Raw genomic sequence first — 57,671 nt, 5'->3', positions numbered from 1 at the left:
AGATCGTCTCGCTGGCGGTCGCCCCCGGCACCACGGCGCGCGAGGCCGTGCGCATGGCACGTCTGGAGCAGCTCTTTCCGACGATTGCCGCCGAGGTGTTTCTCGAGGCGGACCTGGGCATCTTCGGCAAGGCGCTGCGCAAGCCCGATGAGCATGTGCTGGACGCCGGGGATCGAGTCGAGGTCTATCGCGCCTTGATCACCGACCCCAAGCTTGCACGCAAGCGGCGCGCCGACAAGGCCGCTCGCGCCGCTCAGTAAGACGAGATACAGGCGAGAATCAAAAACAGCGGGGCACCTTGAAAGGTGCCCCGCTGTTGTTCTGGCTTGTCACTGAGTGAAGAGGACAGTGATCAGCGCTCTTCAGGCAGGTCGGCTGCGCCTGCCTTGGGTTCAGCACGGTTAGGCTGTGCCGCGCGAGGGTCGATGTCCAGGTCCGGCACGATGACGGTTTCCTGGTCGATGTCGCCGCTCTTGTCGATGTTGGAGAGTGAATCGCCTGCGAAGGTCAACGTCACGCGCTTGTTGATGATTTCGCCATCCGCTTTCTTGAGGCGATAGACGTAGTCCCAGCTATCCTCACTGAAGGGGGCGGTCAGCAGCGGTGAGCCCATCACGTAGATGACCTGTTCGCGGCTCATGCCCGGCTTCAATTGCTCGACCATTTCCGGCTTGATCAGGTTGCCCTGAGGAAGGTCGCGCTTGTAGACGCTGAAGTAGCTGCACCCGGTGAGCAGCGACAGGGCGCTGCAAAAGGCGACTGTTTTGATCAAGTTTTGCATTTGCCCTGAAGATTCCCTATCGTTTTGCCTTGGCCGATCATACCTGATACATCAAGCGACTGCGAAGAGTACCCCAGCATGGCCGATCAGAACCATGAACTGCGCAAGGCGGGACTCAAGGTAACCCTACCGCGAGTCAAGATCCTGCAGATCCTCGAGAAATCGACGGATCGACACCTGAGTGCCGAGGACGTGTACAAGGCGTTGCTTGAGGCTGGCGAAGATGTCGGTCTGGCGACGGTTTATCGTGTGCTCACCCAGTTTGAAACAGCGGGACTGGTGATGCGTCACAACTTCGATGGCGGTCACGCCGTCTTCGAACTGTCCCAGGAAGAACACCATGACCACATGGTATGTCTGGACAGCGGCGAGATCATAGAGTTCTGTGATCCCGAGATCGAGCGCCGTCAGCGCGAGATCGTCGAGGAGCACGGCTATGAGCTGGTCGAGCATGCGCTAGTGCTCTACGTGCGCCCCAAGGGTGACAAGAGCGATAGCTGACGCGGGTTGCGTCAGGGATGACGTGGCCGGAGAGCCTTCTCCGGCCAGATACACGAACGGCCGCCCTCAGGGGCGGCCGTTCGTGTATCTGGCGTTCATGTTTCCTCAATCCATGACTCTGGCGTTCGTCTTGTTGAGGAGCATCATTGGACGAATGGACGTCGCTGGCAGTGCATGAACGGCGACGGCGACGGCGACGGCGACTTTGACGACAGTGCTCAGTGGCGGCTGTCGGCAGCGCCGAGCATCTCGCGGGCGTGGGCGAGGGTCTGCTCGGAGAGATGAATGCCGCCCAGCATGCGTGCCAGCTCGCGCACACGGCCGCTTTCATCCAGCAGCGCCATATGGGTGCGGGTCGTGTCCTTCTCGGCCTGCTTCTCTATATGCAGGTGCTGATGCGCCTGTGCGGCGACCTGCGGCAGGTGAGTGACGGTCAGCACCTGGCCCTTGTCGCCCAGGCGACGCAGCAGCTGGCCGACGATCTCGGCGGTAGCGCCGGAGATGCCGACATCGACTTCATCGAAGACCAGGCTGGGGATGGTCGAGCGACTGGCGGCCACGACCTGGATCGCCAGTGACACACGCGAGAGCTCGCCGCCGGAGGCGACCTTGGCCAGCGCACGTGGCGGCTGCCCCGGGTTGGCGCTGATGCGGAAGTGGATGCGTTCCATGCCCTCGGGCTGCGGGCGCTCCCGCGCCTCGATGGCGACCTCGAAGGTGGTCTTGCCCATGCCGAGGAAGGCCAGCTGGTCTTGGATGTCGCTGGCCAGTTGCGGGGCGGCAGTGGCGCGTTTGGCGCTTACCTCACTCGCCAGCCCCTTCCAGGCCTCGCGACGCTGAGCCACTTCTTCCCGCAAGGCTTCGATGGCCTCCTCATCGCCACCCAGGCCGTCGAGTTCTTCGCTCAGGCGCTGATGAAGGCCATGCAGCTCGTCCGGCATCACATGATGCTTGCGTGCGATCTGGTGAATGCGGCTCAGGCGCTCATCGACGAAGGCCAGACGCTCGGGATCGAGTTCGGTGACTTCCACGAAGCGATGCAGTTCACGCGCCGCTTCTTCTATCTGGATGCGCGCTTCCTCGAGCATACCCAGCGCACTGGCCAGTGAGCCATGTTCGTTGCCCGGCAGATGCGCCAGGCGCGCCAGGGCCTGGTTGAGGCGTGGCAACGCACCTTCTTCGTCGTGATCACAGCACTCGGCGGCGGACTGCGCCTCGGCCAGAATCTGCTCGGCATTGGCCAGCGTTTCCTGCTCCTGTTCCAGGGCTTCCAGCTCCCCTTCGCACAGCGCCAGTTCATCGAGCTCCTCGACCTGATAGCGCAACAGCTGGCGACGCGCACGTACCTCATCGCCATCATTGCTCATGCGCTTGAGGCGACGATGCGCCTCCTGCCAGTGACGGAAGTCCTCGCGCAACTGGGCAGCCTGAGTCTCCAGGCCCGCATATTCGTCGAGCTGACGCAGATGCGTCTCTTCCTTGAGCAGGGAGTGATGGGCGTGCTGGGAGTGGATGTCGATCAGGTGCTCGCCCAGCTCGCGCAGGTCGGCGATGGTGCAGGGCGTGCCGTTGATCCAGGCCTTGGAGCGGCCGCTGGCGGTGATGACGCGACGCAGCAGGCAGTCGTCGCTGCCCAGTTCGCGCTCATCCAGCCACTGACGGGCATCGCCAAGCTCACTGATATCGAAACGCGCGATGAGGTCGGCGCGGTCGGCGCCATGCCGCACGCTGCCGGCATCGGCGCGCTCGCCCAGACACAGGCCGAGGGCGCCGAGCAGGATGGACTTGCCGGCACCGGTCTCGCCGGTGATGGCGGTCATGCCGCGGCGGAAATCGAGTTCCAGCGTTTCGACGATGGCAAAATCTTGGATGGCGAGTTGCAGCAGCATGACTACCTCCGAGGGGGCTTTGACGTACGCCGTGCTGGGGGAACATCAGCGGACCCGGACTCGATGGGCGGGCTACGGTGTCGCCATACAGTATGTTTATACAGTGAACATGGCTTTTTATACAGCACGTTCGGGTGGCCTTCAATCCATGCCGGACTCAGTGGGGAGAAAAGCCCGCGGCAAGGCTTGAGAAGCGATGTGCTGTCCCCATATAGAGGCACTGACACTTTCAGTCGGCAGCAATGGCCTGGCCTTGCTGCCTCTCAAGGCAACTCATGGCCTGTCTGTCAGCCAGTGCGCGTGATGCTTCGCGACAAGCTCAGCAGGCCACGAATCAGGGCAATGGCGCATAGACGCCGGCCCGCAGGAGATCAGCATGGCTCAGGACCCGCAGACCCCGATGGATGAAGAGCTTCAGCGTGCCGCTCGCGATGCCGAGCCGCAGCCGGAAACGCCGGAAGGTGAAGTGATCGACAACGTACTGGATGCCGACGATACCGGCGCCGAAGGCTCTCTGGTGGACAACCCGGAAGCCGAGATGCTGGCCGCCCAGGTCGAAGAGCTTGAGCAGGCCGTCAAGGAAGCCAAGGACCAGGCGCTGCGTGCGGCTGCCGATGCGCAGAACGCGCGCCGTCGTGCCGAGCAGGACGCCGAGAAGGCGCGCAAGTTCGCGCTGGAGAAGTTCGTCAAGGAAATGCTGCCGGTGGTGGATTCCCTCGAGAAGGCACTGGAATCCATGTCGGGTGACGAAGCGGCCAAGACCCACGTCGAAGGCATCGAGATGACCTTGAAAATGCAGCTGGATGCCCTGAACAAGTCAGGCGTCGAGCAGCTGGATCCGCATGGCGAGCCCTTCGATCCGGAATACCATCAGGCTGTCGCCATGGTGCCGTCCCCGGACGCGGAGCCGAACAGCGTCATCGACGTGATGCAGAAGGGTTACACCCTCAATGGCCGCCTGGTGCGTCCGGCGATGGTGGCAGTCAGCAAGGCCTCCTGAGGCCTGCGCGCTCCCGACGCCCGATAGGCGTTGGATCGCGCCCTGTGGGGGCTCAGGGCGATCCGGCCCGGGAAAATTTGCCCGGCCGGGTCTTGAAACCCTGACACGCGACCCCATCTAGAGAAACAAGTTCAGGCACCGACACAAGGTGCCGACATCCAGACTTATCTTTCAGGCTAGCAACAGATTCGAGGTATACGATTATGGGACGCATCATCGGTATTGACTTGGGTACTACCAACTCCTGTGTGGCAGTGCTCGACGGCGAGAAAACCAAGGTCATCGAAAACGCTGAAGGCGGTCGCACCACACCGTCCATCATCGCTTACACCGACGACAACGAGATTCTGGTCGGCCAGTCGGCCAAGCGTCAGGCAGTGACCAACCCGGAGAACACTCTCTTCGCGGTCAAGCGCCTGATCGGTCGCAAGTTCAAGGATGATGTGGTTCAGAAAGACATCAAGATGGTGCCGTACAAGATTGTCGAAGCCGACAACGGCGACGCCTGGGTGCAGGTGAAAGACAAGAAGATGGCACCGCCGCAGATCAGTGCGGAAATCCTCAAGAAGATGAAGAAGACCGCGGAAGACTACCTCGGTGAAGAAGTCACCGAAGCCGTCATCACCGTGCCGGCCTACTTCAACGATTCCCAGCGTCAGGCGACCAAGGACGCCGGCCGCATCGCGGGTCTCGACGTCAAGCGCATCATCAACGAGCCGACTGCCGCAGCCCTCGCCTACGGCATGGACAAGTCCCGTGGTGACAAGACCATCGCGGTCTACGACCTGGGCGGCGGTACCTTCGATATCTCCATCATCGAAGTCGCCGACGTCGACGGTGAGACCCAGTTCGAAGTGCTCGCCACCAACGGCGACACCTTCCTGGGTGGTGAAGATTTCGACATGCACCTGATCAACTACCTGGTTGACCAGTTCAAGGCGGACAGCGGTATCGATCTGTCCGGCGACAACCTCGCCATGCAGCGTCTGAAGGAAGCCGCCGAGAAGGCCAAGATCGAGCTGTCCAGCGCTCAGCAGACCGACGTGAACCTGCCGTACATCACGGCTGACAACACCGGTCCGAAGCACCTGAACGTCAAGGTGACCCGTTCCAAGCTCGAGTCTCTGGTCGACGACCTGGTCGCACGCTCCCTGAAGCCGTGCCAGACCGCGCTGTCCGACGCTGGCCTGTCCGCCTCCGAGATCGACGACGTCATCCTGGTCGGTGGTCAGACTCGCATGCCGCTGGTGCAGTCCAAGGTGGCCGAGTTCTTCGGCAAGGAAGCCCGCAAGGACGTCAACCCGGATGAAGCGGTCGCCGTCGGCGCCGGTATCCAGGGCGGCGTGCTGGGCGGCGACGTCAAGGACGTGCTGCTGCTGGACGTGACGCCGCTGACCCTCGGTATCGAGACCATGGGTGGCGTGCTGACGCCGCTGATCGAGAAGAACACCACCATCCCGACCAAGAAGTCCCAGGTGTTCTCCACCGCTGACGACAACCAGGGCGCGGTGACCATCCACGTCCTGCAGGGTGAGCGCAAGCAGGCCGCGCAGAACAAGTCTCTGGGTCGCTTCGACCTGGCCGACATTCCGCCGGCACCGCGCGGTGTGCCGCAGATCGAAGTCGCCTTCGACCTGGATGCCAACGGTATCCTGAACGTGTCCGCCAAGGACAAGGCGACCGGCAAGGAACAGTCCATCGTCATCAAGTCTTCCGGCGGCCTGTCCGACGACGAGATCGAACAGATGGTGCGTGACGCGGAAGCCAACGCCGACGAAGACAAGAAGTTCGAGGAAATGGTCCAGCTGCGCAATCAGGCCGACGGCATGATTCACGCGACCAAGAAGACCCTGACCGAAGCCGGTGACAAGGCCGAAGCCAGCGAGAAGGAAGCCATCGAGACGGCGATCTCCGAGCTGGAAGAAGCCCTGAAAGGCGACGACAAGGATGCGATCCAGGCCAAGCTGGATGCACTGACCGAAGCGTCCGGCAACTTGGCGCAGAAGCTCTACGCCGAGCAGGGTGCCCAGGGTGAGCAGGCTGCCGAAGGTCAGGCTGGCAAGAAGCAGGACGACGACGTGGTTGACGCCGAGTACGAGGAAGTCAACGACGACAAGAAGTCCTGAGGGATTTCTTGAACGACGTCTGATGACAGCGCGGGAGCCTTGTGAAGGTGTCCCGCGTTGTCGTTTGCATCGGTGGCGCCTTGCGCTAGCCGCGAGCCACCGGTGACAACCGGCATTCCAGAACAGACCGGCAGCCTCAGGCTGCCAGCAATCCAGGCGGACCTGATCCATGTCCAAGCGTGATTATTACGAAGTGCTTGGTGTCGAGCGTGGCGCCGACACCAAGGACATCAAGAAGGCGTACCGACGCCTGGCCCAGAAGCATCACCCGGACCGCAACCCGGATGATGAAACTTCGGCCGAGAAGTTCCGTGAAGTCTCTGAAGCCTACGAAGTGCTGTCCGATGCTGACAAGCGCGCCGCCTATGACCAGTTCGGTCATGCCGGTGTCGATGGTCAGGGCGGCGGTGGCTTCGGTGGCGGCGGCTTTGGCGGTGGTGGTGCCGGCGGCTTCGGCGATGTGTTCGGCGATGTCTTCGGTGACATCTTCGGTGGCGGCGGTGGTCGTCGCAATCCGAACGCTCCGCAGCGCGGCAGCGACCTGCGTTACAACCTGGATCTCGATCTGGAATCGGCGGTTGCCGGTACCACGGTCGATATCCGCGTGCCGCGTCTGGCCGCCTGTGGCCACTGCGATGGCGATGGTGCCGAGCCGGGTTCCAGCAAGGAAACCTGCCCGACCTGCAATGGCATGGGCAAGGTGCGCATGCAGCAGGGCTTCTTCGCGGTCGAGCAGGCGTGTCCGACCTGCCACGGTCGTGGCGAGAAGATCAGCGTGCCGTGCCGCAAGTGTCACGGCGAAGGCCGCGTCCAGGAATCCAAGACCCTCTCGGTCAAGATTCCGCCGGGCGTCGACACCGGCGACCGCATCCGCCTGAACGGCGAAGGCGAGGGCGGTGTCAACGGCGGGCCGTCAGGCGATCTGTATGTGCAGGTCAACCTGCGCGAGCACGAGATCTTCAAGCGCGATGGTCGTCACCTGCAGTGTGAAGTGCCGATCAGCTTCGTCGATGCGGCGCTGGGCGGTGAGCTCAATGTGCCGACCCTCGACGGACGTGTCGTGCTGAAGATTCCGGCCGAGACCCAGACCGGCAAGCTGTTCCGTCTGCGCGGCAAGGGCGTCAAGCCGGTGCGCGGCGGCCCCGCCGGGGACCTGCTGTGCAAGGTGGTCATCGAGACCCCGGTCAGCTTGAATGAAGAGCAGAAGGAGCTGTTGCGTCAGTTCCAGCAGAGCCTCGGTGATACCGGCAAGAGCCATTCACCGAAGGAGAACAGCTTCTTCGATGGCGTGAAGAAGTTCTTCGAAGACATGAAGCCCTAGGCATTCGCCTTGCCGTCCGCGGGCCAGCCCCGTGGATGGCCTTCATGCCAGAGAGCCCCGCACTCGACAAGTCGAGTGCGGGGCTCTCGCGTTTCAGGCTCGGTGGCTCTGTCCAGCAATTCAGTCCGGTGACTCATTCTGGTAACTCAATCCAGTAACCCAGCCCGGGGCATGGCTATTCCGGCGCTGATTCAGCCGTGAAGGCCTCGGGTTCGATGACGGCAAAGCAGCTCAGCAGCGTGGTCTGGAAGCTGCTGAAGTTGTCATCCGAGATCATCAGGAAGCGATTGCCTTCCAGGTGCGTCAGCCCTTCGAAGTTGTCCAGCGACCAGCCATCGCCGCTCGACAGGCGTGCCAGGGTGCGCACCTCGGCCTGGGTGCCGGGCTCACCGAGATGCGCGCGGCGCAGACTGATCACCAGCGGGAAGGGCGGTGAGAAGGCGCGCTCCAGCATCAGCATGTCACCGTCGGGCAGCATCTCCATCGCGGTCAGGCTCGAGCCGGTGTCGCTGGCCAGCGGGTAGCTCCACTCGTGCTTGTCGTCGAGGCTGAAGATGCGCGTCATGCCGTCGCTCATGCCCTCCGGCGTGGCTTCCAGTCCGGCGAGCATGCCGTATTCCGGGTGCAGGGTCAGGGCTTCCATGCCGTTGTTGGGCGCCGCGCCACGCGCGCCCATCGGGGTGAAGGGCTCGCTGACGGCCAGGCCGCTGGGCAGGAAGTGCTCGACGCGTGGCTGCTGCTCGAAGCTGATCACCAGGCGGGAATCGCCGCGGCGGTCATTGTTCGCGCGCAGCAGCTGCAGGCCCTCGGCATCACTGAGGGCGCCGCGCAGCGAGACATCGGTCTCGTCGCGCAGGGTGTAGGTATTGAGCGCCTTGGCCCCGACCAGCTCACCGTGACGGAAGGCGAGCCGCAGGCGATGCAGCCAGCCGCGGTCCGACACGGCATACAGCAGTGACTCGTCCTGGTCCCAGCCGATGTCCGACAGGCCCCCGACGGGGGTGTCATCCAGCCATTTGCCCGGCAGCCTGAGCGTGCCGCACCACTGGATTTCCGGGAACTCGCTCTTCTGTTCCGGCGATGCCAGCGTGTAGGGGCGCGGGTGAACGCCGCAGGCGCTCAACAGGCCGGCGAGCGCCGTGGTGACAGCGAGGGTCTGGAGCATGCGCCAGCGGCGCGAGGCGGGGGATTGGCGTGCAGGCATGCTGACTCCGGAGACTGAGCGGTGATGAGAAAAATGACGATCAACAGGAGACAACCTGGTACGAGGCTACTCTAGCGCGTAACCGGCACAAATACATGCCGTCAGCCAACGCTGCAGGCGGCTGATATACTCGTGGCACAGCATAGGTGGCACGCTCGGGGCATGCTCGCGGGCTGTCACCCTCAAGACCCACAACAGGCAGGAGTCAGCATGACCCGTATCGCAATCATGGGCGTCGCCGGACGCATGGGACGCACGTTGGTCGAGGCCGTCGGTGCAGTGGAAGGTCTGACGCTGGCGGCGGGCATCGTCGAATCCGGCAGCTCCCTGGCGGGCGTCGACATCGGTGAGCTGGCCGGTCAGGGCCGTCTGGGCGTGGTCGCCAGCGACAGTCTGGCTGCCGTGGTGGATGACTTCGACGTGGTGATCGACTTCACCGCACCGCAGGTGACGCTGGCCAATCTGGCGCTGTGCGCCGAGCACGGCAAGCGTATGGTGATCGGCACGACCGGTTTCACGCCGGAGCAGCTCGAGCAGCTGGATGGCTACCGTGACAGCGTGCCCTTCGTGTTCGCGGCCAACATGAGCTCCGGCGTCAACCTGACCCTCAAGTTGCTGGAGACCGCCGCGCGTGCCCTCGGCGATGCCGGCTATGACATCGAGATCATCGAGGCGCACCACCGCCACAAGGTCGATGCTCCTTCCGGCACGGCGCTGGCGATGGGCGAAGCCGTGGCGCATTCCATCGGACGTGATCTCGCCACCCATGGTGTCTTCGCACGTGAAGGTCAGTGCGGCCCGCGTACCGACAAGGAAATCGGCTTCGCCACCGTGCGTGCCGGTGACATCGTCGGTGAGCACACCGTGATGTTCGCCACCGAAGGCGAGCGCATCGAGATCACCCACAAGGCGTCCAGCCGCATGACCTTCGCCAAGGGCGCGGCACGCGCGGCCGAATGGCTGTCAGGGCGCGAAGTCGGCCGCTATGACATGCAGGATGTGCTGGGGCTCAAGTGAGCGAAGTAGAGAGCAAAGTGGTGAGCGGAATGGAGAGCCAGGCACTGAGATGACAGTCTGGCGACATTCAGGAGAATTTCTTGAAAGCTGTCTCGGTGGGCAGGATGCGGCGCACGCGTGAGCCATTCTGGCCGCCTTGCGCCGCTGGACTGCTTCGCTTTACAAGCGCTGTGCAGTGTCCCGGCTCGGCCAAGGGTTTCGTCAAGCTGACCGCGGCGACGAAACGACCGTATCGTGGGCCTTGTCGCCTGCTGGCGGGGCATGCGTGGGGTGGTCAGCACTCAAGGATTCCGGTAATCTCTACCCAATTTGGCCACGTTCTTGGCCGCTCTATTGGTTGCCGTTTTGGCAGCGCTCGGGCCAGCAGCATTCCGAAGAATGATAACAAGCGGGATGAAACCTGATTTTTCGGTTTCGTCCCGCTTTTTTGCAACCTGAATTTGCCGCTTCTGGCGCGCGTCTGTCCAGTGACAGGCACCTGGCAGAAGTCGGCAGCGGGACACAGGCTCGGCGAATGCCGAGCACGATAATCAAGCAGCATGTCCGGTGTTCGACCGCGGATTCCGGGCAGGAAAGTGGACACTATGGGGAGGACGTTGCGTTGATCAAACCCGCGATACTGGCCTTGGAAGACGGCAGTGTATTTCACGGCAGCGCCATCGGTGCTGATGGGCAGACCAGCGGCGAGGTAGTGTTCAACACTGCCATGACCGGCTACCAGGAAATCCTGACCGATCCCTCCTACACCCGACAGATCGTCACTCTGACGTATCCGCACATCGGCAATACCGGCATCAACGACGAGGACACCGAGTCCGACAGCGTCGCAGCCGCCGGCCTGGTCATCCGCGACCTCCCGCTGCTGGCCAGCAACTTCCGTTCCACTCGCTCCCTCGATCAGTACCTGCGCGACGAGAATGTCGTCGGCATCGCTGATATCGACACGCGTCGCCTGACGCGCATCCTGCGCGAGAAGGGCTCCCTGAACGGTGCCATCCTCGCCGGTGAAGATGCCCAGGGTGATGATGCCGTCGAGCGCGCGCTGGAAGCGGCACGCGCCTTCCCGGGTCTGAAGGGCATGGACCTGGCCAAGGAAGCCTCCTGCAGCGAGCAGTTCGAGTGGCACGAAGGCGAATGGACACTGGGCGAAGGCTACGCCGATACCCGTGAGTCCGAGCGTCCCTTCCACGTGGTCGCCTACGACTACGGCGTCAAGCACAACATCCTGCGCATGCTGGCCTCCCGCGGTTGCCGCCTGACCGTCGTGCCGGCGCAGACGCCTGCCGCCGAGGTGCTGGCGCTCAACCCGGATGGCGTCTTCCTGTCCAACGGCCCGGGCGACCCCGAGCCCTGCGACTACGCCATCACCGCGATTCGTGAAGTGCTCGAGACCGACACGCCGGTCTTCGGCATCTGCCTGGGTCACCAGCTGCTGGCGCTGGCCTCCGGCGCGACCACGGTCAAGATGGGCCACGGTCACCACGGTGCCAACCACCCGGTGCAGGACCTCGACAGCGGTGTGGTGATGATCACCAGCCAGAACCATGGCTTCGCAGTGGATGAAGCGGGCATGCCGAGCAGCCTGCGCGCGACCCACAAGTCGCTGTTTGACGGTAGCCTGCAGGGCATCGAGCGCACCGACCGCCCGGCCTTCAGCTTCCAGGGTCACCCGGAAGCCAGTCCCGGCCCGCAGGACGTCGCCCCGCTGTTCGATCGTTTCATCGAGATGATGCGCGCGCGACGCTGAGCCGAGCGCAGGCCCGAGGGCCTGATCCATCGTTGAGTTCAGTCACCAGATCATTGCGGGAAGAGACATGCCGAAACGTACAGACCTAAACAGCATCCTGATCATCGGCGCCGGCCCCATCGTCATCGGCCAGGCGTGCGAGTTCGACTATTCCGGCGCACAGGCCTGCAAGGCCCTGCGTGAAGAGGGTTACCGGGTCATCCTGGTCAACTCCAACCCGGCAACCATCATGACCGACCCGGTGATGGCCGATGCGACCTACATCGAGCCGATCACCTGGGAAACCGTGGCGCGCATCATCGAGAAGGAACGCCCGGACGCCATCCTGCCGACCATGGGCGGCCAGACCGCACTGAACTGTGCGCTGGCGCTGGAGCGCGAAGGCGTGCTCGAGCAGTACGGTGTCGAGATGATCGGTGCCAACGCCGACACCATCGACAAGGCCGAAGACCGTGATCGCTTCGACAAGGCGATGAAGAAGATCGGTCTGGCGTGCCCGAAGGCCAAGGTTGCGCACTCCATGGAAGAAGCCTGGGAAATCCAGGCCGAGCTGGGCTTCCCGTCCATCATCCGTCCCAGCTTCACCATGGGCGGTTCCGGCGGCGGCGTGGCGTACAACCGTGAAGAATTCGAAGAGATCTGCCATCGCGGCTTCGAGCTGTCGCCGACCCGCGAGCTGTTGATCGACGAATCGCTGCTGGGCTGGAAGGAATACGAGATGGAGGTCGTTCGTGACAAGAACGACAACTGCATCATCGTCTGCGCCATCGAGAACTTCGACCCGATGGGCGTGCACACCGGCGACTCCATCACCGTCGCCCCGGCCCAGACCCTGACCGACAAGGAATACCAGCTGATGCGTGATGCATCGCTGGCCGTTCTGCGCGAGATCGGCGTCGAGACCGGCGGCTCCAACGTCCAGTTCGGCATCTGCCCGGACACTGGCCGCATGGTCGTGATCGAGATGAACCCGCGCGTGTCGCGTTCCTCGGCGCTGGCTTCCAAGGCGACCGGCTTCCCGATCGCCAAGATCGCCGCCAAGCTGGCCGTCGGCTACACCCTGGACGAGCTGCAGAACGACATCACCGGTGGCAAGACGCCGGCGTCCTTCGAGCCGTCCATCGATTACGTCGTCACCAAGATTCCGCGCTTCACCTTCGAGAAGTTCCCGCAGGCCAATGACCGCCTGACCACGCAGATGAAGTCGGTCGGCGAAGTCATGGCCATCGGCCGTACCTTCCAGGAATCCCTGCAGAAGGCGCTGCGTGGCATGGAGACCGGCGTTGACGGTCTCGACCCGATCGTCGAGAACTTCAGCGACGAGAACATGGCGCGTATCAAGGGCGAGCTGCAGGCCGCCGGTGCCGAGCGTATCTTCTACATCGCCGATGCCATGCGTGCCGGTCTCGATATAGAAGAGATCTTCCGCCTCACCAACATCGACCGCTGGTACCTGGTGCAGCTGGCCGACCTGATCGCTCAGGAAGGCGCAGTGGCTGCAAGCTCGCTGGGCGAGATGGACGCTGATCGTCTGTTCCGTCTCAAGCGCAAGGGCTTCAGCGATGCGCGCCTGGCGCGTCTGATGGGCGTGTCCGAGAAGGCCTTCCGCAAGCACCGCCAGAAGCAGGGCATCCGTCCGGTCTACAAGCGCGTCGACACCTGTGCCGCCGAATTCGCGTCCGACACCGCCTACATGTACTCCACCTATGAGGAAGAGTGCGAGGCGGAAGTCAGCGACAAGAAGAAGATCATGGTGCTGGGTGGCGGCCCGAACCGTATCGGTCAGGGCATCGAGTTCGACTACTGCTGTGTCCACGCCTCCCTCGCCATGCGCGCGGACGGCTACGAGACCATCATGGTCAACTGCAACCCGGAAACCGTGTCCACCGACTACGACACTTCCGATCGCCTCTACTTCGAGCCGGTCACCCTGGAGGACGTGCTGGAGATCGCCGACAAGGAGCAGCCGGTCGGTGTCATCGTCCAGTTCGGTGGCCAGACGCCGCTGAAGCTGGCGCGTGAGCTCGAAGCCGCCGGTGTGCCGATCATCGGTACCACGCCGGACGCCATCGACCGCGCCGAAGACCGCGAGCGTTTCCAGCAGATGATCGAGAAGCTCGGTCTGATCCAGCCGGAAAACGCCACCGCGCGCAGCTTCGAGGAAGCCTTCGTCAAGGCCGAGGTCATCGGTTACCCGCTGGTGGTGCGCCCGAGCTACGTGCTGGGCGGCCGCGCGATGGAAATCGTCTACTCCGCCGCCGAGCTCGAGAACTACATGACCCACGCGGTCAAGGTCTCCAATGACTCGCCGGTGCTGCTGGACCACTTCCTGAACGCGGCCATCGAGGTCGACATCGATGCGGTGTCCGACGGCAAGCAGGTCGTGATCGGCGCCATCATGCAGCACATCGAGCAGGCCGGTATCCACTCCGGTGACTCCGCGTGCGCCCTGCCGCCGTACTCGCTGCCGGCAGATGTCCAGGAAGAGATGCGTGAGCAGGTCAAGCGCATGGCGCTGGAACTCAACGTCGTCGGTCTGATGAACGTGCAGCTGGCCTGGCAGGATGGCGTAATCTACGTCATCGAGGTCAACCCGCGCGCTTCACGTACCGTGCCGTTCGTCTCCAAGTGCATCGGCCAGTCGCTGGCGCAGATCGCCGCACGCTGCATGGCCGGCCAGACCCTGGAAGAGATCGGTTTCACCCAGGAAATCGTGCCGACCTTCTATAGTGTGAAGGAAGCGGTGCTGCCGTTCGCCAAGTTCCCGGGGGTCGACCCGATCCTGTCGCCGGAAATGAAGTCCACCGGCGAAGTGATGGGCTCCGGCGATACCTTCGCGGAAGCCTTCTACAAGGCGCAGCTGGGTGCCGGTGAAGCCATCCCGACCCTGACTGGCGATCGCAAGGCCTTCCTGTCCGTGCGTGAGTTCGACAAGGCGGGCGTTATCGAGGTGGCCCGCTCTCTGGTAACATTAGGCTTTACGCTTTGTGCTACCCGTGGCACGGCAGAGGTGATCGCCGCTGCCGGCCTCGAGGTTGAACCCGTCAACAAGGTGTTCGAAGGGCGGCCGCATATCGTCGACATGATCAAGAACGGCGAGATCGCCTATATCGTCAACACCACAGAGGGACGTCAGGCCATCAATGACTCGTCCGTGATTCGTCGCACGGCGCTGGCGCACAAGGTGCCCTACGCCACGACGCTGGCGGGTGCCAATGCCGTGTGCATGGCGCTTGCCTACGGCAACGACGTCAAGGTCCGTCGTCTCCAGGATATGCATGCAGGAGTCATGATATGAGTAGAAGTCCGATGACCGTCGAAGGCGAAGACCGCCTTCGCAAGGAGCTCGAGCACCTAAAGGGCACTGAGCGTCCCCGGGTCATCGCTGACATCGCGGAAGCCCGTGAGCACGGCGATCTCAAGGAGAATGCCGAGTACCACGCCGCGCGTGAACAGCAGGGTTTCATCGAGGGTCGTATCCAGGAGATCGAGTCCAAGCTCTCCATGTCCCAGGTGATCGACGTCACCAAGTTGCCGAAGACCGGCAAGGTGATCTTCGGCACCACGGTCGACCTGATGAACCTCGATGACGATAGCGAAGTGCGCTATCGCATCGTTGGCGAAGATGAAGCCAGCATCAAGGACGGCAAGATCTCCGTCACCTCTCCGATCGCGCGTGCGCTGATCGGCAAGGAAGAAGGGGATGTCGTGGTCGTGCGTACCCCGGGTGGCGATGTGGAGTATGAAATCTCCGAAGTGCATCACATCTGAAGCACGTCACATCTGAAGTGCATCGCCTCTGATTCGTCAGATCCTGATGTCGTGACAGCCCTGCCGGTAACCCCGGCAGGGCTGTTTTTTTGCCTGCGGGCACGAAATCCTTCAGACAGACGGCTCTCGGCTCTCATCGTCATCAGGTCGTGATTGTCAGCAACAGAAAACAGAAACGCCGCCCTCGATGAGGGCGGCGTTTCTGTCTGCGGCAGGCGTGGCGTGCGAGGTGAGCCTCGTCAGGCCTGGGCCCGGCGGCTTACTTCTCGCTGAAGCGCTGTACGTTCGACAGCTTCGGCTTGGCCTGCGGGTTGCGGCGATACAGCAGAGCGATCTTGCCGATGCTCTGGATCAGGGTCGCGCCGGTTTCGCTGCACAGGTGGCGAGCCACCTCGCCGCGCGCTTCGCGATCGTTGATCGCCAGCTTCAGCTTGATCAGTTCGTGATCGTGCAGTGCGCGCTCCAGTTCGGTCACGACGCCTTCGGAAAGGCCGTTTTCCGAGACGGTGACGATCGGGTCAAGATGGTGCCCGATGCTGCGAAATGCTTTCTTTTGTGACTGTGACAAGCTCATGGTATCGTAAAGTTTCCCTGTTGGCGTCCGATGGGAGCGGGGAGCGTAGCGAAAGACAGGGTCGACTCCAGGGCTTGAAATCCAGGGGTGTGAACCCGTCTGTTGCGCAGGCAATGTCTGTGCCCACGGGCGGAACCGCGCGCAGGACCCGCCATTCTACTCCATGACGACGCTCATGACACGACCCGTGCGCAAGCTTGCCACGCCTTTCGTGTCGTCGTTATCCCCCGCGCTATCTCCCGCCAGTATTCGATTTTCCCCGACATTCCAGGTGACAACGTGGCTCACCCCAGCAAGAGCAGTGCTGGCTGGATGAAGGAACACTTTGATGACGCCTATGTCCAGCGCAGCTGGGCCGACGGTTATCGTTCCCGTGCCAGCTACAAACTGATTGAAATCGATGACAAGGACCGCCTGCTCAAGCCGGGCGCCACCGTCATCGACCTCGGCGCAGCCCCCGGTGGCTGGAGCCAGATTGCCGCGGACCGCGTCGGCATGGAAGGCGTGGTCATCGCCTCCGACATTCTCGAGATGGACGCCCTGGCCGGTGTCGACTTCATTCAGGGCGACTTCACCGAAGAGGCCGTGCTGAACCAGATTCTGGCCACCCTGGGTGACCGCCCGGTGGACCTCGTGATCTCCGACATGGCGCCCAACATGAGCGGCATGAGCGCGATCGATCAGCCTGCCGGCATGTATCTGGTCGAGCTGGCGCTGGATCTGGCGCGCCAGACCCTCAAGCCGGGCGGCAATTTCCTGGTCAAGGTCTTCCAGGGCGAGGGCTTCGATGCCTATCTGAAGGACATGCGTGGCAGCTTCAAGAAGGTCGTGACCCGCAAGCCGGAAGCATCGCGTGCACGCTCACGCGAAGTCTATCTGCTGGGGCAGGGCTTCAAGGGCTGATGGTCAGTGTCCTTGCATGCCGCTGCACGCGGCAGGTATCGGCTCGCGGCGGCGAGATTTCCACGTTGCTGGTCGCATGCTTCATCGCGGGTTAAGGCGAGCCATGCGATGCTCGTCCAGACTGGCGCCAATGTGTCCGGGCGAGTCGCAGCGCTGGCTGATGCAGGCTGTCTATCGGCGCAATAGTCCATTGTCGGGCTTTAAGCAATGGTTGCCAGCCCCCATCTGGTGTAGTGTCGATATCATTGGGTCTTGAGTACGATGGGCCAGTGACAGTTCGGTGGGTTTCAATGCCTTACCGATGCTGGCAGGCAAGTAGCACAATGCACGGCAAGCTTTGAGTGACTCGGTAGGCGAAGTGGCGCGTTGCGCTGACTTGATACCCCGCAGGCACGATCAGATAGCATGGCAGGCCACCACAAGACGGCAGTCGGAGTATTCACGGCATGCCAAGACAGATTCATGCAATGAGGGTGTCCCCTTGAACGACATGGCGAAGAACCTGATTCTCTGGTTGATCATCGCAGCAGTGCTGCTGACGGTGTTCAACAACTTCAGCGTCGATACCTCGCCGCAGGCGATGAACTATTCACAGTTCGTCCAGCAGGTGCAGAACGACCGGATCAAGAGTGTGACCATCGATGGTTACACCATTGAGGGTGAGCGGGCCGATGGCTCCAGCTTCACCACCATCCGGCCGGCGGCGTCCGATCCCAAGCTGATGGATGACCTGCTTGCCAACAAGGTGGAGGTCATCGGCAAGAAGCCTGAGCAGCAGTCGCTGTGGACACGCCTGTTGATTGCCAGCTTCCCGATTCTGATCATTCTGGCCATCTTCATGTTCTTCATGCGCCAGATGCAGGGTGGCGGCGCCGGCAAGGGTGGCCCGATGAGCTTCGGCAAGTCCAAGGCCAAGCTGCTGAGCCAGGACCAGATCAAGACCACCTTCAGCGATGTCGCAGGCTGTGACGAAGCGAAGGAAGAGGTCGAGGAACTGGTCGACTTCCTCAAGGACCCCAGCAAGTTCCAGCGTCTTGGCGGTCAGATTCCGCGTGGCGTCCTGATGGTAGGCCCGCCGGGTACCGGCAAGACCCTGCTCGCCAAGGCGATCGCCGGTGAAGCCAAGGTGCCGTTCTTCAGCATCTCCGGTTCTGACTTCGTCGAGATGTTCGTCGGTGTCGGTGCCTCTCGTGTGCGTGACATGTTCGAGCAGGCCAAGAAGCAGGCGCCGTGCATCATCTTCATCGATGAGATCGACGCCGTCGGTCGTCACCGTGGTTCCGGCATGGGCGGTGGTCACGATGAGCGTGAGCAGACGCTGAACCAGCTGCTGGTCGAGATGGATGGCTTCGAGGCGAACGACGGCATCATCGTCATCGCCGCGACCAACCGTCCTGACGTGCTTGACCCCGCGCTGCTGCGCCCGGGCCGCTTCGACCGTCAGGTGACCGTCGCGCTGCCGGACATCCGTGGCCGCGAGCACATCCTCGGCGTCCACCTGCGCAAGGTGCCGATGGGCGATGACGTCGTGCCGGTCAACATTGCACGTGGTACGCCGGGCTTCTCCGGTGCGGACCTGGCCAACCTGGTCAATGAAGCCGCCCTGTTCGCCGCGCGTCGCAACAAGCGTCTGGTCGGTATGGAAGAGCTGGAGCTGGCCAAGGACAAGATCATGATGGGCGCCGAGCGCAAATCGATGGTCATGTCCGAGAAGGAGAAGCGCAACACGGCCTATCACGAGTCTGGCCACGCCATCATCGGCCTGGTGATGCCCGAGCATGACCCGGTCTACAAGGTGTCGATCATTCCGCGCGGTCGTGCGCTGGGTGTGACGATGTTCCTGCCGGAAGAGGATCGCTACAGCTACTCGCGTCAGCAGATCATCAGTCAGATCTGCTCGCTGTTCGGCGGTCGTATCGCCGAAGAGATGACGCTGGGCCCGAACGGTGTCACCACCGGCGCGTCCAACGACATCAAGCGTGCTACCGAGCTTGCCCACAACATGGTCGCCAAGTGGGGTCTCTCCAGCGAGATGGGCCCGATCATGTACGACGAGGACGAGTCCCATCAGTTCCTCGGTGGCCCGGGTCAGGGTGGCGGCAAGCTGAAGTCTGGCGACACCACCTCGCGTCTCGACAAGGAAGTGCGTCGAATCATCGACGAGTGCTACGCCAAGGCGCAGCAGATCCTGGAAGAGAATCGCGACAAGCTGGATGCGATGACCGAAGCGCTGATGACCTACGAAACCATCGATGCCGAGCAGCTGGCGGACATCATGGCAGGTCGTGCTCCGCGTCCGCCGAAGGACTGGGGTGGCCCGGCGAGCGGCGGTGATGGTGGCCTGGTGGCCCCGGTTGCTGACACTCCGAAGGCGGAAGCGCCGGAAGCTCCCAAGGCGGATGATGACGCTGATGGCAGTGAAGATGACGACAGCAACCGCCGTCGCCCGTCTGACCCGCTGGGTGGTCCGAGCGGTCATTGATGGACGCCTGATGTAGACCTGAACTAGGCCTGATTTAGGCCTGATCTAGGCCCAAGGGGCGCCCGATATCGCATGCGATGTCCGAGCCTCTGAAAGGAAAAACGCCCGACTGGCTTGCCAGTCGGGCGTTTTCTTGTCTGCAGCAATGGCGGCCTGTACTGCTGCAGCAATGACGCTGGTGAAGTTAAGGTGCTGCTGATGAGTGGCCTACGCCGTGGCGTGACGGCGTCGACTCATGTCTCTGCACGGGCATTGTCAGCGCCATGATGAGCGTGGGGTGAAAGGTCTGAGCCAATGGCGTTGCCATCTGCTGACGCCCCGTGTGGCGGCCATTCCACGCCTTGCGCGCCATGGGCTGGCTCTTTAAAGTGGTGCGCAATCATTTCTGACCGGGCTGCGAAGCCACCTTCGTGCCCCTCTCGCCTGCATGGAATGCCATGACGAATTCTGCCTTGAGCACGCCTCTCGAGCCTCGAGTGGGCCATCTGATGTCATTGGAGTGCGCTGGACACCATCTCGATCTCTCGCGTCCGCGGGTGATGGGGATTCTCAACGTGACGCCGGACTCCTTCTCGGATGGCGGCCGCAGCGCGACCCTGGACGCCGCGCTGCGCAATGCCGAGCAGATGCTGGCCGATGGTGCCGCGATGATCGATGTCGGCGGTGAGTCGACACGACCCGGGGCGACGCCGGTCAGCACCGAAGAAGAGCTTGAGCGGGTCTGCCCGGTGGTGGAGCGGCTGGTGAGCGAGCTGGGCGCCTTGGTGAGCATCGATACCAGCAACCCGCAAGTCATGCGCGAATCCGCACGGCTGGGGGCCGGCATGATCAATGACGTGCGTGCGCTGAATCGAGACGGCGCGCTCGAGGCCGCCGCTGACAGCGGGCTGCCCGTCTGTCTGATGCACATGCGCGGCGAGCCGGACACCATGCAGCAGGATACGCATTATGCTCAGTCCATCGAGCAGGAAGTCCGGACGTTCCTGGCGGCGCGTATCGCGGCCTGTGAGGCGGCGGGCATCGCGCGTGAGCGACTGCTGCTGGACCCCGGCTTCGGCTTCGGCAAGTCACTGCAAGACAATCTGCGCCTCTATCACCGCATGGCGCAGTTGCATGAATTCAACCTCCCGCTGCTGATCGGCACGTCACGCAAGAGCATGATCGGCAATGCCCTCGGGCGCGCGGTAGAGGATCGCCTGGCTGGTAACCTGGCACTGACGGCATTGGCCGTCCGTGACGGGGCCAGACTGTTTCGCGTTCACGACGTGGCCCCGACTGTCGACGCTGTCGACATGGCATGGGCCGTGCTACAGGAAGGCACGATACGATGAGTCGACGTTATTTTGGTACGGATGGTATTCGCGGCACGGTCGGGGAATTCCCCATCACGCCAGACTTCATGCTCAAGCTGGGCTGGGCGGCAGGCCGTGTATTCGCCCGTCACGGCCGCGGCAAGGTATTGATCGGCAAGGACACGCGCATCTCGGGCTACATGTTCGAATCCGCGCTCGAGTCCGGCCTTTCGGCAGCGGGCGTCGATGTGTCCCTGCTCGGCCCGATGCCGACACCGGGGATCGCCTATCTGACACGCACCTTCCGCGCTGATGCCGGCATCGTCATCTCGGCCTCCCACAACGCCTATCCGGACAACGGCATCAAGTTCTTCTCCGCTGCCGGCACCAAGCTGGATGATGCGCTGGAAGCCGAGATCGAAGCCGAGCTGGACCGCGACATCGTGATCGTCGGCCCGGACAGCCTGGGCAAGGCGTCACGCATCCAGGATGCGGCCGGGCGCTATATCGAATTCTGCAAGTCCACGCTGCCGGGTCGTCTGGGCCTGCATGGCATGAAGGTGGTGCTGGATTGCGCGCATGGTGCGACCTATCACATCGCGCCGAACGTCTTCCGTGAGCTGGGTGCCAAGGTCAGCGTCATCGGCGGTGAGCCGGATGGCCTCAACATCAATCAGGGCGTCGGCTCCACGCACCCGCAGGCGCTGCGCGCGGCCGTCATCGAGCAGGGCGCCGATCTGGGCGTGGCCTTCGATGGGGATGGTGACCGCCTGATCCTGGTCGATGCCGATGGCCGTGTCATCGATGGTGACGACATCCTCTACATGATCGCGCGTGACCGTCACGAGCGCGGTGTGCTGGGTGGTGGTGTCGTCGGCACCCTGATGTCCAACTTCGGCCTGGCGGCTGCGCTGGAAGGCCTAGGAATTCCCTTCGAACGCGCCAAGGTCGGTGACCGCTACGTCATCGAGCGTCTGGAAGCCAATGGCTGGCAGCTGGGTGGCGAATCCTCCGGACACATCGTCTGCAGCCATATCCAGAGCACCGGTGATGGCATCGTCTCGGCGCTGCAGGTGCTGGCGATCATGGCGCGTGAAGAGTGCTCGCTCAGTGAATTGCTGGTCGGCTTCGAAAAGGCCCCGCAGGCGCTGATCAATGTGCGTCTGGCGCCGGGTTGCGACAACAAGGCGCTGATGGCGGCGGATGCCGTGCAGGCCGCAGTGGTCGAAGTGGAACAGACGCTGGGCAACGAAGGGCGCGTGCTGCTGCGCCCCAGCGGCACGGAACCGCTGATTCGCGTCATGGTCGAAGGGCGTCCGCACTTCGATGTCGATGCGCTGGCGGGTCAGATCGCCGCGACGGTCGAATCCAGCATGTCGGCGTGATGCGCTGACAAGGCAGCTCGCCGGGGCGACGGTTCACGTCGCTGAGCGGTCGGGTTGCACAGGACGACAACAGGCGCCGAGTGCGCCTGTTGTCGTTTCTGGCAGTTGCCCCGAGCCTGATCGTGCCGGATCACGGGGCTTGACAGGGGTCGCGAAGGTTGTCAGTCAAGGGCGGCTCCATTACCATCCTCGCACTGCTCACAAGGGAGAAGCACATGCGTACACCGCTGATTGCCGGAAACTGGAAGATGAATGGTGATCTTGCCCTGGTCGATGAGTTTGCCCGGGGCCTGCAGGCGGCTGAGCTGCCGCAGGGCATTCAGGTGGCGCTGGCAGTGCCTTTCCCTTATCTGAGTGCCGCTCGCGCGAGCATGCCTGTGAGCGTGGCGCTGGCGGGGCAGACGCTGAACCCGGCGAGCGAGGGTGCCTTTACCGGCGAAGTGGCGGGTCAGATGCTCAAGGATGTCGGTGCCGCGATGGTGCTGGTCGGTCACTCGGAGCGTCGAAGCCTGTATGCTGAAGACGATGCGGCGGTACTGGCGCGTGTCGAGGCGGCGCTTGCCGCTGGCCTCACACCGGTGCTGTGCGTCGGTGAGACGCTCGAGGAGCGTGAAGCCGGTGACACGGAGCGTGTCGTGCTGGGACAGCTGGAGGCGGTGTTCTCCGCGCTCTCCGCCGATGCGCGCACGCGTCTGGTCGTCGCCTATGAGCCCGTCTGGGCCATCGGTACCGGGCGCACCGCCTCGCCCCAGCAGGCGCAGGAGGTCCATGCGGCCATTCGCGCGCGCCTGGCCGAGTGGTCTGCCTCGCTCGCCGAGGCAATGCAATTGTTGTACGGCGGCAGCATGAAAGCTGCCAATGCCGCCGAGCTGCTTGCGCAGCCGGATATCGACGGCGGTCTCGTGGGCGGTGCCTCGCTCCAGATCGACGAATTCCTAGCCATTTGCCAGTCTGCAGGTTGAATCTCATGCAAGTAGCCGTTCTGATGGTCCATGTGGTACTCGCGGTCGCGCTGATCGTGCTCGTCCTTCTCCAGCAGGGCAAGGGTGCCGAAGCTGGCGCTGCCTTTGGTGGCGGTGGTGCTTCCCAGACCGTTTTCGGGTCCAGCGGTAGCGGCAACTTCCTCGCGCGCTTCACGGGTGTTCTGGCCGCGGGCTTCTTCGCGACCTCTCTGACACTGGCCTGGTTCGCGTCCAACGCCAACCAGCCGTCTGTCGAAGCGGGCATTCCGAATGCCAGCGTGATCGAGCAGCAGAAAAATTCACTGCCATCACTTGACGACTCCGAGGAAAGTGTGGAGAATACGTCGCCAGTGCTTGAGGAAAGCGGCAACGCAGACCAACCAGCACTCTAAGGAATTCAAGGCGTTAACTTTGAATTCTTCCGGGTAACGTCTCAGGCGATACCCGCCCCCGTGCCGAAGTGGTGGAATTGGTAGACACGCTATCTTGAGGGGGTAGTGACCTTATGGTCGTGGGGGTTCAAGTCCCCCCTTCGGCACCATCTTGTTAGATCGATTGGCAGTCTGGACGCAACTCTGCCACCTTGGAAAGACGTCATTCCTTGACCTCCTTTTTCGGTGACATTACCATCGTCCGACTATTGTTGCGGGGTGGAGCAGTCTGGTAGCTCGTCGGGCTCATAACCCGAAGGTCATCGGTTCAAATCCGGTCCCCGCTACCAAGTTTCTTGAAAGGCCCCTTCCTATGAAGGGGCTTTTTGTTAGCACCAGTGCCAATCAGCCACCTAGCTCTCTTCTCTACTCCCGGTCAGGTGCCTGATGCAACTGCTGTAGGAGCCTCGTCTGTGTCAACCAAGGACGCTGCGCTTAACGCGCTTATCGATCCAGTCGTCTCTGCTCTGGGCTTCGAGCTCTGGGGTATCGACTATCTCTCCCAAGGCAAGCAGTCCCGTCTGGTGATCTATATCGACCATCCCGATGGCATTACCGTGGACAACTGCGCAAACGTCAGTCGTCAGGTGGGTGCCGTACTGGATGTCGAAGACCCCATTACCGGTCAGTTCCAGCTTGAAGTCTCGTCTCCAGGCATGGATCGTCCGTTGTTCACGCTTGACCAGTACGAGCGCTACATCGGTCACGTGGTGGCACTGCGACTTCGCCAGGCCTTCGATGGCCAGCGCAAGTTCCAGGGGCTGGTGACTGGCACCGAAGACGGTGATGTCGTGATCCGGGTCGATGAAGAAGAATACTGCTTTCCCATTGAAAGCATCGACCAGGCACGCATTGTGCCGCAGTTCAAATAACTGACGTTGTCGGCACACCGCTCGCGTTGCGAGCCCGGGTCGATGCGCAAGGACAGGTTTCTGGCGAGGCAAAGTCATGAGCAAAGAGATTCTGCTGGTCGTTGACGCCATCTCCAACGAGAAAGGCGTGCCGCGGGATGTGATTTTCGAAGCCGTCGAAGCGGCATTGGCTTCGGCGTCACGCAAGCGTTTCGATCAGGAAGAGGCGGATATCCGCGTCAAGATCGATCGTGTCACCGGTGATTACGCGACCTACCGTCGCTGGACCGTCGTCGAAGACGACGAGTTCGAGACGCCGGACTACGAGATCAAGGCCAGCATCGCCGAACAGCGCGAAGAGCCGCTGGCGCTGGGTGCCGTGGTCGAGAAGCAGATCGAATCCGAAGCGTTCGGTCGCATCGCTGCACAGACCGCCAAGCAGGTCATCGTGCAGAAGGTGCGCGAGGCCGAGCGTGCGGAAGTGGTGCGCCTTTACGCCGAGCGTGAAGGTGAGCTGGTCGCGGGTATCGTCAAGAAGACGACACGTGATGGCCTCATCATCGATCTGGGCGACAACGCCGAAGGCTTCCTGCCGCGCGGTGAGATGATTCACGGCGAGCGCTACCGCTTGAACGAGCGGGTTCGTGCCCTGCTGTGGAAAGTCGACGCGGATGCTCGTGGTTCTCAGCTGATCCTGTCGCGTACGCGTCCTGAGCTGATCATCGAGCTGTTCAAGATCGAAGTCCCGGAAATCGCCGAGCAGCTGATCGAGATCAAGGGTGCTGCCCGTGATCCGGGCTCGCGCGCCAAGATCGCGGTCAAGAGCAACGACAAGCGCATCGATCCGATCGGTGCCTGTGTCGGCATGCGTGGTTCACGCGTGCAGGCCGTGTCCAATGAACTGCGTAACGAACGCGTGGATATCATCCTGTGGGATGACAATCCTGCCCAGCTCGTCATCAACGCCATGGCGCCGGCAGATGTCGGTTCCATTCTGGTCGACGAAGACACCCATTCCATGGATGTCGCTGTCGCTGCGGACAACCTGGCTCAGGCCATCGGTCGCAGCGGTCAGAACGTTCGTCTGGCCAGTGAGCTGACCGGTTGGCAGCTCAACGTCATGACCGAGGCGGAAGCCGAGGGCAAGCGCGAGCAGGAAATCGACAGTTTCGTCGAATATTTCATCACTCATCTCGAGATTGAAGAGGATCTAGCCCGTGTCCTGGTGGACGAGGGCTTCACCTCACTCGAGGAAATCGCCTATGTCCCGCTCGAGGAAATGCTCGAGGTCGAGGGCTTTGACCAGGATCTGGTCGAGGAGCTGCGCGCTCGGGCCAAGGATGAACTGCTGAATCTCGCCATCGCCACTGAAGAGCAACTGGACGGCGCACAGCCGGCCGAAGACCTGCTCAACATGGAAGGCATGGAGAGTCATCTGGCATACATCCTGGCCAGCAAGGGTATCGTCACCATGGAAGACCTTGCTGAGCAGGCCATCGATGATCTGAAAGACATCGAAGGCGTCGACGAAGAGCGAGCAGCGGCGTTGATCATGACCGCCCGCGCGCCCTGGTTCGCAAGCGAACAGTAACTAGGTCACGGGCTCAGGAGGGTCGTACATGTCAGAAATGACAGTCAAAGAATTCGCCAAGAAGGTGGGCCGCGAGTCAGCCCGCCTACTGGAACAGATGCATGAAGCGGGTCTGAAGCACAAGTCAGAGAACGACGCCGTCTCTGAGGTCGACAAGCAGAAGCTGCTTGATCACCTCACCAAGAGCCACGGTGGTGGCGCCGCTCCGGCAGCGCCCAAGAATCGCATTACCCTGACCCGCAAGACCAAGTCTCGCATCAACACGGGTAGCGGTCGCGGCAAGTCCATCGAGGTGCAGGTGCGCAAGAAGCGTACCTACGTCAAAGAGGGCGAAGAGCAGGCTGCAGAAGCGCCGGCTGCTGCTGCACCGGCAGCTGCCGTTGCGGACAAGCCGGCTGCGGCACCGCAGCGCGAAGAGCGTCGTGGCAATGACAACCGTCGCGAAGAGCGTCCGCGTCAGAGTGCACCGGCTGCTGCCGCTGCACCGGCCGCCGACGCTGCGCCGGAAGTCAATGCGCCGCCGAAGGAGCCGCGTGGTGATGCACCGCGTCGCGCCAAGGCTGCGCCGCGTGATGAATCACGTGATCGTCGCGAAGCCCGTGAAGACCGTAGTGAACGCAAGCGTGGCGGGGCCAAGAAGGTCAAGCGCGCCGAGCGTCGCGGTGGTCGTCGTGGTGGCCGTGATGCCAACCGTCAGCCGCCGAAGCCGGTCCAGACCTTCGTCCGTGAAGTCTCCATCCCTGAGTCCATCTCAGTGGCAGACCTCGCCGACAAGATGGCCGTCAAGGCGTCTGAAGTGATCAAGACCATGTTCAACATGGGCGCTGCGGTCACCATCAACCAGACGATCGATCAGGAAACCGCGACCATCGTGGTCGAGGAAATGGGCCACACGCCCAAGCTGATCAAGGATGACGCACTCGAGACAGCCGTTCTCGAAGGCATCTCCTACGAAGGTGAGCAGATCACCCGCGCGCCGGTCGTTACCGTCATGGGTCACGTCGACCACGGCAAGACCTCGCTGCTGGATTACATCCGCCGCACCAAGGTCGCCACAGGTGAAGCGGGTGGTATCACCCAGCACATCGGTGCCTACCACGTCGAACACGACAACGGTGACATCACCTTCCTGGATACCCCGGGCCACGCGGCGTTCACCGCCATGCGTGCTCGTGGTGCCAAGGCGACCGACGTCGTCATCCTGGTGGTGGCTGCCGATGATGGCGTGATGCCGCAGACCATCGAGGCTGTCGAGCACTCCAAGGCCGCGGGTGTCCCGATGGTCGTGGCGGTGAACAAGATCGACAAGCCGGGTGCTGATCCGGACCGCGTCAAGAATGAGCTGTCCCAGCACGGTGTCATCTCCGAGGAGTGGGGTGGTGATACCCAGTTCGTCCACGTTTCCGCCAAGACCGGCGAAAACATCGACGCGTTGCTCGAAGGTGTCCTGCTGGTCTCCGAAGTTCTCGAACTTCAGGCCGTGCCGTCCGCGCCGGGTAAAGGCGTCGTGGTCGAGTCCCGTCTCGACAAGGGCCGTGGTCCGGTCGCGACCGTGCTGGTCCAGAACGGTACGCTGAAGAAGGGCGATATCGTCCTCGCCGGCCTGCATTACGGCCGTGTGCGTGCGCTGATCAACGAACTCGGCAAGCAGGTCGATTCCGTGGGTCCGGCCATGCCGGTCGAGATCCAGGGCCTGGGTGGCACGCCGGACGCCGGTGAAGAGTTCACCGTGGTCCCGGACGAGAAGAAGGCACGTGAAGTCGCCAACTTCCGTCAGGGCAAGTACCGCGAAGTGCGCCTGGCTCGTCAGCAGAAGGCCAAGCTGGAGAACATGTTCTCCCAGATGGGCCAGGACGAAGTCGCCAAGGTCAACGTCGTCCTCAAGGCCGACGTGCAGGGTTCTCTGGAAGCCATCCGTGGCGCGCTGGAAGAACTCTCCACCGAAGAAGTCAAGGTGGCCGTGGTCTCTTCCGGTGTCGGTGGTATCACCGGTACCGATGCCAACCTGGCACTCGCTTCCGAAGCGATCCTGGTCGGCTTCAACGTCCGTGCTGACGCCTCCGCGCGTGAGATCGTCGAACGTGAAGGTCTGGATCTGCGCTACTACAGCGTCATCTACCAGCTGATCGACGAGGTCAAGCTGGCCATGACTGGCATGCTGGCACCGGAATTCCGCGAGCAGATCGTCGGTGTTGCCGAAGTGCGCGATGTCTTCAAGGCACCGAAGATCGGCGCGATCGCCGGTTGTATGGTCGTCGAAGGCAACATGTACCGCTCCAAGCGCATCCGCGTGCTGCGTGACAACGTGGTCATCTATGAAGGCGAGCTGGAATCCCTGCGCCGCTTCAAGGATGACGTCAACGAAGTCCGCAACGGCATGGAATGTGGTATCGGCGTCAAGAACTACAACGACGTGCAGGTTGGCGACAAGATCGAGGTGTTCGACCAGATCCAGGTCGAGCGCACGCTCTGATAGCGCCCCTGCAAGGAGAGATCACGGATGCGTGAATACAGCCGTACTGACCGCGTGGCGGACCAGATCCAGCAAGAGCTCGCGCTGTTGATTCAGCGCGAGGTCAAGGACCCGCGCCTTGGCATGCTGACGGTCAGCGCCGCCAAGGTCAGCCGCGACCTGTCCTACTCCGATGTCTACGTGACCCTGCTGGGTGACGACAGCCCGGAACGCATCAAGGAAAACCTCGCCGTGCTCAAGCGCGCGGCAGGTTTCCTGCGCTCCCAGCTGGCGCGCACCATTCAGCTGCGCCACGTGCCGGAACTGCGTTTTCATTACGATGAAAGCGTCGTTCGTGGCCATCATCTGTCCTCACTGATCAACGATGCGGTCGCCGACGATCGCAAGCGCAGTGCTGAACGCGGTGATGACGACAGCGAAGATGGTGCCCCGGGCACCACGCCGGACGCCTGATGGCGCGTCGTCGTCGCGGCTTGCCGATCGATGGCGTTCTGTTGCTGGACAAGCCCAAGGGCATGTCCAGCAACTATGCGCTTCAGATGGCTCGTCGCCTCTACCAGGCGCAGAAGGCCGGTCATACCGGTACGCTCGACCCGATGGCGACCGGCTTGTTGCCGGTCTGCTTCGGGGAAGCGACCAAGTTCTCCTCGCATCTTCTCGAGGCAGACAAGGTCTATCGGGCACGGATCAAGTTTGGCCAGGTCACCGATACCGGTGATGCGGAAGGCACGGTGATTCGCGAGCGGGAGATTCCCGAGATTGCGCAGGCCGAGCTGGACGCGGTGCTGGACAGGTTCCGTGGCGAGATAGATCAGGTACCGCCGATGTACTCCGCGCTCAAGCACCAGGGACGTCCGCTCTACGAGCTGGCGCGCCAGGGGATTGAAATCGAGCGTGCAGTCCGTCGCGTTACCATCTACAATATGGCGCTTCTTGCGCGGCACTCCGATGGCATCGAGATCGAAGTGGCGGTCAGCAAGGGTACCTACATACGCAGTCTGGCCGAGGATATCGGCGAGGCGCTGGGCTGTGGAGCCCACCTCACGGCACTGCGTCGTCTCAAGACGGGCCCGTTCACGGGTGATGCCATGCTGGATTTCGAGCGCCTCGAGGCGCTGGCTGACCAGCAGGCACGTGAAGGCGTTCTGTTACCTGTCGACATCCTGCTCGATCATCTCCCGCGTCTCGACATCACTGCCGAGATGGCGCGGATGATATTGCGTGGTCAACAGGCTGAAACGACGACAGGGTCGCTGGAAGTGGACTCCCTGGCTCGTGTGTATCAGGACCAGCAGTTGCTCGGGCTGGTCCGGATTGCGGCGGAGGGCGTCATCGCTCCTCGCCGACTGCTCAGTTCTGCCGTCGAGGCGGCGGCTGGGTGAGCTGATTGCGGCCTCGCCGCAAGCCGCATGAAGACTGCAAATATGCGTGGTCTTCGACATTTCTAATCTATCAAGCATATTGCTTACTGGAGAGACAGATGGCACTTACCGCTGAGAAGAAGGCTGAGATCGTTACCGAATTCGGCCGTGGCGAGAACGACACCGGTTCCCCGGAAGTTCAGGTTGCTCTGCTGAGCGCCAACATTGATGGCCTGCAGGGTCACTTCAAGGCCAACAAGCAGGATCACCACTCCCGTCGTGGTCTGATCCGCATGGTCAACCAGCGCCGCAAGCTGCTTGACTACCTCAAGCGCAAGGACTTCGAGCGTTACACCGCTCTGATCCAGCGTCTGGGTCTGCGTCGCTAATCAGCGATGTTGCCGCCATGCACTTCGGTGCATGGCGGGCCCCCGGTGGGCACAGGAAAACCGACACTGCCTGCGGGCGGTGTCGGTTTTTTTGTGCCTGATACCGAGGTGATCCGGGCTTCAGATCAGAGGCTCGACCCGCGCTGCAGCCCGCTTGTCGCGTGGGATCAACCCGCTTTTCATTGCCTGTGGCGCGCTTTACCATGAGCGCCTGGCATCGATGACTATCAGATTAAAGGACATGCGCCGTGAACCCGGTAACGCACAGCTTCCAGTACGGTAATGACACCATCACCCTCGAGACCGGCCGCATCGCGCGTCAGGCGACCGGTAGCGTGATGGTGACCATGGGCAATACCTCGGTGTTGTGCACCGTGGTGGCCAAGGCGTCGCCGAAACCCGGCCAGTCCTTCTTCCCGTTGTCGGTCCATTATCAGGAGAAGGCCTACGCGGCGGGGCGTATCCCCGGCGGCTTCCTCAAGCGCGAAGGGCGTCCCACCGAGAAGGAAACCCTGACCTCACGCTTGATCGACCGTCCGATGCGCCCGCTGTTTCCCGAAGGCTTCATGAATGAGGTGCAGGTGGTCTGCACGGTGATGTCGGCGGAGCGCAATGTCGACCCCGACATCGCGGCACTGCTCGGCACCTCTGCAGCGCTTTGCATCTCTGGTGTGCCCTTCGCTGGCCCCGTGGGCGCGGCGCGCGTCGGCTTCAGCGAGCAGCGCGGCTACTTCCTGAATCCCGGCTACAGCGAACTGGCGCATTCCGAGCTGGACATGGTGGTGGCGGGCACCGAGAAGGCCGTGTTGATGGTCGAGTCCGAAGCCCAGGAGCTGCTGGAAGACGAGATGCTTGGTGCCGTGCTCTATGGCCATCACGAGATGCAGAAGGCCATCACGGGGATCGAGACGTTCGCCGCCAAGGTCAATCGTCCCAAGTGGGCGTGGGTGCCGCAGAAGCTCGACCGTGTGCTGGTCGAGGCGCTGGAGCAGAGCTTCGCCACCCAGATCGGTGATGCCTATCGCCTGAGTGACAAGATGGCGCGTCAGGACAGTCTGTCGGCGCTCAAGGCGCAGGCCATCGATCTGCTGGGCGCCGAGGATGATGCGCGCTTCAGTGTCGAGGCCGTGGCGACGGCTTTCGCGGCGCTCGAGAAGCGTATCGTGCGTCAACGTGTGATCGCCGGTGAGCCGCGTATCGATGGTCGTGATACCCGTACCGTGCGACCGCTGGACATGGCGGTGGGCGTGTTGCCCAAGGCGCATGGCTCGGCGCTGTTCACCCGCGGTGAGACCCAGGCGATCGCCACTGCCACCCTGGGGACCACGCGCGATTCACAGCTGATCGAAGGACTGTCCGGCGAGAAGCAGGACCGCTTCATGCTGCACTACAACTTCCCGCCCTACTGCGTCGGCGAGACGGGCTTCATCGGCGCGCCCAAGCGGCGTGAGATCGGTCATGGGCGTCTGGCGCGTCGGGGCATCGAATCCATGCTGCCGTCGCTGCAGGCCTTCCCCTACGCGATCCGTGTCGTCTCCGAGATCACCGAATCCAATGGTTCGAGCTCGATGGCGTCCGTGTGTGGCGCCTCGCTTGCGCTGATGGACGCCGGTGTGCCGCTCAAGGCGCCGGTCGCGGGTATCGCCATGGGGCTGGTCAAGGACGCCAATGGCGTCGCGATACTGACCGATATCCTCGGCGATGAGGATCACCTCGGCGACATGGACTTCAAGGTCGCGGGGACCGCCGAAGGCGTTACCGCGCTGCAGATGGACATCAAGATCGAGGGGATCGACGAGGAGATTCTTGAGCAGGCGCTGGAACAGGCCCTCGAGGCACGCCTGACCATCCTCGCGCAGATGAATGAGGTGCTGGCCGCCAGTCGTCAGGAAGTCTCGGACAATGCCCCGGCGATGCTGTCCCTCAAGATCGCGCCCAACAAGGTGCGTGACGTGATCGGCAAGGGCGGCTCCACCATCCGCAAGATATGTGAAGAGACTGGCGCCAATGTCGATCTCGATGATGATGGCAGCGTGCGCATCTATGCCGAGCACAAGGCGCAGGCACAGGCGGCTGCCAAGTACGTCGAGGGCATCATTGCCGAGGCCGAGATCGGCAAGCTCTATGCCGGCAAGGTGGCGCGCATCGCCGACTTCGGTGCCTTCATCACCTTCATGCCGGGCACCGATGGTCTGCTGCACATCTCGCAGATCGTCGAGGAGCGGGTCAATGACGTACGTGACTACCTCAACGAAGGCGATGAAGTGGTGGTCAAGGTGCTCGACATCGATAACCGCAATCGCGTCAAGCTGTCGCTGAAAGAGATCAGCGAAGAAGAGAAGGCGGCCTTTGCCGCTGCTCAGGCTGAAGAGGCCGCCGCCCAGGACTGACAGATCGTCGCGGATCGTCCCCGCCCCGGTCTTGCCTGCTCTGCTTGAGAGGTGAGCCCTCCGGGCAAGAAAAAGCCCTCGCCAGGTCGCTGGCGGGGGCTTTTGCATATCTCCCTGCTCGAGATTACGCGAGCGACGGGAGCTCATGCGGTCGGCAGGTGTGAGCGATCAGCTGCGCTCGATGGCCAGCGCGACACCCTGACCGCCACCGATGCACAGGGTCGCCAGACCCTTCTTGGCATCACGCTCGATCATCTCGTGTACCAGCGAGACCAGCACACGGCAGCCGGAGGCACCGATCGGGTGGCCGAGGGCAATGGCGCCGCCATTGACGTTGACCTTGTCGACATCCCAGCCCAGCTCCTTGTTGACCGACAGGGCCTGGGCGGCGAAGGCTTCGTTGGCTTCGATCAGGTCGAGGTCTTCCAGGCTCCAGCCGGCCTTCTTGAGGCACAGGCGAGTCGCCGGGGCCGGGCCGATGCCCATGATCTTCGGATCAACACCCGCGTTGGAGTAGGCCTTGATGGTCGCCAGCGGCGTCAGGCCCAGCTCGCGGGCCTTGTCGGCGGAGCACAGCATGACCACGGCAGCGCCGTCGTTGAGCGCCGAGGCATTGCCGGCGGTGACGGTGCCGTCCTTCTTGAAGGCCGGGCGCATGCCGCCGAGCTTCTCGGCCGTGGTACCGGCGCGCGGATTTTCATCGGTATCGAAGACGATCGGGTCGCCCTTGCGCTGCGGGATCTCGACCGGGACGATCTGGCCCTTGAAGCGGCCAGCTTCGATGGCTGCGCAGGCCTTCTGCTGAGAGGCGGCTGCGAAGGCGTCCTGGGCTTCACGGGTGATCTCGTATTTCTCGGCCAGATTTTCGGCGGTGATGCCCATGTGGATGTCATTGAAGGCATCCCACAGACCGTCGTGGACCATGGAGTCGATCGCCTTCCAGTCGCCCATGCGCTTGCCGTCACGCGAGTTGGGCAGCACGTGCGGAGACAGGGACATGTTTTCCTGCCCGCCGGCCAGAATCAGCTCGGCATCGCCGCAACGGATGGCCTGGGTGGCCAGGTGCAGCGCCTTGAGGCCAGACCCGCAGACCTTGTTGATGGTCATGGCGGGCACGCCTTCCGGCAAGCCTGCCTTGATGACCGCCTGACGTGCCGGGTTCTGACCGCATCCTGCTGTCAGCACCTGACCCAGAAGCACTTCATCGACCTGATCGCCACTGACACCCGTGCTGGCGAGGATATCCTTGATGACATGTGCGCCGAGATCCGCGGCGGAAATGCCAGCCAGGCTGCCACCGAAGGCGCCTACGGCGGTACGACGGGCTGCTACGATCACCACATCCTGCATCTGAACGCTCCTGTTCTCTTGCGAGACTGTCTGAGTCAATTGGCTGCGACTATGGCCATGCCATCAAGCGGGCGAGGCGCAGTCCTGCTGAGGTGAGATTCCAGCATAAGGCAGTTTTGTGCGGTGCGGCAATCACCAAAGGGCATCTCCAGTGTCAGCCTTTAGCCATACGTATCGCCTGTCCAGACGGCACGACGCCAGCGCTCTGACAGGCAGGGCTGGCGTCGTGTTGGAACGCTCGCGGCAGGCTCAAGGCCTGAAAGCATCAGCCCTCAGGGCGTGAAGCGGCAGGCAGCAAGGGGGGGGGCTCAGGCCATCTGGACCGGGATGGCGTTGGCCGTATGGCTGACGTCGTTGCCTTCCATCAGATAGACCATGGAGGGCTTGTGCGCGTCCAGTTCGCTCTCGGCGTAGTGGGCGAAGGCGCAGATGATCACGCGGTCGCCGACGTCGGCCTGGTGGGCTGCGGCGCCGTTCACCGAAATGATCTTCGAGCCTTCTTCGCCGCGAATGGCATAGGTGGTGAAGCGCTTGCCGTTGTCCACGTTGTAGATCTGGATCTGTTCGTACTCACGAATGCCTGCCATGTCGAGCAGGTCGCCATCGATGGCGCAGGAGCCCTCGTAGTTGAGGACGGCGTGAGTCACGCGGGCCATGTGCAGCTTGGCCTTGAGCATGATGGCTTGCATCAGGATGTCTCCGGTTGAGCGCCACCGGGCGCAGATCAAGGCCCTGGGACCAGGGCCATGGCGCGTCTGACGTGGCGGACAGTGCCACGCCAGGGTGCAAGGCGGCGCAGTCTAATCAGGCATCAGGCCACCGGCAAGGCGACCTTCAGGTTATCGAGCAGGCGCGTACGGCCCAGGTGTGCGGCGACCAGAATCACCGCCTCGCGCGTGTCATCCTCGACCGGCCCCAGGTCAGCCGCGCGGCGCAGCTCGAGGTAGTCCGGCTTGAAGCCGCTCTCGCTGATGGCGGCCAGTGCCTCGCGCAGCGCCACATCACGCGCCACGCCCTGCTCAAGGCGAGCCTTCAGGGCGTCGAGGCACTGCTTGAGACGCGGCGCGATGACGCGCTCCTGCTCACTCAGGTAGCCGTTGCGTGATGACAGCGCCAGCCCATCCTCGGCACGCACGATGGGCACACCGATGATCTCGATGCCGAAGTGCAGGTCGCGGTTGAGCTTGTGGATCACGGCCAGCTGCTGGAAGTCCTTCTCGCCGAAACAGGCGACTTCAGGGCGTACCAGATTGAACAGGATGCTGACGACGGTGGCGACGCCATCGAAGTGACCCGGACGGTTGCCGCCGCACAGGCCTTCGGAAACGCCCGGCACCTGCACGTTGCACAGCCCGTCGCGGCCCGCGGGGTAGAGTTCCGCCGTCGAGGGGGCGAACAGCAGGTCACATCCTTCGGCGGCCAGCGCATTCTGGTCGGCCTCGAGGGTGCGCGGATAGCTGTCGAGGTCTTCGCCGGGGCCGAACTGCAGCGGGTTGACGAAGATGCTCGCGACGACCATGTCGGCGTGGCGGCGCGCTTCACGGACCAGCGACAGGTGGCCGGCATGCAGATTGCCCATGGTCGGCACCAGCGCGATACGCAGGCCATCGCGGCGCGCCTGGGCGAGTTGCTCGCGCAGGACGTTGATCTGGGAGACGGTTTTCATCAGAAGCCGTGCTCCGGCGCCGGGAAGCTGCGCGTCTTGACCGCCTGGTGGTAGGCGGCGAAGGCCTCCTGCACGCTGCCGGCATCGCTCATGAAATTCTTGACGAAGCGCGGCTTGCGGCCGGGCGTCAGGTCGAGCATGTCGTGCATGACCAGGATCTGGCCATCGACATCCACGCCGGCACCGATGCCGATCACCGGCACCTCGACGGCATCACGAATGCGCGCGGCCAGCTCGGACGGCACGCATTCGAGCAGGATGATCGCGGCGCCTGCGGCTTCCAGCGTGCGGGCATCGGCGATGATCTGCTCGGCACGTGCCTCGTCGCGACCCTGTACCTTGTAGCCGCCGAAGGCATGCACGTGCTGTGGCGTCAGGCCCATGTGCACGCAGACCGGCACGCCACGCTGGACGAGCGCGGTGACGGCATCGGACAGCCAGGCTTCGCCTTCGACCTTGACCATCTCGGCGCCGGCACGCATCAGACGCGCCGCATGGTCGAGCAGGATATCGGTGCTGGCATTGCTCATGAAGGGCAGGTCGGCCATCAGCAGGCTGCCTTGCTTGCCACGTGCCACGGCGGCGGTGTGGTAGCAGATGTCATCGATGGTGACGGGCAGGGTGCTGGTATGGCCCTGCAGGACCATGCCGAGAGAGTCGCCGACCAGCAGCACTTCAATGCCGGCATCGCTGGCAAGATGAGCAAAGGTGGCATCGTAGGCGGTGAGGCAACTGAACGTCTCACCATCGGCCTTGAGGCGGCGCAGGGTGCTCAGGGTGACGTTTTTCATCGGGACGCTTACTCGTTGCGGCGCGTATGACGCGGCTGCCCGTGGCGTCGAGCAGCCGCGATCGCGAGAAGGCCGCCGAGGGCGGACTGCGGGCGACACGGGCCGGTGTTACCAGAAAGTGTTACCGCACAGGCCAAAGTGGGCACGACGGTAACAAGATGGCGAAACTCTACTCCTGAGGTCCGAGGGGGAGCAAGTCATCGCCCTCAACTCGAGACGCCAGTATTTCGAGATTCTCCTCGCCCAGCACGCTGAGGCGCTGCGGGCCCAGCAGGTCAGCCAACGGACGCATCACGAAACCTCGTTTGAGCATTTCGCGATGGGGCACGACGAGACGCGGCGTCGAGATCCTGCTGTCATTGAAGAGCAGCAGGTCCAGATCCAGCGTACGGGGGCCCCAGTGACGCAGCCGCAAGCGGCGATGCTGCTGTTCCAGGGCTTGCAGTTGATCGAGCAGGGCGAGGGGAGACAGGCGGGTCGATAGCTCGGCGACGGCATTGACGAAGTCGGGCTGGTCCTGCGGGCCGACCGGCTTGCTGGCATACAGGCGAGAGTGTCGCGTGCAGCGGGTCAGCGGCAGCCGGTCGAGAGCCTCAAGCGCGCGCTCCAGTTGAGCGCGCGGATCGTCAAGATTGGCACCGAGGCCAATCAAGGCTGTCGAAATCATGCGGAGTTCCTGCGTGGAGACGGCAGTGGCTCAGACGAGCCACTGCTCAGCCCTGGCCGCGACCATTGCGCCGACGCTTGCCGCGACGCTTGGTGCCGACCGGCTTGCTGCCGGCGGGGCCTTCATCGGAGACACCTTCGATCATCGTGACCTGGGTGCGAGCATCGACTTCCTGGAAGTCGGTCCACCACTTGCCCAGCCCCGGCTTCACTTCGCCGGCGAATTCGCGCAGCAGCAGGAAGTCGTAGGCGGCGCGGAAGCGCGGATGCTCGCGGGTCTGGAAGGCGCGTTTGCCACGGCGACGCGGCAACTTGGCCTGCATGTCCCAGATCTCGCGCATCGGAATGCTGAAGCGCTTCGGGATCGAGGTGTGGTTGAGCTGGCGAGCGATCGCCTGCTGAGCCGCCTGGTGAGCTGCCGGAATATCGGGCATGCCACTGGCGATCAGCTGGTCGGTACGCGCCTTGACGCCCGGCCACAGCAGGGCGGCATACAGGAAGGCCGGCGTGACCGGCTTGTCTTCGCGGATGCGATCGTCCGTGCTGGCCAGCGCCTTCTCGATCAGCGGCATGGACCACTGATAATGCGCGAAGCTCTCTTCCGTCTCGGGGAACAGCATCTGGAACAGACCAAACTCACGCAGGAGATGGAAGGTTTCCAGTGCATAGCCGGACATGAACAGCTTGAGCACTTCCTCGAACATGCGCGCCGGCGGAATCTGCAGCAGCAGCGGGGCCAGTTCGTACATCGGTTCGGCCGTGGCCTCCTCGATGTCGAAGTCCAGCTTGCCGGCGAAGCGGACGGCACGCAGCATGCGCACCGGATCTTCGCGATAGCGTGTTTCCGGATCACCGATCAGGCGAATCATGCGCGCTTCGATATCGCGTACGCCATTGGCCCAGTCGTGGATCGTGAAGTCGGACACGTCGTAATAGAGGGCATTGATCGTGAAGTCGCGGCGCAGCGCGTCCTCCTCGATGGAGCCGAAGACGTTGTCACGCAGCAGCATGCCGTCTTCCGACTGCTGGGTATGCTGGCTGGGCGTGCTATCGGCCGGCTTGCCGCGGAAGGTGGTGACCTCGATCACCTCACGACCGAAGCGCACGTGCACGATACGGAAACGACGGCCAATGATGCGGGCATTGCGGAACAGCTCGCGGACCTGTTCCGGCGTGGCGTTGGTGGCCACGTCGAAGTCCTTGGGGCGTTGTCCGAGCAGGGCATCACGGATACAGCCACCGACCAGATAGGCCTGATATCCACCGCTTTGCAGGCGATAGAGTACCTTCAGCGCATTCTCGCTGAGCTGGCGGCGGGATACGGGATGCTCATCCCGCGGTATCACACGCAGGCTGGGCAATGGGGCCGCGGGCGCGTCAGTTGCATTGAAAAGCGTCTTCAAGCGGTCACCGGGGCGTTGTAGAAAGCGGGTAAATCCTTTGAGCATGCAGCGATTCGACTCGTGCGTGGCAGGCCGCCCAGTGTAGCCGAGGGCAGATACCTTGGCAAAGCGCCGGTCTGCCATCCAGGGGCCGACTCTGCACTTCAAGGCGTCTGACGAGGCGAAAATCACCTCTCAGACAAGGAAAAAGGGAGACCGATCACTCGGTCTCCCTTGCAGGTAGGGTACACGCATCCTTGAGCGGATGTTCTTTTTCGTGATGGCGCATCGCCCTGAATACGCACCACAGTCACAAATCAATGCAGACAGATCCTTCGTGTTGCAGATCATGTTGTTGTTGTCTGGCTGTCTGTTCGGTGACCATCTCGTATTCAAAACAATCTTCCATTCACCGACGGCTGAGTAGCCTCCCCCCGCGAGTTGTTGTTGTTTCGGGGGTGATCCGGGGTCGAGCCTGTTGTTCTTGTTGGTGCTCGAGGCCGGATTCGTCGCGTCCTGGTCAGTAGATTCCGGACTGCCGATATCTTGTTGTTGTTGGATCGGCGGATGATGAACTGCGGCCGTTTGTTCTTGTTTTGGCTCTTGCCTGTCACCACTCATGTAGTGAGGCATGCGGTTCATCATCAATGTCACGCGCTCGACGGGTATTGTTCTTGTTGGTGTCGAGGGTTTTCGAAGCATTGCGCGTTCTTGTTGTTGTTGGGCGCGCTTCGTATTTCCGGTTGTTCTTTTTCTTGACCGTGTTATTGCATCGGATGTGCCACAGCTTAAAAAAAACCAGCAATTCAGTCATTTAGACATAGGTCGCTGAGACGTGAGGTGTAGAGAGGTGCGAGGTGTTACCTGACGTGCCCATTGGTGCGCTGGATGGGGTCATGATTTGGGGTCGATGGTAACAATTGGTGCGAAGGTCTAACGAAGTGCCTTGCAAGCTAATGATTGAGCTGGGTTTTTTGCGAGTCTTTCGACACTAAAGTCTAGCGATGCCCTCGATGATGTGGAGATCTGTGGCAGGCAAGGCGGCGCCGCAGGCGGGTTGCTCGCTCGGGAGGGCACCTGCATGGTGCAGTAGCTTCAGCGCAGTAACTTCAGCGCAGTGACTTCTGTGCGCCAGCGTCAGTGCTCCAGCGTCGCTCCAGCTTCATTACGCCAACGTCAGTTTGCGGGAGAGCTGCGGCGGCCCTTGCGACGTGGAATGCCCAGGCGCTGACGTCGCTCCCAGAGGTTCTTGCGGCTGATGCCCAGGCGGCGTGCGAGCTCGGTCTCGCTCATGTGGTCCTGATGCTCGAGCACGAAGTGCTGGAAGTAGTCCTCCAGCGAAAGGTCTTCCTCCTCACTGGCATCGCCGACCACCGAGAGGCCGCTGCGTGGGGTGTCCGCAGGCGGTGGCTGACCCATGTCCTGTTGGCTGGTCGCGGGTTGCCCTGTGGCAGGCGCTGCGGCCGTCTCGGGACTTGCGTCCCTGGCGGCGCTTTTCACTGTGCCTTTCATCGCTCCTTTCGCCGCCCCTTTGCCCGCTGTCTTCGGCGTCTGAGCAGTGGAGGGTGCCGCCGGGTCGGCCGTTGCGGCGGGCGTTGCCTGAAGCGGCTGCCCTGAGGGCGTGCGCAGGCCGAGGTCTTCCGGGGCGATGATGCGGCGCTCCGCCAGGATGACGCCACGCTCGAGGGCGTTTTCCAGCTCACGGACATTGCCGGGCCAGGCGTAGTGATGGATTTCCTGTCGCGCCCGTTGAGAGAGTCGCATGCCGTCACGGCCATGCTTGCGGGCGATGCCGGCCAGCAGGTGCTCGGCCAGTTCCAGCACGTCATCGCCGCGCTCACGCAGGGGCGGCAGGTCGATCTCCATCACGTTCAAGCGGTAGTAGAGGTCGAGGCGGAACTCGCCGCTGGCCGAGAGCTGATGCAGGTTGCGGTGGGTCGCGGCGATGAGGCGGATGTCGACGTAGCGGGTCTCGATGGCCCCCACGCGGCGAATTTCGCCCTCCTGCAGCACTCGCAGCAGACGTGCCTGGGCATCCAGCGGCAGTTCACCGATCTCGTCCAGAAACAGCGTGCCGCCGTCGGCGGCTTCGATCAGGCCGGTGCGCGAGCTGGTGGCGCCGGTGAAGGCGCCTTTTTCATGGCCGAACAGCTCGGACTCGATCAATGTCTCGGGAATGGCAGCGCAGTTGACGCAGATCAGCGGCGCCTGATGGCGTTCGCTCTGACGGTGAATGGCGCGCGCGACCAGCTCCTTGCCGGTGCCGGACTCACCGAGCACCAGCACGGTGACATCGGCGGGCGCAACCTTGCGGATGCGGGTATAGACCTGTTGCATGGCGCGACAATGGCCAATCATCTCCACCGGCTTGTTGGCCGTGCCAGCATGTGCCTGGGGCGGAGGGGGCGCGGCACTCGGCGTCCCCTGGCGTGGCAGCGACAGCGCATCTCGCACGCTGCGCGCGAAGGCCTGCTGGTCGAACGGCTTGGGCAGATAGTCGGCTGCCCCCGCCTTCAGGCAGCCGATGGCGGCGTGCAGGCTGGGATTGTCGGCCAGCAGCAGCACGGGAGTTGGCCGGCTGGCGCGCAGGATCGGGTCGGCATGCTCTCCGGCCAGTTCGCTGTCGCAGATCACCAGCGCGAAGTCGGCGGGGTGCTGCAGACGGGCATCCTCCAGGCCGCTGGCCTGCACCACGTCGTGACCCTCGCGCTCCAGCAGATGCTGCAGCGTGTTGCGCGAAGCACCTTCCTTTTCGACGATCAGAATCCGGGCCATGGGGTGATGTCGCTCGCCTGAGGGTGTGCATGAGGGAATGACTGTCGTTCGAGTCTGTCCTGTTCCCACAGGGGAGGCAATCCGACAATCGTGGCTGTTGTCAGGCGTCCCGAGTGCATGGCGTGTCTGGTCTCAGCTGCCCTCATCGGTCCTTGGCATTGGAGCAGTGGCCGCACTGAGTGACGGCGCGGTGCCGACCGCCGCGAGTGACCAGCGAGGAGTGGCGTGGGCGAGTTGCTCAGCGGGGCTGGCGGTCGCCAGTTCGGGCGGCGGCGCCTGACCGAGCAGCGTCAGGGTATGGTGCAGCAGTGTTCGAATCGCGCTAGTGTCTTCCGGCAGCGCCGGCGCCAGATTCTGCTTGGAGAGCTTCTGGCCATTGGCGGCCGTGATCAGCGGCAGGTGCGTCAGGCGGGGCATCGGCAGGTCAAGCGCGGCCTGCAGCAGACGTTGCCAGGGGCTGTTGTCGAGCAGATCGAGCCCGCGCACGACATCGGTGATGCCCTGCTCGGCATCATCCACCACCACGGCCAGCTGATAGGCCCACAGGCCATCGCGTCGCTTGAGCACCACATCGCCGAGCGTGGCGAGATCCAGCTGGACCGCGCCCTGCAGGCGGTCCTGCCAGCCAGCGATGGCCCGAGTGCCGCCGAAGCGCTCTGCCGCACGCACATCCAGCCGCCAGGCATGCTCGCCCGTGGGAGGCTCGGTTCGCTCACGGCACCAGCCGGGGTAGATGGCATGCTCGCGCCACTGCTTGCGCGAGCAATCACACGGGTAGGCGATACCACTGGCCTTCAGTTGCTCTAGTGCCTCGGCGTAGGCGGCGTGACGCTGGCTCTGATAGCGGAGCTCGCCATCGCGCTGCAGGCCGAAGGCATCCAGCTGGCGCAGGATGGTATCGGCGCTCCCGGCGGGGCAGCGCGGCGGGTCGATATCCTCGATACGCACCAGCCACTCGCCGCCGTGATGGCGGGCATCGAGATAGCTGGCGACAGCGGCCAGCAGTGAGCCCGCATGCAGCGGGCCGGAAGGGGTAGGGGCAAAGCGGCCACGGTAGGCGGTAGGCATGTGGGCTCCGTCATCCTTCGTGGTGGGGAATTCGCAGGCAGCAGGGCCTGAACGCATACGGGCACCGCTCCGAGGAGGGTGCCCGTATGGGGGATGAGGGCGACGGCCTGACGTCGCTTCATCGACAGCAGGGCTTAGCGGCCCAGCTGCTTTTCCTTCAACTCGGCCAGCGTCTTGCAGTCGACACACTGGGTAGCGGTCGGACGTGCTTCCAGACGACGAATGCCGATCTCGACGCCGCAGGCTTCGCAGAAGCCGTAGTCGTCTTCATCGATGTTCTCGATGGTCTCGTTGATCTTCTTCAACAGCTTGCGCTCGCGATCACGTGTTCTCAGTTCGAGGCTGAAGCCTTCTTCCTGAGTGGCACGGTCTGCAGGGTCCGCGTAGTTGTTGGCATCTTCCTGCAAGTGACGCACGGTGCGATCGACCTCTTCCATCAGCTCCTGTTTCCAGTCCAGCAGGATCTGACGGAAGTGCGCTAGCTGCTTCTCGTTCATGTACTCTTCACCCGCTGCCGGCTCATACGGGGTGAATTTCTTAAGCGCTTCCGGCTTGGTTTCAGCTAAGGGCATGGGACCGCCTCATTCCGCAAGGTGACTTGGGCCGTCGACAGTCTGTTGCACTGCCTCCTTGGCCACGGCGAGGGGGCTGTCCTGACTGCTGCCCTCGCGAGAAGATCAGCTTATTTAGCGTAAAAATGACAAGTTTGCAACCGATCTCCGACGATAGTTTGTAGCGGGCAGTGGTCCGGCGTGTACCGGCAAACACCGATTTTCCTGCACGAAGGGGCTGGGAATGGGCCTTGGCAGGCGCCTAGAATGAAGCTCCCATCCTGAGGAGTGCTGTCATGCCGTTTGCCCGCCGTCTTGAATCCGTCGCTGCCTTTCGCGTGATGACGCTGCTGGAAGCCGCCCAGGCGCGCGAGGCCGCGGGCCATGACGTCATTCATCTGGAAGTGGGTGAGCCCGACTTCCCGACCCCCGCGCCGGTGATCGCCGCCGGGCAGGCGGCGCTGGCGGCCGGTCAGACGCGCTACACCCCCGCCTGCGGCCTGCCGGCCCTGCGCGAGGCCATCGCGGCAGACTACCAGCGTCGCCACGGCGTCACGGTCTCTCCCTCCCGTATCATCATCACGCCCGGCGCCTCCGGTGCCTTGCTGCTGGCCACATTGCTGTGCGCCGAACGTGGCGACAGCGTGTTGATGGCCGACCCGACCTACCCCTGCAATCGCCACTTCATGGGCCTGGTGGATGCCCAGCTGGATGTGGTGCCCGTCAATGCCGAGAGTGGCTGGCAGCTGACCGCCGAACTTGCCGATGATTTCTGGCGCGAGAACACGCGGGCCGTGATGGTGGCATCGCCCTCCAATCCCACCGGACACGTGCTGTCGCCCGAGGAATTGAAGGCGCTGGGCGAGCTGTGCCAGTCGCGTGATGCGCATCTGCTGGTGGATGAGATCTATCAGGGGCTGACCTATGGCGTGCCTGCGCACACCGCACTGGCGGAGTGCCCCGATGCCTTCGTCATCAACAGCTTCTCGAAATACTTCGGCATGACGGGCTGGCGGCTGGGTTGGCTGGTGGCGCCTGAAGCGGCGGTCGAGCCCTTGTCACGCCTGGCGCAGAATGTCTTCCTGGCTGCCTCGACGCCTGCCCAGCATGCGGCGCTGGCAGCCTTCACGCCGGAATGCGAAGCGGAGCTCGAGCGTCGTCGGCAGGTGCTCGAAGCCCGCCGTGGCGTGCTGCTGGCCGGGCTTGAGCGTCTGGGACTGGCGCCGTCGGTGCCGCCGCAGGGCGCCTTCTACGTCTGGCTGGATATCTCGCATCTGAGTGATGACAGCGAGGCCTTCTGCCGCGCACTGCTGGAAGAAGAGAATGTCGCCATCACGCCGGGCACGGACTTCGCGCTGGCCGAAGGGCGTCGCCATGTGCGTATCGCCTTCACCGCCGATGAGGCGCGTCTGCGCGAGGCCCTGGCTCGCATGGAGCGCTTCCTTGAGCGGCGTGACACTCAGGCGGGAGTGTCGGCTTGATGGCGCTTGAGGGGCTGTATCGTGGTCGTCTGATCCGTCGCTACAAGCGCTTCTTCGCCGAGGTGGAGCTGCTCGAGGGTGAGCGGGCCGGAGAAGTGGTGACGGCGCATTGCCCGAATACCGGCTCGATGCGCGCGGTGTGCGTCGAAGGTTGTGAGGTATGGCTATCGCCCTCCGACAACCCCAAGCGCAAGCTCGCCTGGACCTGGGAGCTGATTCGCCTGCCCCTGGACCCACCCAGCGCTGACGGCCGGCGTGAGGCCTTGGTGGCGGTGCATACCGGACGTGCCAATGCCCATGTCGAGGCGGCGCTGCAGCAGGCCAGCGTCAGCGTGCTGCACGACATGGGGCTTGCCGACTTTGCGCGCCTCAAGCGCGAGTCGCGTGTCGAGGTCCTGCTGCCGGGTAATGACATCCCGGAACGCTCACGGCTCGATTTCCAGATGTGGCCGAAGGAGGAGGGCGCGGCCTCGATCTATCTGGAGGTCAAGCAACTGACGCTGCGTGAAGCCGATGGTCATGGCTATTTCCCGGACTCGGTGAGTACGCGTGCACAGCGTCATCTGGCCAGCCTCGCGGCGCTGGTCGCAGCAGGGCACCGCTGCGTGCTGGTGTTCTGCGTCGCCCATGTCGGGATCGAGGATGTCGCACCGGCGGCGCATCTCGATCCGGCCTATGCGCAGGCCTTTGCCCGGGCGCAGGCCGCTGGTGTCGAGGTAGTGGCGCTGGGCATGCAGATCACGCTCGAGGAGTACCTTTCGGACGCGGGTCAGCCGCTGTGGCGAGCAAGACTGGGTCTGACGCACGCGCTACCACTGCATGACGCGCGCTTTGCTGGCTGATCAGGTCGCTGGCGCTCAGCCTGTCAGTCAGCGCTCGCCTCTCTCCATAATCTCTCTATCATCTCTCCCTCATTTCTCCACCGCTGCCTGCGGCCTCCCATAGCAGCAGCTGTGCTTGTGAGGCGTCGTTGTGCACCAGCTCAACGTCCAGCGCGGTCAAGCGTTGGCCGACGCAGGGTCCGCTGATGCAGGTGCCGTGATGCGGTTCGAAACAGGCCTGATGGCGGTGGCAGAGGATCAAGCCGCCGGTCGCGTCCATGTAGGGATCGCCAGTCTCGTCCTCGGTCAGCATTCGGCTGCCCTGGTGCGGGCAGCGGTCGAGGAAGGCGCGCGGGCCATCGGGTTGCATCACCAGCAAGGCCGGACGGCCATCATCGAGCGCCAGTGTCATGCTGCGGCCGACGGGCAGTGATGGCAGGGGCAGCCTCAAGCACAGCCTGGATGAGGGCCCTTGGGGGAGGGTTGGTGGCCTTTCGGACATGAGGGGGCTCGCATCGGGTATCATGGCAGCGTTGGCACGCTCTCTTGTGGTCTTTTACCGTGTCTTGCCGCTTCCTTCCATGCCGGGTCATCTTCATGTCGCTATTTCGCCGCTCGATCACTTCCAGCTTCCGCTCCAGCAACGAATCCGAGACGCCTGAGCTTGCGGCCGGGGTAAGCCGTCGCCAGTTGCTGGCCGGCATGGTCGCCTCGGCGGGCGGGCTTTCCGTGCTGGGCACGGCACTGGCCAGCCCGCTCGCGCAGGCCGCTCAGCCGGCCAACGGGCCGTTGCCACCGCTGCCGGCCTGGCATGACCCCAAGGCATCCCACCCGTTGCTGGGCAGCATTCTGGTCGCGGAGGGCAATCGTCGTCTGTCGCCAGCGGCGCTGGTCGATTGGAGTCAGGCGCACTCGATGGTGCTGCTGGGCGAGCATCACGACAATCCGGACCATCACCAGCTGGAACGCTGGTTGATCGATGCGCTGGTCGCGCGGCGTCAGCTAGGTGGTGTGGCGCTGGAGATGCTGGACACGACCCAGGATGCCGCCTTGTCGCTGGCCAATCGTACGTCGCTTGCGGTCGCCGGATTGCCGGATGACGAGCTTCAGCAGTTGCTGGCCTGGAATGCGCGCTGGCCCTTCACCGACTACGCCCCTCTGCTGCGCGGAGCGCTGGACAGTGGCGCGCCGCTCGCCTCTGCCAGCCTGTCGGCGGCACAGCTGGAGGCCAGCATGGCACCGGGACAGTCGCCGTTGGCGCTCCCGGAAGCGGTGCTGCGTCTGCAGCGTGAGGCACTGGATGAAGGCCATTGCGGCCTGCTGGGCGCAGAGCGCCTGGATGCGATGCTGCGTGCGCAGCTGGCGCGGGATCAGCAGATGGCAGAACGCCTGGAGGGCCTGGCGGCCGATGGCGCCACCAGCCTGCTGGTGTGTGGCTCAGGCCATGCCCGTCGTGATATCGGCGTGCCGCGCTGGCTGGACGGCAGCACGCTGTCCGTGGCGCTGATGCCGGTGGCCTGGGATGACGCGGGTCAGCCGCTGACACATCTCACCGATTATCTGCCGGAGAGTGCCGGTGCGGCGCCGGCCTATGACCTGGTGTGGTTCACGCCGGCGACGGCGCCAGTCGCGGATGCCTGTGAAGGCCTGCGTGAGACGATGCAGACGACCGTCAGCTAGCGGTCAGTCAGGCCCTGCTTAGTCAGCCCTCGGACATCAGGTACACCACAGCGGCCTGAATTGCCGGCATGAAAAAAGGCACCTCTCGGAGGTGCCTTTTTCGTTGGTGCTACCTGCGTGGCGCGACCTGAAGAGTGACGCGATCAGGCGTTCTTGAGATCCGTCGCGCTGTCGGCACGACGACGCGGTGCCTTCTGCGGCGTTTCGTCTTTGTGACTGTCATTGTGGCCGTCGTTATGACTATCGTTGCTGCCGGCCTGCTCACGGAAGCGGTCTTCGATATAGGTGATGCGCGTGCGGCCGTGGGGCACCGGCTTGAAGTCGGCATCGACGCTGACCAGCACGATGCGGTCGATGGTCAGGATGCGCTCGCGGGTGATCTTGTTGCGGATCTCGACGCACAGCGAGATCGAGGTGCGACCGAAGGCGCTGGCGGTGATGCCCAGTTCGATGATGTCGCCCTGACGCGCGCTGGAGACGAAGTTGATCTCCGACATGAACTTGGTGACCACGCGCGAGGTACCCAGCTGGACGATGGCGTAGATGGCTGCTTCTTCATCGATCCAGGCCAGCAGGCGTCCACCGAACAGGGTGCCGTTGGGGTTGAGATCTTCAGGCTTGACCCATTTGCGGGTATGGAAGTTCATGCACTCTCTCCTCGGGATGCCGGCGCACCTCACCGGAAGTGCGTGCCGTGATCCTCAGCTGCGTTTACCCCGAAAGTATATAGACTTTAGTTGCGACTGTCTGTGCATGGCCCGGATAGCGCAGCGCTATCGCGGCGCGGAAGAATCGGTGGCGTCATGACGCGAAACGGCCGACAGGAGTGTCCTGTCGGCCGTTTTCTTGCGGTGCCTGGCGCTTGGTCTGTGGCGACTGCTGTAGGGCGCCTGAACTCAGCGCTGGTCGGACGGGCAGTTGTCGCGGCAGACGCGGAAGATGGCCACTTCCCCGAACAGGTTCGGCCACCAGGTCGCCGCCGGGTGTGGCTCGTGATCGCCATTGCCGACCGCGCGGTCGATGATCTTGAGACCCTGAGCGCGACACAGGCGCTCGAAGTCCGCGAAGGTCGACAGGTGGATGTTCGGCGTGTCGTACCAGGCGTGAGGCAGCGACTTGGAGACCGGCATGCGTCCCTTGAGACCAAGGTGCAGGCGGTGACGCCAGTAGGCGAAGTTGGGGAAGGTGATGATGGCCTCACGCGAGACGCGCATCATCTCCTCCAGCGCACGGTCCGGGCGACGCAGCACCTGCAATGCCTGGGACATCACCACGCGATCGAAGGTGTCATCGGCGAAGTTGGCCAGGCCGTCATCGACATTCTGCTCGATGACGTTCACGCCACGGGCGACACAGGCACTGATGTTGTCGGGGTCGATCTCCAGGCCATAGCCGAAGACCTGCTTGGTCTCCTTGAGGGAGGCCAGCAGGGTGCCGTCACCGCAGGCGAGGTCCAGCACGCGCGCGCCTTCGGGAATCCAGTCATGAATCTGGGCGAGATCGTTACGCATGGCTGGTCTCCTTGGTGCTCGGCTTTTGCGTGGCTTGGGCGCCACAGGCGTGGTCGTAAGCGCGAGTCAGGAAGTTGCCCAGCACCGTCTCGTAGCGTTCGCCCGGCAGCAGGAAGGCATCATGGCCGTGCGGCGAGTCGATGTTGGCGTAGCTGACCGACTTGCCGGCATGGATCATGGCATTGACCAGCTCGCGAGAGCGTGACGGCGCGAAGCGCCAGTCGGTGGTGAAGCTGACCACCAGTACCGGGCAGCTGATCGGCGCCATGGCCGCGGACAGGTCATCGCCTGCCGTGGCGGCAGGATCGAAGTAGTCGAGCGCCTTGGTCATCAGCAGGTAGGTATTGGCATCGAAGGCGGTGGAGAAGGTATCGCCCTGGTGGCGCAGATAGCTCTCGACCTGGAAGTCGACGTCGTAACCGAAGTTGAGGCGGTCCTGACGCAGATCACGCCCGAACTTGGTGCCCATCGAATGCTCGGAAAGATAGGTGATGTGACCGACCATGCGCGCCAGCTTGAGGCCGCGCCTGGGCACGGCATCGACACGCGAGTACCAGCCGTCATGGAATTCCGGGTCAGAGCGAATCGCCTGACGCGCGACTTCATTGAAGGCGATGTTCTGCGCCGAGAGTTTCGGCGTGCAGGCGATGATGGCGACGTGGCCGACGCGATCAGGGTGGTCCATCACCCACTGCAGCGCCTGCATGCCACCCAGCGAGCCGCCGACCACCGCCGCGAAGCGGGTGATGCCGAGAGACTCGGCGAGGCGCTTCTGGCTCTCGACCCAGTCCGGCACGGTCACCAATGGGAAGTCAGGCCCCCATTGCTCGCCCGTCTCCGGGTTGATCGAGGTCGGGCCGGTACTGCCGTGGCAGCCGCCGATGTTGTTCAGCGCGATGACGAAGAAGCGCGAGGTATCAATGGGCTTGCCGGGGCCGATGTAGTCGTCCCACCAGCCAGGCTTGCGGTCGCTCATGGCGTGATAGCCAGCCGCATGATGGTGGCCGGTGAGGGCATGACAGATCAGGATGGCGTTGCTGGCGTCCGCGTTCAGCTCGCCGTAGGTCTCGTAGACCAGCGAGTACTGCTCGAGGCGTCTGCCGCAGGCCAGCTCCAGCGGGGTATTGAAGTGGGCAGTCTGAGGCGTGACGAGACCGACCGAATCCGGGGGCAGGGAATCAGGCATCGTGGTGAAGGTTTCCAGCATCATGTCCAGCAGAGTGTTCGGGGCAAGGCCCGTGTCCGGGGCGCGAAGCCGCGGTGATGCGCCTTGTGGGCGTCTCGTGCACCGTGGTTCTGACTTCGGCCGAGGGCTCACTCTAGCACAGCGTGCGCACGCGTGATCCAGTGAGACTTGATGCAAGAGCGCCCGCCACGGGAGTCCGTGGCGGGCGCTGATCTCGTCGGCCTGTGCGCTGGGCGCGAGCGAGCCAACCTTGCTGGCGGAGCGCCGGCTTAACTGAAGGCGCTGCGCAGCATACCCAGTGACGGCAGGGTCTGGTTGATCAGGCTGCCGACCAGATTGAGCGCGATGAACACGAAGATCGGGGACAGATCGAGCATGCCGATCGACGGGATCACCTTGCGCACCGGCTTCATGATCGGATCGACCAGCTGGTGGACCAGGATGGCGCCCGGGTGGTTGGCCTGCGGTGCGACCCACGACAGGATGATCATCGCGATCAGGGCGAAGAAGTAGATGTTGATGATGCTGTCGAGAATGGTGCCCAGCGCCGTCAACGCGATGAAGCCGACCGGCAGCATGCCGCTACCGAACAGGGCGCCGATCGCGACCAGCACCAGGCTGACGACGATGAAGGCCGCGGCCAGGGTGGCGATGTCGAAGCGACCCAGCGGGCGCAGGATGCCCTGCAACGGGGCCACCAGCGGGTTGGTCGCCTTGACCACTGACTGGGTGACCGGGTTGTAGAAGTCCGCGCGGGACAGCTGCAGCAGGAAGCGCAGCATCAGGATGTAGACAAACAGTTGCAGCAGGATGGTGACCAGCTGAAGTCCGATATTACCCATAGCACCCATGGGGCTTTCCTTAAGACGGTGAGAAGTGGGCGCGCGATAGTGCACGCGTCATGCCGCTAGCATGCCAACAACAGATGAACAGCGCATGATGGCCTGTTGTGACCCGGGCTGCCAGCGGCCTGCAGGAGTTGTCAGTGGGGCAGAGGCTGTCAGCGATCCAGCTCGCGGGCAAGCTCGGCGGCGCGCACGCTGGAGGCCTTGGCGGCGCGCGCGACGATCTCGCGCAGGCCATCCTCCTCGAAGCTGTTGATGGCGCGCTCCGTGGTGCCGTTCGGTGAGCACACGCGGCGGCGCAGCTCGGCAGGCTCATGCTCGCTGGAGAAGGCCATCTCGGCGGCACCGCGGGCGGTCTGGATCGCCAGGCGGCGCGCGGTCTCGGCGTTCAGCCCCAGCTCGATGCCTGCCGCTTCGAGTGACTCGATGAACAGGAAGAAGTAGGCCGGGCCGGAACCGGAAATGCCGGTGACGGCTTCCAGCAGGCCTTCTTCCTCGACCCACTCGACGATACCGACCGCAGTCAGCATCTCATCCATCAAGCCACGTTGCTCCTCCGTCACCTGGGCGGTGGCATAGAGGCCGCTGGCACCGACACCGACCAGTGACGGTGTGTTGGGCATGCAGCGGATGATGGCGAGGTCGCCGCCCAGCCAGCGCTCGAGGCTGTCGCAGGTGATGCCGGCCGCGACCGAGACGATCAGCGGCTTGCGGTTCTGCACCGCAGGGGTCAGCGCCTGGCAGACGTCATGCATCATCTGCGGCTTGACGCCCAGCACCACGACATCGGCTTGCGAGACGGCGTAGGCGTTGTCCTGGGTCGTGCTCACGCCGTAGCGCTGCTCGAGTGCATCGAGTGTCTCGCGCGAGCGAGCCGTGGCGATGATGCGGTCCGCGGGATAGCCGGCATCGACCATGCCGCCGAAGATGGCGCTGGCCATGTTGCCGGCGCCGATGAAGGCGATGGTGCGCGGTGTAGCGGTGCTCTGGTGCGTCATGCGGTGCTCCTGATCATTCAGTGGAAGGGCTGGCGGCAAGCTCGAGAGCCTTGCGTGAGCGTTGGGCTTGCATCAGCGAGCGTTGGACTCAGTGGACGTGGGAATAGTCACGTGCGCCGAAGATGGCAGTGCCGAGGCGTACCAGTGTCGCACCTTCAGCGACGGCGGCCTCAAGATCCGCGCTCATGCCCATCGAGAGCGTATCGAGCCGGGCCTGCGGGTAGCTGGCGGCGGGGAAGCGCGTCTGCAGTTGCTCCAGCAGCTCGCGCAGCTGGCGGAAGGGCGCACGGCGCTCGGTCTCACTGGCATCGGCGGCGCAGGGGGCCGGAATCGCCATCAGGCCGCGCAGGCGCAGCCCGGGCAGCGCGATCACCGTCTCGGCCAGCGCCAGCAGTCCCTGCGGCGCCACGCCAGCCTTGGAGGCTTCGCCGGAGATATTGACCTGCAGGCAGACATCGAGCGCGCCCAGCTCACCGGGGCGCTGCTCGCTCAGGCGGCGTGCGATCTTCTCGCGTTCCACGGTATGCACCCAGGCGAAGTGCTCGGCAATGGCGCGCGTCTTGTTGGACTGGATGGGGCCGATGAAATGCCATTCGATATCGGTGAGGTCCGACAGCGCCTGCTGCTTGTCCAGCGCTTCCTGCAGGTAGTTCTCGCCGAAGGCCCGCTGGCCGGAGTGCCAGGCTGCGCGCACCAGCGTGGCGGGTTTGGTCTTGCTGACGGCCAGCACTTGCGCCGAATCAGCGTTGCGTTTACTTGTCTGCAATGCCTTTTCCAGCCGCGCGCGGGCCTCTAGGATACACTGGGTAACACAAGCTTCGTCGTCGGGGACTGCGGTCATGCGGCTCGGCTCCAGAATTTTTGGAACAACCTGGCGATGGCTGGCACGGTATCAGGCGTGTCATCAATAGCATGAGCGTGACAGGCCTGGTGACATGGTGCTCATCGCACTATCTACTGAAGAGCCACTTCACACTTTCACCAGAGTACACAAGACTCGTTGGTACAAGAGCTTCGGTCTTCGCGAGGGAACTGCATGGATATTACCGAACTGCTGGCTTTTTCGGCAAAACAGAACGCGTCGGATCTTCACCTGTCCGCTGGTTTGCCACCGATGATTCGTGTCGACGGTGATGTGCGGCGCATCAATGTGCCGTCAATGGATGACAAGCAGGTGCGCGCGCTGATCTACGAGATCATGAACGACAAGCAGCGCCGTGACTTCGAGGAATTCCTCGAGACCGATTTCTCCTTCGAGGTGCCGGGTGTCTCGCGCTTTCGTGTCAACGCCTTCCATCAGGGGCGTGGCGCGGGGGCCGTCTTCCGTACCATCCCCTCGGAAGTGCTGACGATGGAGGATCTGGGGCTCGGTGAAGCCTTCCGCAAGATGTGCATGCTGCCGCGCGGCCTGATTCTTGTCACCGGGCCGACCGGCTCCGGTAAATCCACCACGCTGGCGGCGATGGTCGATTACATCAACGAGAACAAGTACGACCACATCCTCACCATCGAGGACCCGGTGGAATTCGTGCACCAGTCCAAGCGGTGTCTGGTCAACCAGCGTGAAGTGCACCGTGACACCCACGGTTTCGCGCCCGCGCTGCGCTCGGCGCTGCGTGAAGACCCGGATGTCATTCTGGTCGGCGAGCTGCGAGATCTCGAGACCATCCGCCTGGCGCTGACCGCGGCCGAGACGGGCCACCTGGTGTTCGGTACCCTGCACACCACCTCCGCGACCAAGACCGTCGACCGTATCATTGACGTCTTCCCCGGCGAGGAGAAGTCGATGGTGCGCTCGATGCTGTCCGAGTCCCTGCAGGGCGTCATCGCCCAGACACTGCTCAAGAAGATCGGCGGTGGCCGGGTGGCGGCTCACGAGATCATGATCGCGACGCCTGCCATTCGTAACCTGATCCGCGAGGACAAGGTGGCGCAGATGTATTCCTCCATCCAGACCGGTGGCGCCCTGGGTATGCAGACACTGGATGCAGCGCTGACGCGTCTGTTGGCGGAAGGGCTGGTGACCAATGAAGATGCTCAGGCGAAAGCCAAGGGCTTGTTGAGCTGAATTCGCCGGGAGTACCGACAATCACGTTGCAGGTAGGTGGGGCAGGGGCCGGAACACGTCAACTTTTCAGGTTCATGGGACGGCATTTCAGCGCGAGGCCTTGGGCGCGACTCTCAAGGCGCATATCGGGATACAACTCATGACTCCTCATGAATGGCTGCATGAACTTCTGCAGTTGATGGTCAGCAAGGGCAGCTCGGACCTGTTCATCTCCACCGGCACACCGCCGCAGATGAAGGTCAATGGCCGCATGGTGGCGCTGGGTGACAAGAAGCTGAGTGTCGATCAGGTGAGAGAGCTGGTGCTCGCACCGATGAGTGACATGCAGCGCGAGCGCTTCGAGGAAGAGCGCGAGGCCAACTTCGCGCATAGTCTGCCGGGAGTCGGGCGCTTCAGGATCAGCGCCTTCTACCAGCGTAGCCAGATGGGCATGGTGATTCGCCGCATCCAGCTGTCGATTCCCAGCCTGGAAGAGTTGCGGCTGCCGGAGATCATCAAGGGGCTTTCCGAGACCAAGCGTGGTCTGGTGATCTTCGTCGGCGGCACCGGCGCCGGCAAGTCGACCTCGCTGGCGGCGATGATCCAGCACCGCAACCAGACCTCGAGCGGGCATATCATCTGCATCGAAGACCCGATCGAGTATATCCACCCTCACCAGCGCTCCATCGTGACGCAGCGTGAAGTGGGGATCGATACCGAGTCCTTCGAGGTGGCACTGCGCAATACGCTGCGCCAGGCGCCGGACGTGATCATGATCGGCGAGATCCGCTCGCGTGAGACCATGGAGCACGCGCTGACCTTCGCCGAGACCGGTCACCTGTGTCTTGCGACGTTGCATGCCAACAATGCCAACCAGGCGCTGGACCGCATCATCCACTTCTTCCCGGAGGAACGTCATGAACAGGTGTGGATGGACCTGTCGCTGAACCTCAAGGGGATCGTTGCCCAGCAGCTGTTGCCTCACAAGAGTGGCAACACCACCCAGCGCGTGCCGGCCATTGAGGTGATGCTGCGTTCGCCGCTGATCGTCGATCTGATCCGCAAGGGCGCGGTGGTCGAGATCAAGGACGTCATGAAACGCTCGCAGCAGCAGGGCATGATGACCTTCGATCAATCGCTGTACGCCTTGCATCAGCAGGGCTTGATCACCGAGGAAGTGGCATTGGCGCATGCCGATTCCGCCAATGACCTGCGCCTGATGATCAAGTTCGGTGATTCCGACAGCGCCCAGGAAGCCCAGCTGGATGTCCTGAATGCCGCCAGTCGCTTCTCGCTGCAAGGGGATGACGACTGAGGCGTGTCGGTGATGTTGGCGTAGAGATCGGCCAATCAAGAGCCGCCCTTCTTCTGAGGAAGAGGGCGGCTTTTTCATATTCGCTGAGGATCAGCGAGCGTAGAGGCCGCCCAGCACTCTCGGGCCGCTCGCGCCGGTGACGCTGGGCAGGTTGCCGGGGCGCTCCAGTACTCTGCGCGCCGCGAGCCAGGCAAAGGCGCTGGCTTCGAGCAGGTCTGCGTTCCAGCCCATGTCAGCGCAGGACACGAGGGGCGTCGCTTGCTCGCCTTGCGCCAGGCGCTGCTCCAGCTGCGTGAGCAGGGCGCCATTGCGTGCCCCGCCACCACAGGGTGTCAGCGCGGCCAGTGAAACGCCGGTCTGCTCCAGTGCCTGCACGATGCTCTCGACGGTCAGGCTCAGGAGCGTGGCCTGCACGTCGGCCGGTGACTCGTCGCCGGTCAGGTGCTGTGCCAACCAGTCGAGATGGAAGTCTTCGCGGCCAGTGCTCTTGGGAAGTGGTCGGCGGAAGTAATCGGCCGACAGCAATCTCTCGAGCAAGTCAGGAATCACCTTGCCGCTGGCGGCCCATTGACCGTCCTGATCCACCGCGGTGCCACGATGGCGCGCATGCCAGGCATCCAGCAGGCAGTTGGCGGGGCCGGTATCGAAGCCGATGACGTCAGCCGTGGAGTCCTGAGGGGGAAGTAGCGTCAGATTGGCGATGCCGCCCAGATTGAGCAGCCCATGCCATTGGTCTGGCTGACTGAAAAGAGCAGCGTGGAAGGCGGGCGCCAGCGGGGCCGCCTGACCGCCGGCGGCCAGGTCACGGCGCCGGAAGTCAGCGACGACGGGAATGCCGCACAGCTCGGCCAGCAGGCTGGGGTTGTCGAGCTGCAGGGTGTAGGGCGTGTGGCATGGCCGGTCGCTGAAGCCGTAGGGGCGATGCTCGATGGTCTGGCCATGGCTGCCAATCGCCGTGACATCGTCTGCACTCAGCTGCTGGCGGGTCAGCAAGCGCGTCACTGCGCTGGCGGCCAGTTCGGCCAACGCCTGCTCGGCAGCGGCGAGGTCGGCGAAGCATGCCTCATCACAATGCATCAGCTGCCAGAGACGAGTCCGCAGTGTCTCGGGCAGCGGCAGATCGAGCCCATCAATGAAGCGAATCCGTTCGTGGTCTGGCGAGGAGGGGGTGATATCGAGCAAGGCGATATCGAGTCCGTCCAGGCTGGTGCCGGTCATCAAGCCAAGGTAGAGCGCCATTGGGGGTCTCCCGATCATTGGGGGCGTGCAACAGGGGGGTGAAGCTTGTGAGCACGCCGCTCTGCGGCAGGGGGTGCATGCCATGCTCGTCATGCTAACATTCTCGGCCAACATGCCCCGTTACGAGGGGAGCAGCAACGGTCAGAGAGGGCAGGATGAGCGACAAGTCAGTAGTGGAAGCGCTGGGGATCATCAAGCGCGGTACCGATGAGGTGCTGGTCGAGGAAGAGCTGATCAAGAAGCTCGAGTCCGGGCGCAAGCTCAAGGTCAAGGCGGGCTTTGATCCGACGGCGCCGGACCTGCATCTCGGTCATACGGTGCTGATCAACAAGCTGCGCCAGCTGCAGGACCTCGGTCACGAGATCATCTTCCTGATCGGTGATTTCACCGGCCGCATCGGCGACCCCACCGGCAAGAGCGTGACGCGCAAGCCGCTGACCGAAGAGGATGTGAAGGCCAATGCCCTGACGTATCAGGAGCAGGTCTTCAAGATCCTCGACAAGGAGAAGACGCGCATCGCCTTCAACTCCGAATGGATCAACAAGCTCTCCGCGGGTGACATGATCGAGCTGGCGGCCTCCAGTACGGTCGCGCGCATGCTCGAGCGTGACGATTTCGACAAGCGCTACACCGGCAATCAGCCGATCTCCATCCATGAGTTCCTCTACCCGCTGATCCAGGGGTATGACTCCGTGGCGCTGGAAGCGGATATCGAGCTTGGCGGCACCGATCAGAAGTTCAATCTGCTGATGGGGCGTGAGCTGCAGCGCCAGCGTGGCCAGGAGCCGCAGGTCGTGATCACCATGCCGATCCTCGAGGGTCTGGATGGCGTGCAGAAGATGTCCAAGTCGCTGGGCAACTACATCGGCATCAACGACCGCCCGGGCGAGATGTTCAACAAGATCGTCTCCATGCCGGATTCGCTGATGTGGCGTTACTTCGAGCTGCTGTCGCTGCGTCCTCTCGATGAAGTGAAGGCGCTGATGGCCAGCATCGACGACGGTGCCAACCCGCGTGATATCAAGATGGAGCTGGCGCGCGAGCTGGTGGCACGCTTCCACGATGAAGAAGCGGCGGCGACGGCGCATCTTTCCAGCGGCAATCAGCTGGCCGACGGCGAGTTGCCGGCGGACATGCCGGATGTCACCGTCAGCCTGGAAGGCGCCGAGGTGGCGCCGATCGCTGCGGTCATCAATCGTGCGGGCCTGGCAAACAACAGTGCCCAGGCCAAGGACATGCTCAAGAATGGTCGCGTGAAAGTGGATGGCGAAGTGGTCGAGCCTTCCTATATGGCACCTTTCGATACTGCCATCGTCATCCAGGCGGGCAAGAAGCGCTACGCACGAGTGACCGTGACGCGCTGAGGTGCTGACAGGTATTGAGAAGACGCTGGCGTATGTCGCTCCTGTTCGGCCCCACCAGACATGGTGGGGCCGAACGCGTTGTGAGCGCCTGACATCATTGCGGCGAGATTCTCTCAAGAAAGCCCTTGCCCTCACGGCGGTTCGTGCGTAAAGTACGCATCCGCTGCCGGGGACGCATGGCGTTACCAGCGGTGAAAGAGATTTGCAGGTGACTGTTTTTCTTGATGTTTTTGAAGTCCGCTTCGAATTCATCGATTGACAATCCCGGGCGATTCGCTAGAATACGCCGCACTCCTTACGGAACAGGTGATCGAGCAACGCTCCTCACCGCTTGATGATGCTTAGAGGCAGTCGGCTGACTCATTATCAAGTGCTTGACTTCTCAAGCGTTCCGGGTAGAATATGCCTCCTCGCTTAACAGCGACGCTCTTTAAAAATTTGATCAGGTAATTCGTGTGAGCGCTTGCCGATGAGTGGTGACAAGGTCACCAAAT

General features: G+C 63.0%; 49 protein-coding genes, 2 tRNA genes and 2 pseudogenes (1 of these 53 running past the window's edge). 30 read left to right on the top strand and 23 right to left on the bottom strand.

The features are described 5' to 3' along the window. A protein-coding gene (locus R2R70_RS09590) for an RnfH family protein (RefSeq protein ID WP_410977901.1) crosses the window boundary here: on the top strand, positions 1-260 show its 3' portion. The gene continues 52 nt to the left of window position 1, outside the view; the window shows 260 of its 312 coding nt (coding positions 53-312); the start codon falls outside the window, past its left edge; its stop codon occupies positions 258-260. Positions 261-352: 92 nt separating this feature from the next. Here the strand turns inward: R2R70_RS09590 and R2R70_RS09585 are convergent, their stop codons facing one another. After that, on the bottom strand, positions 353-781 hold the full coding sequence (locus R2R70_RS09585; protein ID WP_052384519.1) for an outer membrane protein assembly factor BamE: 429 nt from the start codon (positions 779-781) through the stop codon (positions 353-355). A 78-nt stretch (positions 782-859) separates the two neighbouring features. Here R2R70_RS09585 and fur point away from each other — a divergent pair, with 78 nt between their 5' ends. Continuing rightward, entirely contained in the window at positions 860-1,282 is a 423-nt protein-coding gene (gene fur, locus R2R70_RS09580; protein WP_043333352.1) for a ferric iron uptake transcriptional regulator, read from the top strand. 218 nt (positions 1,283-1,500) lie between these two features. Here the strand turns inward: fur and recN are convergent, their stop codons facing one another. Further along, positions 1,501-3,171 (bottom strand): DNA repair protein RecN, encoded by a 1,671-nt coding sequence (gene recN / locus R2R70_RS09575; RefSeq protein WP_410977900.1) that lies wholly within the window; start codon positions 3,169-3,171, stop codon positions 1,501-1,503. A 376-nt stretch (positions 3,172-3,547) separates the two neighbouring features. Between recN and grpE the strand changes: the two genes are divergently transcribed. From grpE to dnaJ, 3 genes are all read left to right on the top strand, one after another. Continuing rightward, positions 3,548-4,171, top strand: a complete 624-nt coding sequence (grpE, locus tag R2R70_RS09570) for a nucleotide exchange factor GrpE (protein ID WP_043333357.1) — start codon at positions 3,548-3,550, stop codon at positions 4,169-4,171. Positions 4,172-4,374: 203 nt separating this feature from the next. Then, on the top strand, positions 4,375-6,297 hold the full coding sequence (gene dnaK, locus R2R70_RS09565; RefSeq protein WP_043333360.1) for a molecular chaperone DnaK: 1,923 nt from the start codon (positions 4,375-4,377) through the stop codon (positions 6,295-6,297). 169 nt (positions 6,298-6,466) lie between these two features. Continuing rightward, the gene (gene dnaJ / locus R2R70_RS09560; RefSeq protein WP_043333362.1) at positions 6,467-7,618 is read left to right on the top strand and encodes a molecular chaperone DnaJ; all 1,152 of its coding nucleotides are present in this window, start codon (positions 6,467-6,469) and stop codon (positions 7,616-7,618) included. Positions 7,619-7,793: 175 nt separating this feature from the next. Here the strand turns inward: dnaJ and R2R70_RS09555 are convergent, their stop codons facing one another. After that, entirely contained in the window at positions 7,794-8,822 is a 1,029-nt protein-coding gene (locus R2R70_RS09555; RefSeq protein ID WP_131431138.1) for an esterase-like activity of phytase family protein, read from the bottom strand. 210 nt (positions 8,823-9,032) lie between these two features. Here R2R70_RS09555 and dapB point away from each other — a divergent pair, with 210 nt between their 5' ends. The 4 genes from dapB to greA all read left to right on the top strand — a co-directional run bounded on the left by dapB (position 9,033) and on the right by greA (position 15,357). Continuing rightward, a complete protein-coding gene (dapB, locus tag R2R70_RS09550; protein ID WP_043333367.1) occupies positions 9,033-9,839 on the top strand; it encodes a 4-hydroxy-tetrahydrodipicolinate reductase in 807 nt (268 codons plus the stop codon). Positions 9,840-10,440: 601 nt separating this feature from the next. Next, positions 10,441-11,586 (top strand): glutamine-hydrolyzing carbamoyl-phosphate synthase small subunit, encoded by a 1,146-nt coding sequence (carA, locus tag R2R70_RS09545; RefSeq protein ID WP_192839084.1) that lies wholly within the window; start codon positions 10,441-10,443, stop codon positions 11,584-11,586. Positions 11,587-11,653: 67 nt separating this feature from the next. Then, positions 11,654-14,884 carry a carbamoyl-phosphate synthase large subunit gene (gene carB / locus R2R70_RS09540; RefSeq protein WP_107335696.1) on the top strand — a complete coding sequence of 1,077 codons (3,231 nt, stop codon included), beginning with the start codon at positions 11,654-11,656 and terminating at the stop codon, positions 14,882-14,884. Continuing rightward, positions 14,881-15,357 carry a transcription elongation factor GreA gene (greA, locus tag R2R70_RS09535; protein WP_043333374.1) on the top strand — a complete coding sequence of 159 codons (477 nt, stop codon included), beginning with the start codon at positions 14,881-14,883 and terminating at the stop codon, positions 15,355-15,357. The genes carB and greA overlap by 4 nt, the downstream gene beginning before the upstream one ends. A gap of 259 nt (positions 15,358-15,616) precedes the next feature. Here the strand turns inward: greA and yhbY are convergent, their stop codons facing one another. Next, on the bottom strand, positions 15,617-15,931 hold the full coding sequence (yhbY, locus tag R2R70_RS09530) for a ribosome assembly RNA-binding protein YhbY (protein WP_043333380.1): 315 nt from the start codon (positions 15,929-15,931) through the stop codon (positions 15,617-15,619). Between the two features lie 279 nt (positions 15,932-16,210). On the opposite strand from yhbY, the gene rlmE reads away from it, so the two are divergent. From rlmE to pnp, 15 genes are all read left to right on the top strand, one after another. Further along, positions 16,211-16,834 carry a 23S rRNA (uridine(2552)-2'-O)-methyltransferase RlmE gene (gene rlmE / locus R2R70_RS09525; RefSeq protein ID WP_225347478.1) on the top strand — a complete coding sequence of 208 codons (624 nt, stop codon included), beginning with the start codon at positions 16,211-16,213 and terminating at the stop codon, positions 16,832-16,834. 481 nt (positions 16,835-17,315) lie between these two features. After that, the gene (gene ftsH / locus R2R70_RS09520) at positions 17,316-19,316 is read left to right on the top strand and encodes an ATP-dependent zinc metalloprotease FtsH (RefSeq protein WP_054556443.1); all 2,001 of its coding nucleotides are present in this window, start codon (positions 17,316-17,318) and stop codon (positions 19,314-19,316) included. 437 nt (positions 19,317-19,753) lie between these two features. Then, entirely contained in the window at positions 19,754-20,647 is an 894-nt protein-coding gene (gene folP, locus R2R70_RS09515) for a dihydropteroate synthase (protein ID WP_410977899.1), read from the top strand. Then, the gene (glmM, locus tag R2R70_RS09510) at positions 20,644-21,993 is read left to right on the top strand and encodes a phosphoglucosamine mutase (protein WP_043333386.1); all 1,350 of its coding nucleotides are present in this window, start codon (positions 20,644-20,646) and stop codon (positions 21,991-21,993) included. Before folP ends, glmM begins: the two co-directional genes overlap by 4 nt. Before the next feature lie 215 nt (positions 21,994-22,208). Then, positions 22,209-22,955, top strand: coding sequence for a triose-phosphate isomerase (tpiA, locus tag R2R70_RS09505; protein ID WP_043333389.1), 747 nt, complete (start codon positions 22,209-22,211; stop codon positions 22,953-22,955). A 5-nt stretch (positions 22,956-22,960) separates the two neighbouring features. Further along, the gene (secG, locus tag R2R70_RS09500; RefSeq protein ID WP_043333391.1) at positions 22,961-23,347 is read left to right on the top strand and encodes a preprotein translocase subunit SecG; all 387 of its coding nucleotides are present in this window, start codon (positions 22,961-22,963) and stop codon (positions 23,345-23,347) included. A gap of 62 nt (positions 23,348-23,409) precedes the next feature. Next, positions 23,410-23,496: transfer RNA gene (locus R2R70_RS09495), tRNA-Leu, on the top strand. 103 nt (positions 23,497-23,599) lie between these two features. Beyond that, positions 23,600-23,676: transfer RNA gene (locus tag R2R70_RS09490), tRNA-Met, on the top strand. 123 nt (positions 23,677-23,799) lie between these two features. Beyond that, entirely contained in the window at positions 23,800-24,258 is a 459-nt protein-coding gene (rimP, locus tag R2R70_RS09485) for a ribosome maturation factor RimP (RefSeq protein WP_043333393.1), read from the top strand. A gap of 76 nt (positions 24,259-24,334) precedes the next feature. Next, complete coding sequence (nusA, locus tag R2R70_RS09480) at positions 24,335-25,828, top strand: transcription termination factor NusA (RefSeq protein WP_054556444.1); 1,494 nt, start codon at positions 24,335-24,337, stop codon at positions 25,826-25,828. 28 nt (positions 25,829-25,856) lie between these two features. Then, positions 25,857-28,301 carry a translation initiation factor IF-2 gene (infB, locus tag R2R70_RS09475; protein WP_043333398.1) on the top strand — a complete coding sequence of 815 codons (2,445 nt, stop codon included), beginning with the start codon at positions 25,857-25,859 and terminating at the stop codon, positions 28,299-28,301. Positions 28,302-28,328: 27 nt separating this feature from the next. Further along, a complete protein-coding gene (gene rbfA / locus R2R70_RS09470) occupies positions 28,329-28,754 on the top strand; it encodes a 30S ribosome-binding factor RbfA (protein ID WP_043333400.1) in 426 nt (141 codons plus the stop codon). After that, on the top strand, positions 28,754-29,683 hold the full coding sequence (gene truB / locus R2R70_RS09465) for a tRNA pseudouridine(55) synthase TruB (RefSeq protein WP_410977898.1): 930 nt from the start codon (positions 28,754-28,756) through the stop codon (positions 29,681-29,683). The genes rbfA and truB overlap by 1 nt, the downstream gene beginning before the upstream one ends. A gap of 98 nt (positions 29,684-29,781) precedes the next feature. After that, entirely contained in the window at positions 29,782-30,051 is a 270-nt protein-coding gene (gene rpsO / locus R2R70_RS09460; protein WP_024952154.1) for a 30S ribosomal protein S15, read from the top strand. Positions 30,052-30,299: 248 nt separating this feature from the next. After that, positions 30,300-32,441, top strand: a complete 2,142-nt coding sequence (pnp, locus tag R2R70_RS09455; RefSeq protein WP_410977897.1) for a polyribonucleotide nucleotidyltransferase — start codon at positions 30,300-30,302, stop codon at positions 32,439-32,441. Between the two features lie 168 nt (positions 32,442-32,609). Here pnp and R2R70_RS09450 read toward each other — a convergent pair whose 3' ends face one another. From R2R70_RS09450 to dksA, 11 genes and pseudogenes are all read right to left on the bottom strand, one after another. After that, positions 32,610-33,791, bottom strand: coding sequence for an acetyl-CoA C-acetyltransferase (locus tag R2R70_RS09450; protein WP_043333407.1), 1,182 nt, complete (start codon positions 33,789-33,791; stop codon positions 32,610-32,612). 308 nt (positions 33,792-34,099) lie between these two features. Beyond that, positions 34,100-34,480, bottom strand: coding sequence for an aspartate 1-decarboxylase (gene panD, locus R2R70_RS09445; protein WP_216061162.1), 381 nt, complete (start codon positions 34,478-34,480; stop codon positions 34,100-34,102). Positions 34,481-34,602: 122 nt separating this feature from the next. Next, a complete protein-coding gene (gene panC / locus R2R70_RS09440) occupies positions 34,603-35,457 on the bottom strand; it encodes a pantoate--beta-alanine ligase (RefSeq protein WP_410977896.1) in 855 nt (284 codons plus the stop codon). Further along, a complete protein-coding gene (gene panB / locus R2R70_RS09435) occupies positions 35,457-36,248 on the bottom strand; it encodes a 3-methyl-2-oxobutanoate hydroxymethyltransferase (RefSeq protein ID WP_131431142.1) in 792 nt (263 codons plus the stop codon). The genes panC and panB overlap by 1 nt, the downstream gene beginning before the upstream one ends. A gap of 169 nt (positions 36,249-36,417) precedes the next feature. Continuing rightward, entirely contained in the window at positions 36,418-36,915 is a 498-nt protein-coding gene (gene folK, locus R2R70_RS09430; RefSeq protein WP_131431143.1) for a 2-amino-4-hydroxy-6-hydroxymethyldihydropteridine diphosphokinase, read from the bottom strand. A gap of 46 nt (positions 36,916-36,961) precedes the next feature. After that, positions 36,962-38,362: a polynucleotide adenylyltransferase PcnB gene (pcnB, locus tag R2R70_RS09425; protein ID WP_131431144.1), complete on the bottom strand. Its 1,401-nt coding sequence runs from the start codon at positions 38,360-38,362 to the stop codon at positions 36,962-36,964. A gap of 129 nt (positions 38,363-38,491) precedes the next feature. Further along, positions 38,492-38,998: a hypothetical protein gene (locus tag R2R70_RS09420; protein WP_152965404.1), complete on the bottom strand. Its 507-nt coding sequence runs from the start codon at positions 38,996-38,998 to the stop codon at positions 38,492-38,494. 474 nt (positions 38,999-39,472) lie between these two features. Further along, a pseudogene (locus tag R2R70_RS09415) lies at positions 39,473-39,649 on the bottom strand (sigma-54-dependent Fis family transcriptional regulator); the annotation flags it as partial. 501 nt (positions 39,650-40,150) lie between these two features. Further along, positions 40,151-41,071, bottom strand: a pseudogene (locus R2R70_RS09410) (sigma-54-dependent transcriptional regulator); the annotation flags it as partial. A gap of 132 nt (positions 41,072-41,203) precedes the next feature. Beyond that, complete coding sequence (gluQRS, locus tag R2R70_RS09405; protein ID WP_410977895.1) at positions 41,204-42,139, bottom strand: tRNA glutamyl-Q(34) synthetase GluQRS; 936 nt, start codon at positions 42,137-42,139, stop codon at positions 41,204-41,206. A gap of 134 nt (positions 42,140-42,273) precedes the next feature. After that, positions 42,274-42,711, bottom strand: a complete 438-nt coding sequence (gene dksA, locus R2R70_RS09400; RefSeq protein ID WP_043333424.1) for an RNA polymerase-binding protein DksA — start codon at positions 42,709-42,711, stop codon at positions 42,274-42,276. A 275-nt stretch (positions 42,712-42,986) separates the two neighbouring features. Between dksA and R2R70_RS09395 the strand changes: the two genes are divergently transcribed. Together R2R70_RS09395 and sfsA are read left to right on the top strand one after the other, a co-directional pair. Next, a complete protein-coding gene (locus R2R70_RS09395; protein WP_410977894.1) occupies positions 42,987-44,171 on the top strand; it encodes an aminotransferase class I/II-fold pyridoxal phosphate-dependent enzyme in 1,185 nt (394 codons plus the stop codon). Further along, a complete protein-coding gene (gene sfsA / locus R2R70_RS09390; protein ID WP_410977976.1) occupies positions 44,171-45,013 on the top strand; it encodes a DNA/RNA nuclease SfsA in 843 nt (280 codons plus the stop codon). Before R2R70_RS09395 ends, sfsA begins: the two co-directional genes overlap by 1 nt. Positions 45,014-45,071: 58 nt before the next feature. Here the strand turns inward: sfsA and R2R70_RS09385 are convergent, their stop codons facing one another. Then, complete coding sequence (locus tag R2R70_RS09385) at positions 45,072-45,404, bottom strand: Rieske (2Fe-2S) protein (protein WP_410977893.1); 333 nt, start codon at positions 45,402-45,404, stop codon at positions 45,072-45,074. A gap of 185 nt (positions 45,405-45,589) precedes the next feature. Here R2R70_RS09385 and R2R70_RS09380 point away from each other — a divergent pair, with 185 nt between their 5' ends. Beyond that, positions 45,590-46,672, top strand: coding sequence for a ChaN family lipoprotein (locus tag R2R70_RS09380; protein WP_410977892.1), 1,083 nt, complete (start codon positions 45,590-45,592; stop codon positions 46,670-46,672). 143 nt (positions 46,673-46,815) lie between these two features. On the opposite strand, the gene R2R70_RS09375 is transcribed toward R2R70_RS09380, so the two are convergent. The 6 genes from R2R70_RS09375 to R2R70_RS09350 all read right to left on the bottom strand — a co-directional run bounded on the left by R2R70_RS09375 (position 46,816) and on the right by R2R70_RS09350 (position 52,053). Beyond that, positions 46,816-47,319 carry an acyl-CoA thioesterase gene (locus R2R70_RS09375; RefSeq protein ID WP_410977891.1) on the bottom strand — a complete coding sequence of 168 codons (504 nt, stop codon included), beginning with the start codon at positions 47,317-47,319 and terminating at the stop codon, positions 46,816-46,818. Between the two features lie 249 nt (positions 47,320-47,568). Beyond that, positions 47,569-48,183, bottom strand: coding sequence for a methionine biosynthesis protein MetW (gene metW / locus R2R70_RS09370; RefSeq protein ID WP_410977890.1), 615 nt, complete (start codon positions 48,181-48,183; stop codon positions 47,569-47,571). Continuing rightward, the gene (locus R2R70_RS09365; RefSeq protein ID WP_192839096.1) at positions 48,176-49,369 is read right to left on the bottom strand and encodes a homoserine O-succinyltransferase MetX; all 1,194 of its coding nucleotides are present in this window, start codon (positions 49,367-49,369) and stop codon (positions 48,176-48,178) included. The genes metW and R2R70_RS09365 overlap by 8 nt, the downstream gene beginning before the upstream one ends. Before the next feature lie 269 nt (positions 49,370-49,638). After that, a complete protein-coding gene (locus R2R70_RS09360; protein WP_410977889.1) occupies positions 49,639-50,220 on the bottom strand; it encodes a YggT family protein in 582 nt (193 codons plus the stop codon). A 149-nt stretch (positions 50,221-50,369) separates the two neighbouring features. Next, positions 50,370-51,212, bottom strand: a complete 843-nt coding sequence (proC, locus tag R2R70_RS09355) for a pyrroline-5-carboxylate reductase (protein ID WP_107335685.1) — start codon at positions 51,210-51,212, stop codon at positions 50,370-50,372. Between the two features lie 88 nt (positions 51,213-51,300). Continuing rightward, entirely contained in the window at positions 51,301-52,053 is a 753-nt protein-coding gene (locus R2R70_RS09350; protein ID WP_107335684.1) for a YggS family pyridoxal phosphate-dependent enzyme, read from the bottom strand. A gap of 195 nt (positions 52,054-52,248) precedes the next feature. On the opposite strand from R2R70_RS09350, the gene R2R70_RS09345 reads away from it, so the two are divergent. Both R2R70_RS09345 and R2R70_RS09340 read left to right on the top strand, forming a co-directional pair. Beyond that, positions 52,249-53,280, top strand: a complete 1,032-nt coding sequence (locus R2R70_RS09345; RefSeq protein ID WP_043333445.1) for a type IV pilus twitching motility protein PilT — start codon at positions 52,249-52,251, stop codon at positions 53,278-53,280. A gap of 139 nt (positions 53,281-53,419) precedes the next feature. Beyond that, on the top strand, positions 53,420-54,574 hold the full coding sequence (locus R2R70_RS09340) for a PilT/PilU family type 4a pilus ATPase (RefSeq protein WP_043333447.1): 1,155 nt from the start codon (positions 53,420-53,422) through the stop codon (positions 54,572-54,574). Positions 54,575-54,664: 90 nt separating this feature from the next. Here R2R70_RS09340 and R2R70_RS09335 read toward each other — a convergent pair whose 3' ends face one another. Beyond that, positions 54,665-55,813 (bottom strand): anhydro-N-acetylmuramic acid kinase, encoded by a 1,149-nt coding sequence (locus R2R70_RS09335; RefSeq protein WP_107335683.1) that lies wholly within the window; start codon positions 55,811-55,813, stop codon positions 54,665-54,667. Between the two features lie 155 nt (positions 55,814-55,968). Here R2R70_RS09335 and tyrS point away from each other — a divergent pair, with 155 nt between their 5' ends. Beyond that, positions 55,969-57,177: a tyrosine--tRNA ligase gene (gene tyrS, locus R2R70_RS09330; RefSeq protein ID WP_410977888.1), complete on the top strand. Its 1,209-nt coding sequence runs from the start codon at positions 55,969-55,971 to the stop codon at positions 57,175-57,177. Positions 57,178-57,671: the final 494 nt, after the last annotated feature.

The organism is Cobetia sp. SIMBA_158 (genome assembly GCF_046566945.1).
Taxonomy (GTDB): Bacteria; Pseudomonadota; Gammaproteobacteria; order Pseudomonadales; family Halomonadaceae; genus Cobetia; species Cobetia amphilecti.
Note: the sequence above shows the minus strand (reverse complement) of the source record. Positions and strands in the feature narration are given on the sequence as shown.

Bases quoted from the DNA above. Each gene is read 5' to 3' on its own strand.
- R2R70_RS09585 (WP_052384519.1), bottom strand. From the start codon at position 781: ATGCAAAACTTGATCAAAACAGTCGCCTTTTGCAGCGCCCTGTCGCTG.
- fur (WP_043333352.1), top strand. From the start codon at position 860: ATGGCCGATCAGAACCATGAACTGCGCAAGGCGGGACTCAAGGTAACC.
- recN (WP_410977900.1), bottom strand. From the start codon at position 3,171: ATGCTGCTGCAACTCGCCATCCAAGATTTTGCCATCGTCGAAACGCTG.
- grpE (WP_043333357.1), top strand. From the start codon at position 3,548: ATGGCTCAGGACCCGCAGACCCCGATGGATGAAGAGCTTCAGCGTGCC.
- dnaK (WP_043333360.1), top strand. From the start codon at position 4,375: ATGGGACGCATCATCGGTATTGACTTGGGTACTACCAACTCCTGTGTG.
- dnaJ (WP_043333362.1), top strand. From the start codon at position 6,467: ATGTCCAAGCGTGATTATTACGAAGTGCTTGGTGTCGAGCGTGGCGCC.
- R2R70_RS09555 (WP_131431138.1), bottom strand. From the start codon at position 8,822: ATGCCTGCACGCCAATCCCCCGCCTCGCGCCGCTGGCGCATGCTCCAG.
- dapB (WP_043333367.1), top strand. From the start codon at position 9,033: ATGACCCGTATCGCAATCATGGGCGTCGCCGGACGCATGGGACGCACG.
- carB (WP_107335696.1), top strand. From the start codon at position 11,654: ATGCCGAAACGTACAGACCTAAACAGCATCCTGATCATCGGCGCCGGC.
- greA (WP_043333374.1), top strand. From the start codon at position 14,881: ATGAGTAGAAGTCCGATGACCGTCGAAGGCGAAGACCGCCTTCGCAAG.
- yhbY (WP_043333380.1), bottom strand. From the start codon at position 15,931: ATGAGCTTGTCACAGTCACAAAAGAAAGCATTTCGCAGCATCGGGCAC.
- folP (WP_410977899.1), top strand. From the start codon at position 19,754: ATGACGAATTCTGCCTTGAGCACGCCTCTCGAGCCTCGAGTGGGCCAT.
- glmM (WP_043333386.1), top strand. From the start codon at position 20,644: ATGAGTCGACGTTATTTTGGTACGGATGGTATTCGCGGCACGGTCGGG.
- tpiA (WP_043333389.1), top strand. From the start codon at position 22,209: ATGCGTACACCGCTGATTGCCGGAAACTGGAAGATGAATGGTGATCTT.
- secG (WP_043333391.1), top strand. From the start codon at position 22,961: ATGCAAGTAGCCGTTCTGATGGTCCATGTGGTACTCGCGGTCGCGCTG.
- nusA (WP_054556444.1), top strand. From the start codon at position 24,335: ATGAGCAAAGAGATTCTGCTGGTCGTTGACGCCATCTCCAACGAGAAA.
- infB (WP_043333398.1), top strand. From the start codon at position 25,857: ATGTCAGAAATGACAGTCAAAGAATTCGCCAAGAAGGTGGGCCGCGAG.
- rbfA (WP_043333400.1), top strand. From the start codon at position 28,329: ATGCGTGAATACAGCCGTACTGACCGCGTGGCGGACCAGATCCAGCAA.
- truB (WP_410977898.1), top strand. From the start codon at position 28,754: ATGGCGCGTCGTCGTCGCGGCTTGCCGATCGATGGCGTTCTGTTGCTG.
- rpsO (WP_024952154.1), top strand. From the start codon at position 29,782: ATGGCACTTACCGCTGAGAAGAAGGCTGAGATCGTTACCGAATTCGGC.
- R2R70_RS09450 (WP_043333407.1), bottom strand. From the start codon at position 33,791: ATGCAGGATGTGGTGATCGTAGCAGCCCGTCGTACCGCCGTAGGCGCC.
- panD (WP_216061162.1), bottom strand. From the start codon at position 34,480: ATGCAAGCCATCATGCTCAAGGCCAAGCTGCACATGGCCCGCGTGACT.
- panC (WP_410977896.1), bottom strand. From the start codon at position 35,457: ATGAAAACCGTCTCCCAGATCAACGTCCTGCGCGAGCAACTCGCCCAG.
- panB (WP_131431142.1), bottom strand. From the start codon at position 36,248: ATGAAAAACGTCACCCTGAGCACCCTGCGCCGCCTCAAGGCCGATGGT.
- folK (WP_131431143.1), bottom strand. From the start codon at position 36,915: ATGATTTCGACAGCCTTGATTGGCCTCGGTGCCAATCTTGACGATCCG.
- pcnB (WP_131431144.1), bottom strand. From the start codon at position 38,362: ATGCTCAAAGGATTTACCCGCTTTCTACAACGCCCCGGTGACCGCTTG.
- R2R70_RS09420 (WP_152965404.1), bottom strand. From the start codon at position 38,998: ATGCTTCGAAAACCCTCGACACCAACAAGAACAATACCCGTCGAGCGC.
- gluQRS (WP_410977895.1), bottom strand. From the start codon at position 42,139: ATGCCTACCGCCTACCGTGGCCGCTTTGCCCCTACCCCTTCCGGCCCG.
- dksA (WP_043333424.1), bottom strand. From the start codon at position 42,711: ATGCCCTTAGCTGAAACCAAGCCGGAAGCGCTTAAGAAATTCACCCCG.
- R2R70_RS09395 (WP_410977894.1), top strand. From the start codon at position 42,987: ATGCCGTTTGCCCGCCGTCTTGAATCCGTCGCTGCCTTTCGCGTGATG.
- sfsA (WP_410977976.1), top strand. From the start codon at position 44,171: ATGGCGCTTGAGGGGCTGTATCGTGGTCGTCTGATCCGTCGCTACAAG.
- R2R70_RS09385 (WP_410977893.1), bottom strand. From the start codon at position 45,404: ATGACACTGGCGCTCGATGATGGCCGTCCGGCCTTGCTGGTGATGCAA.
- R2R70_RS09380 (WP_410977892.1), top strand. From the start codon at position 45,590: ATGTCGCTATTTCGCCGCTCGATCACTTCCAGCTTCCGCTCCAGCAAC.
- R2R70_RS09375 (WP_410977891.1), bottom strand. From the start codon at position 47,319: ATGAACTTCCATACCCGCAAATGGGTCAAGCCTGAAGATCTCAACCCC.
- metW (WP_410977890.1), bottom strand. From the start codon at position 48,183: ATGCGTAACGATCTCGCCCAGATTCATGACTGGATTCCCGAAGGCGCG.
- R2R70_RS09365 (WP_192839096.1), bottom strand. From the start codon at position 49,369: ATGCCTGATTCCCTGCCCCCGGATTCGGTCGGTCTCGTCACGCCTCAG.
- R2R70_RS09360 (WP_410977889.1), bottom strand. From the start codon at position 50,220: ATGGGTGCTATGGGTAATATCGGACTTCAGCTGGTCACCATCCTGCTG.
- proC (WP_107335685.1), bottom strand. From the start codon at position 51,212: ATGACGCACCAGAGCACCGCTACACCGCGCACCATCGCCTTCATCGGC.
- R2R70_RS09350 (WP_107335684.1), bottom strand. From the start codon at position 52,053: ATGACCGCAGTCCCCGACGACGAAGCTTGTGTTACCCAGTGTATCCTA.
- R2R70_RS09345 (WP_043333445.1), top strand. From the start codon at position 52,249: ATGGATATTACCGAACTGCTGGCTTTTTCGGCAAAACAGAACGCGTCG.
- R2R70_RS09340 (WP_043333447.1), top strand. From the start codon at position 53,420: ATGACTCCTCATGAATGGCTGCATGAACTTCTGCAGTTGATGGTCAGC.
- R2R70_RS09335 (WP_107335683.1), bottom strand. From the start codon at position 55,813: ATGGCGCTCTACCTTGGCTTGATGACCGGCACCAGCCTGGACGGACTC.
- tyrS (WP_410977888.1), top strand. From the start codon at position 55,969: ATGAGCGACAAGTCAGTAGTGGAAGCGCTGGGGATCATCAAGCGCGGT.